Source organism: Actinacidiphila glaucinigra, assembly GCF_035918135.1.
Lineage (GTDB): Bacteria > Actinomycetota > Actinomycetes > Streptomycetales > Streptomycetaceae > Actinacidiphila > Actinacidiphila glaucinigra.
The window spans coordinates 7,723,163-7,778,943 of sequence record NZ_CP109144.1 but is presented as its reverse complement, the minus strand read 5'-3'; the positions used below and the strand labels follow the sequence as shown (position 1 = coordinate 7,778,943).

Sequence of the window (55,781 nt, the reverse complement as noted above, 5' to 3'; positions counted from 1 at the left end):
CGGGGCGGGCGGGAGTTCGACCTCGACGGGGTCCTGGGGGCGGACGACTCCGCCCTGCCGCACCACGCCCATCACGCCGGACTTGAAGGTGAACTCCCCCGTCACCGGGTCCATGGCGAACATCTCGCCGAGCAGGCCCTCCCGGAAGTCGTTGATCTTCGAGCACGGGTTGCGCAGCCCCGTCACCTCCACCACGGCCTCCTCGCCGAGGTGCAGCAGGGTGCCGGTGGGCAGGCCCAGGAGGTCCACGCCGCGGGTGGTGATGTTCTCCCCGAGCTGGCCGGCCGAGACGTCGAAGCCCTTGCGGGCCAGCTCGTCGAAGAGCTCCTCGTGCATCAGATGGACCTGGCGGAGGTTCGGCAGGTCGGGCTCGTAGGTCATCCGGAACTGGTGGCGGATGGTCTCGCCGGCGTGGACGTCCCCTCGACGCCGAGCCCCGCGAGCAGCGTGACGGACTCGCGGTGGGGCTTGCTGAACGAGTACGTCGCGTTGCGGCTCACCGCCGTGACCCGGCCGGCCATCTCCCACCCCATCCGTCTGCGTTCCGTGTGGCATGCCGATCCTAGATACTCGGGACGTGGACAGCCACGTGGGGCCGGCGACGCTCGAGTGGTGGGCCAACCGCTCGACGTGCCTGGGCTCGTTCGACGTGCGCCCAGCGTGCCGCCGTCCGTCCTGAACCCGGTGGCGTCCGGAGCCGACGTCAGGGATGCTCGCGCGCATGGTTTCGGTAGTGCAGAACGTGGCGATCGACTGTGCGGATGCCTATGGGCTGGCCCGCTTCTGGAGCAGGGCGACCGGCCGTCCGCTGCATCCCGGGGACCGGCCGGGTGACCGGGAGACCCAGGTGATGTCGGCGGAGGGGCCGGTGCTGTACTTCAACCAGGTTCCCGAGCCCAAGACGGTCAAGAACCGGCTCCATCTGTGTCTGCGCCCCGAGACCTCGCGTGACGAGGAGGTGGCACGGCTGCTGGGCCTCGGTGCCGCCTTCGTCGCGGATCACCGGAATCCCGACGGCACCGGCTGGGCAGTCCTCGCCGACCCCGAAGGCAACGAATTCTGCGTCCTTCGCAGCGAGTCGGAGCGGGCCGCGACCGATTCCTGACGCGTGCCACGGTACCGAGGAGCCGGGCTCTCAGCCCTCGGCGTGGAGGTCGGCCCGGGGCACCGCTCCGGCGCCGGGAGTCGGCGGCCTCACCGGTAGGCCTTTCCGGGCTCGGCGGCGGCCGGGGAGAGGAGCTGGGAAACGGTGACGAAGGTGTAGCCCTGTGCGCGGAGCTCCTTCAGGATGCCGGGCATGGCGGGCACGGTGCCCTTGTGCAGGGGGTGGAGCAGGATGATGCCGTCGCGGTCGGCGCCGTCGAGTACGCGCTTGGTGATCAGGGCCGAGTCGCTCGTCAGGTAGTCCTTCGCGGTGACCGTCCACAGGATCTGTGCCAGCCCCAGCTCCCGCGAGATCCGCGAGACGCGGTCGTCGCTGCGGCCCTGGGGTGGGCGCATCAGCGTGGGTGTCGTGCCGGTGATGTCCGCGATGGCCCTCGCGGTCCGGCGCAGCTCGTCGCGGATCTGCGTGTCGGACACGTCGGTCAGGCGCGGGTGCGTCCAGGTGTGGTTGCCGATCTCGTGTCCGTCGTCCGCGATCCTCCGCACCACATCAGGGTGTTTGTGGATGCGCCTGCCTTCGAGGAAGAACGTCGACGGCGCGTCGTACCGGTCCAGGAGATCCAGCAGCCTGTCCGTCGGCTCACCGGGGTTGCCGTCGAACGTGAGCGCGATGCACTTCGCCGTCTCGCAGTCCACTCCCGCGAGCGCCCCGCCCCCCTTGGCCGCGGCCCGGCCGCGCACGTCGCGCGGGGCGATCGTGTCCACGCCGTACGACCGCACGGCGATCAACCCAGCCGCCGTCACAAGGAACAAAGCCACGAGTACCCAGAGGCGGCGCGCCCGCCGCTTCACAATGTTCACCCGAAAATCCTACTGTTCACAACATTCGCCTTTCGCTGTCATCGTCGGGCGCCGACCAGCCGCCCGAAGGAGAATTGCCAGCTCAGAGACCTTTCAGCACGGTCCATCCCTGACTCAAGCCGCACACCATGGGGCCGCAATGTGGCGGGACACACACTGTTGACCCTCCGACACCCGGAGAATCGCCTATGCAGGGAACAGCGCGACCTCTCGCGGAGTTACGCAAAGAACGACAAAACGCCGTTCAAATCGAGGCGATGCTCATGCCGGCGGAACACCACCTCCTGACACCGGACGCGGACATCGCCTTCTGGGACGCGGGGGAGGCGACGCGGTACTGCTCGTCCACGCCTCCTTCGGCGCCGACTGGTTCGCACCGCTCGCCGGGCTGCTGCCCGGCCTCCGCGTCGTACGCACCCACCGCGCCGGGTACGGCCGGAGCCGGGACCTGAGCGGCCGGCTGAGCGTCACCGACCACACCCGCCACCTCGCGGACGTGCTCGGCGCGCGGGGGATCGGGCAGGCCCACGTGGTCGGCCACTCGACCGGGGGCACCCTCGCCCTGCAACTGGCCGCCGCGCACCCGGGCATCGTTCGGTCGATGGTCCTGCTGGAACCCGCGCTCCCGTACGCCGCCGACGAACCGCGGAGCGACGCCATGCGCCGGGCCGTCACCGCCGCGGAGCAAGGGGACCTGGCACGGGCCTACGGCCACTTCCCCGGGAGCGTGTGCTCCCCCGGCTACCTGGACGTCATGACGCGCGTGCTCGGCACGGAGGGCTTCCGGAAGTCGGTCCTCAGCGGCAGGTACTTCTTCGAGCACGAGCGAGCCGCGTTCGCCGCATGGGACGCCGACGCCGCCGGTCTCGAGGCGCTGCGCCAGCCGGTGCTCCTTGTGGCGGGCGGCGAAGGGGAACGCCTGGACAGTCCCTACCGGGCCCGGAACCGCGCGCTGGCCGCGCGTCTCGCCCGCGCCGAGCAGGTGACGCTGCCGGGCGTCAGCCACGCGATGCCCCTGGAGGACCCCGGCCTCGTCGCGTGGACCGTCCTCGACTTCGTACGGCGCCACCCGGTCGACGCGGTCTGACGGCCCTCGCGGCGGCGTCGGCCGTCAGGGTGACGCTCCCCCCGCGCGACGCGTCGCAGTGGCGGCGGCGCGAGGGCGGGCGCTTGCATCAGCACATGGCGACCGTACCCATCCCCCTGCGCACCCCGTTCACCGATCTCGTCGGCTGCGACGTGCCGATCCAGCTGGCCGGCATGGGCTGGGTGAGCGGGCTCGACCTCGCCGACGCGGTGTCCGCCGCGGGGGCCCTCGGCATGGTCGGCTACCCGATGGTGCCTCCGCAGGTGCTCGGCGAACTGCTCGACGCGGTACGGCGGCGCACGTCCCGCCCGGTGGGGGTCAACTTCATCCTGCCGCTGCTCGAGGACGAGGCGTGCGTCGACGTCGCCGCGGAGCGGATGCCGGTCGTCGAGTTCTTCTACGCGGATCCCGTCCCGCGCCTCGTCTCGCGGGCCAAGCGGGGCGGGGCGCTGGCCGCGTGGCAGGTGGGTTCGGTCGAGGAGGCGCGGGCCGCGGCGGACGCGGGGTGCGACTTCGTCGTCGTCCAGGGCAGGGAGGCCGGCGGTCACGTCCGCGGGGCACGGCCTCTGCTGCCGCTCCTCGACGAGGTGCTCGACGCGGTGGACGTACCCGTCGTCGCGGCCGGCGGCATCGGCAGCGCGCGCTCCCTCGCCGCGGTCCTGGCCGCGGGGGCGGGGGCGGCCCGCATCGGCACGCGGTTCGTCGCCACGCACGAGTCCGACGCCCACCCGGATTACAAGGACGCCCTGGTCAGGGCGGGCGCCGGCGACACCGAACTGACGACGCAGTTCTCGACCGGATGGCCGGACGCGCCGCACCGCGTCCTGACCGGCTGCATCGAGCGCGCACGGGCCCTGGACACCGACATCGCGGGAGAGGCGGTACTGGGCGGCGTACCCGTGCCCGTCCCCGCCTCCAGCCCGGTCTGCCCGATCCGGACGACGACCGGGCACCTGGACGCGATGGCCCTCTACGCGGGCGAGGCGGTCGGCACGGTGTCCCGGATCGAGTCGGCCCTCGACATCGTCCGCGAACTCGCCGACGGGGCCGCCCGCCTGCTGTGCAGGGCGTCCGGCGGCATCGGCAAGGAGCCGGCCTGACCGCGCGCCCGCCAGACCGCGCGCCCGTGCCGGACACGCCGGCGGGCGCCGAGGTTTTCCACAGGCGGGGCCCCGCTCCGAGGCCCACTGTCAGACCCCTGCAGCAGGATGCCGGACATGACGACAGTGATCGCTGACCCGCTGGTGTCCCGTGAGGACTACCGTTCCGCCGTGGACACGGCCCTGCGGGCGTGCGCCGCCTACTACGGCGACGGGACGAGCCCGATCGACGACGCCGCCTACGACCTGCTGGCCGCGCGCATCCGCGACTACGAGGTGGGGCACCCCGAGGACGTCCGGGAGGACTCCCCCACGGGCAAGGTCGGCGGCGGTGCCGCTCCGACGGGGGATGTCGCCCACACCGTCCCCATGCTGTCCCTCGACAATGTGTTCAGCCCCGAGGAACTGGCCAAGTGGGACGCGTCCGTCGCCCGCCGCCTCGGGGCGCCGGTGCAGGGCGGCTACGTCACCGAGCCCAAGCTGGACGGCGCCGCCATCGCCGCCCGGTACGTGGACGGGCGCCTGACGCAGCTCGTGACCCGAGGTGACGGCAGCTTCGGCGAGGACGTCTCCCACGCGATCGGGTCGATCGTGGGCCTGCCCCTGGAGCTCGACTCGCCGGCCACCTTCGAGGTCCGCGGCGAAGTCCTCCTCACCCGGGAGCAGTTCGAAGCGGCCAACGCCCTACGCACGGCCCACGGGGCGAAGGTCTTCTCCAACCCGCGCAACGGCACGGCCGGCACGCTGCGCGCCAAGGACCGCCCCTACGTGATCGAGACGACGTTCTACGCGTACGGCGTCGTGGGCCTGCCCGGAGACACCCACACGGAGATGATGGACGCCGTCGCCACCGCCGGGGTGCAGACCACGGCCGCGACGCCGGTGGGTCCGCGCGTCTGCGCCACGGTGGAGGAGGTCCAGAGCCGCGTCGACGAGATCGCGGCTCTGCGCGCGGAGTTGCCGTTCGGCATCGACGGCGTCGTCATCAAGGCCGACGCGGTCGCCGAGCAGGAGCGGGCCGGGTTCGCCACCCGCCACCCGCACTGGGCGACGGCGTACAAGCTCGCGGCCGCCGTGCGGCAGTCGAAGCTTCTCGCGGTCGAGTGGAACGTCGGGCGCACCGGCGTCATCGCGCCGCGCGCCGTGCTGGAACCGGTCGAGGTCGACGGCAGCGTCGTGCGGTACGCGACCCTGCACAACCCGAAGTTCATCCGCGACAGCGGCATGATGATCGGCGACACCGTCATGGTGTGGAAGGCCGGCGACATCATCCCCCGTATCGAGGCCCCCGTCGTGGAACTGCGCACGGGCGACGAGACGCCCGTCGTCTTCCCCGAGTCGTGCCCCACGTGCGGCGGCGAGATCGACACCTCCGGCGAACGCTGGGAGTGCGCGGGCGGCGCCGGCGGCGGATGCGGGCTGCTCGCGGCCCTGCGGTACGCCGTGGGCCGAGACCAGCTCGACATCGACGGTCTCGGCGTCACCTATCTCGAGGCCCTGGTCGAGGGCGGCGCGGTCTCCGACGTGGCCGACCTGTTCGGCCTCACGCGGGGGCGACTGGTCGACGCGACCCGCAGCGAGAAGCGGGCCGACACCGTGGTGGCGCAGATAGCGGCGGCCAGGAACAAGCCCCTCAACCGGGTCTTCTGCGCGCTGGGCATCGTCCGCACCGGCCGCACGCTGTCCCGGGAGATCGCCCGTCACTTCGGCACGATGGACGCGATACGCGCCGCCGACGCCGACGCCCTGGCCGCGGTGCACAAGCTTCCGGCGGCGAACGCCCCCAAGATCGCGGCCCACATCGCGGCCATGGGTCCCGTCATCGACAAGCTCGTCGCCTCGGGCCTCACCATGACCGAGCCCTCGGCGGCCCCCGCCGGGACGCCCGGCGAGGCGAAGCCCCTGGACGGTGAGGTCGTCGTCATCACCGGCGGCATGAACGGACTCCTCGCCGGCCGGAACCGCAACGAGATGAACGAACTCGTCAGCAACGCCGGCGGGACCTCCTCCGGCAGCGTGTCGAAGAAGACCACCATCCTCGTCGCGGGCACGGGAGCCGGGTCCAAGCTCGCCAAGGCACAGGAACTGGGCACGAGGGTGCTCACCGAGCAGGAGTTCGCGGACCTGGTCGCCGACTTCCTCGTCTGAAGGTCCGGGAGCCGCCGCCGCCCGCGGCCCGGAGCGAGCCGGGTCGACCGGAGGGGGTCAGCCGAGGCGGGTGAGCTTCGAGCCGAACGACGGCGAGGACAGGTGGCCGCCCAGGGCGACCGGGACCTTGACGGCGCTGTCGGCGTCTCCGACGGTGAGGGTGCCGATCGGGGCCCCGGCCGGCGCCGCGTGCGGGACGCCGTTGCGGGGTGCGTCCAGGGAAAGGCGGACCTTCAGCCCGCTCCAGCCGATCGCCCGGACGTCCTCGGTCGCCATGACCTCGGTCCGGCCGCCGAGGCCGTCGTCCACGTAGCCGACGGTCTCCCCCTTCCTGACGACCGTGTCCGAGGCGAGGGCCCGCAGCGTGGCCTGGAGCAGGGTGTCGCTGCGGCCCAGCACCGTGTCGAGGATGTCGGCCTTGTGCTGCCCGAGCATCGCGCCGACGACGAGTTGCTCCGTGCCGTCGAAGTCACGGACGGCCGCGAAGAGGAGGTTGCCGCCGGCCTTGGTGCTGCTGCCGGTCTTGATGCCGACGACGTCGCCGGAGCCGAGCAGCCGGTTGACGTTCTGCTGCACGTCGCCGTTCAGGTCCGTGTAGCGGGTCTTGCCCGCGAGTTCGGCGAAGACCGGGTCCTTCATCGCCGCGTGGCCCAGTTTGACCTGGTCGCTCGCGGTGCTGACGGTGGTCGCCTCCAGGCCGCTCGGGTCGGTGTACGTCGTGTCGTCCATCCCGAGTTCCCTGGCGGCGGCGTTCATCTTCCTCACGAACGCCGCCTCCGATCCCGCGTCCCAACGGGCCAGCAGACGGGCGATGTTGTTGGCCGAAGGCAGCATGACGGCCTCCAGCGCCTCGTACTCGCTCAGCTCCTGGCCCGCGGTCACCTTGACGACGGACTCCCCCTCCGTCTGCCCGCTGCCGAACTGGTCCTCGGCCTTGCGGTCGACCTCGACGGTCTTGCCCGTGTCGCCCTGCTCGATGGGGTGGTCGCGCAGGATGACGTACGCCGTCATCACCTTCGCGACGCTCGCGATCGGCACCGGCCGCTGCTCGCCGAAGGCGCCGATCCGCCCCAGGCCATCGGCCTCCAGCACCGCCTGGCCCTCGGCGGGCCACGGCAATGACGGGGGGTCGCCCCCGAAGGTGTACGAGGGCGCCGCGGTCAGCTTCAGCGTGGGCGCCGACAGCGGGCGCAGCCCCTGGACCACGCAGAAGACCAGCGCCGGCAGCAGGACGACCGGGAGCCAGGTCTTCAGCGGGTTCACGGGGGTGCGGTCCGCCGCCTCCGCAGTCTCCGGGGGCGGCGGAGGGGGCGGCGGAGGAGGATTCGTCAGCTCGTCCAGCAGCGTCCGGCGCCCGCCCGTGGGCGCGGATGCCTCCACCGCGCTGTTCGTCTCGTTCGGCTCGGTCGTCTCCCCGGACGACCCCTGCTGATCCGCCCTGCCGGGGGACTCGCCCGTCACGCCGACCTCCTCGACGACATTGAGTTGCCGAGCACCAGTTTCCGGACCGTGGCGGCCACGGCATCGTGAGCGCGGCCGAAGGAGTGCCTCCGCCACTCGCACGGCTCCTCGCCGCCGCCCCGGGGCCCGGGGCGGGGACGGGGCCGTGGGGGCCGGGGGCCGCTTCGGGTGGTGGCGGCAACACGGGCGATATACGTTCGAAGAGGGAGGACGACTACGGGCTGCCGTGGCACGCCGTGACCGCGAGGGCAGCCTCGAGACCGCGCTCCGGGAAGGTGCCCCATGAAGGTCCAAGGGTCCGTCGCCCTCGTCACCGGAGCCAACCGCGGACTCGGTGAGCAGTTCGTGCGGGCGCTCTTCGAGGCAGGGGCCGCCAAGGTCTACGCGGGAGCCCGCGACCCCACGAAGGTCTCCGTCCCCGGTGCCGTCCCGATCGCGGTGGACATCACCGACCAGGAGTCGGTCCGTGCCGCGGCCGAGCAGGCCGGGGACGTGACGTTCCTGATCAACAACGCGGGTTCCACGACCCGGGCGAACGTCCTCACCGCCGACCTGGATTCGTTCCGCTCGGAGTTCGAGACGCATGTCCTCGGCACCCTCGCCATGAGCAGGGCGTTCGCACCCGTACTCGGGCGCAACGGGGGCGGCGCGATCGTCAACGTGCTCTCCGTGATGTCCTGGGTGGCCGTCCCGCGCACCGCCGGGTACGCCGCAGCCAAGTCCGCCGAGTGGTCGATCACCAATGCCCTGCGGGTGGCGCTCGCCGAGCAGGGCACGCAGGTCACCGCGCTCCACGTCAGCTATCTCGCGACGGAGATGGCCGCGGCCGTGACCGGTCCGAAGGAGGACCCCGCCACGGTCGCGCGTGCCACCCTCGACGGGGTGGAGGCCGGGGCGGACGAGGTGCTCGCCGACGACATCACCAAGCGGGTCCGGGCGGCGCTCTCCGGCGGCACCGAGACGCTGTACCCACAGCTGCACGGCGGCGAGGCGCTGGTCTGAATCCTGTCCGACCCCTGTCCGGAGGTGCCCATGACGGGCCGCGAGGCACACCACGACCCACCTGGCCTGAGCGGCCAGACCGTCGTGGTCATCGGGGCCAGCGCCGGCATCGGGCTGGAGACCGCGCGCCGCGTACGGGCCGGCGGCGGCGAGGTCGTCCTGGTCGGACGCGACCCCGAGCGGCTGCGGCAGGCCGCGGACGAACTCCGCCCCCTGAGCACGGCGGCCTTCGACGCCACGGACACCGACCGTCTCAAGGAGTTCTTCCAGGGCCTGCCCGACACGGTCGACCACGTACTGCTCACCGCCGGCAGCCCCTTCTACATGCCGCTGGCCGACATGGACCTCGCGGAGGCCCGCCGCCACTTCGGCGAACGCCTCGCCATGACCTTGGGGGTGGCGCTCTACAGCGCCGACAAGGTCCGTCCCGGCGGCACACTGCTGTTCATCGGCGGCACGGGCGGCCGGCGACCCGGCGTCGGCCTGGCCGTCGCGTCCACCCTGACCGCGGCCCTGCCCGCCCTCACCGCGAACCTGGCGCTCGAGCTGGCGCCGATCCGCGTCAACCTCATCGCCGCCGGATTCGTCGACACCTCCCTGTCGGCCTCGCTCCTGGGGGACCGGCTCGAGGCCCGGCGTGAGGAACTGCGCGCCAAACTGCCCATCCGGCGGGTCGTCGTCCCGGCTGACGTCGCCGCGCTCGCCACCCACATCATGTGCAACGACGCGCTCACCGGCGGGACGTACGACATCGACGGCGGCCAGAACCTCATCGCGCACTGACTCCGGGAGGCCGGCTGTCATGATCACTTGGTTCATCACCGGCGCGGCCCGGGGATTCGGGCTGGAAATCGCGCGTCAGGCGCTGGAACGCGGCGACCGCGTCGTGGCGACGGCACGCAACCCGCGGGTCGTGGAACAGGCGCTCTCCGCGTACGGCGAACGGGTCCTCGCGGTCGCCCTGGACGTGACCGACGAGGCGCAGGCCCGTGCGGCGGTCGACGCGGCCGTGTACGCCTTCGGCAGGATCGACGTCCTGGTCAACAACGCGGGTCGCGGGGTGCTGGGCGCGGTGGAGGAGACCTCCGACGCGGCGTTCCGGGCGGTCTACGAGACGAACGTCTTCGGACTGGCCAACGTCACCCGCGCCGTCCTGCCCGTCATGCGCCGGCAGAGGTCGGGCCGCATCCTCAACCTCAGCTCCATCGGCGGTTTCCGCGGCGCGCCGGGCTTCGGTGTCTACTGCTCGACCAAGTTCGCGGTTGAGGGGCTGTCCGAGGCCCTCCACGGCGAACTGGCCCCGCTGGGCATCCACGTCGTCATCGTCGAACCGGGCTACTTCCGCACCGACTTCCTCGACGCGTCCAGCCTCCACACCGAGGGCCGGGTGATCGACGACTACGCCGCCACCGCGGGCGCGGTGCGCGACGCCGTCCCCGGCCTCAACCACGGCCAGCCCGGCGACCCGGTCAAGGGCGCGAGGGCCATGATCGAGCTCGCCGACTCCGGCCACCCGCCGATGCGCGCCCAACTCGGCAGCGACTGCGCCGCCGCGATGGACGGCAAGATCGCCGAGCTGCGCAAGGAGACCGACGCCTGGCGGGCCCTCGCGCTGTCCACCGACCACGACGCAACCGGCTCCGCGGCCTGACGGCTCCTTGCCCGCGGCAGCGTGATGCGGCGCTCTACCGGTACGCTGCGCCGATGACGAGGGATCGGCCCGGGGAACTCCAGGAGGCGTGGCGGACCGGCCGCGTCTTCGGCCCGCCGATCCGGCGGATCTTCCGGGACGTCGTCGCCGACCGTCTGCCCGACCGGCACCGGGTGCCGCAGGCCGAGATGCTGTTCGCGCCCATGGCTGATCCGTACTGGGAGGACGACCACCGGTTCCTCGGCGACTTCTACAGCGTGATCCTCCACCAGGACACCTGCCAGGCCGCGACAGCGGAAGGACTCGTGCTGCTCGCGGTGCTGGCCACCGACGACCGAGTGCCTGCCCGGGAGCGGTTCGGAGCGGCACGCACGCTGCTCAGGGCCGCCACAGTCGCGGAACGCCGCCAGGCCCGTTGCCGGCCCGACACACCACCCCACGCGGACCCGGCCGGCGAGGCCCGGGCCCGGGCGGCCGTCGAGTCCCTTACGCCGGAGCTCCTGGCCCGATGGCAGGCCGAATGCCCGGCGGTGCGACTCGTCCTCGCCGGCCTGGCCGTCGTCTTCCCGACGGAGCGAACGCTGCCGGCATTGGCCCCACGCCTTCGGGCGTTCATGGCGGCACACCCGCCCGGCACGGACATCGGCGACTACGTGCGATTCGTGCGAGTGCTGGCCGCCAGGAACGACATGGAGACACTGACCGCCGTCGAGGGATACACCGACGTCCACTGGTCCGGGACGTTCCGCCAAGCACCCGCCCGGGCACGGGCCTTCCACCTGCTCGGCCAGATGCTGGACAGGGTCGGGGCCGACCTCATGTCGTTTCCCGGTGCGGCTGTTCAGGGTGACGATCGCCGGTCTCCGTAGCCGCGCCCTGACGAATGGTCTTCACCGCGTACAGCGGATCAGTTCGTCGCCCTGTACGTCGCGTCGCTGCGGGACGCGGGTGGCGGTGCCCATCGTTCTCCTGACTCCCACGGAGGAGGGGTGGCGGTGACTCAGCCGCCGGAAGTGACGGCGCGGTCGTCGTGCCGGGGTTCATGGGCGGTGGCGGGTGCGGGAGTTGGGGCGGGCAGGCGGACGGGGAGGGCCCCGGGCTGGACCTCGATCGTGAGCCGGGTGCCGTCGGCGACGACATCGCCGTCGAGTTCGCGTGCTTGAGGCGTGGCGAAACCGATGTCGATCCGGCGGGCCTGGAAGTACTCCAGCGCCCCACGGGCCACGGGCGATCCGGTGGCGGTGTCTCCGCCGCGCCGCCCGGCGCGGCGCGGCAGCATGCGCACCGCCAGGTGCCCCGCGGCGGCCGCCCATCCCGTCAGGCCGCGGGGGTTGAGCAGCACGAGGTCCAGCCTGCCGCTGTCGGGGCGCGCCGCGGGCAGCAGCGGCAGGCCGCCCTGGAGGACGCCGACGTTGCCGATGAGGACCATCCGGGCCCGGCGCCGCAGCTCCGGGCCGCCGTCCAGGCGCATCGCCAGATGCATGCGGGGGTCGGTGAGATGCCCGGCCCCGGACACGACGTAGGCGCTCCAGCCCAGGCGCGCCTTGAGCCGGGCGGAGGCGTCACGGACCATGGCGGCGTCGAAGCCGGCGCCGGCCATGACGGTGAAGCAGGTCGCGGGCAGCCCGTCGCCGTGCACGCGCCCCACGTCGATGCGGGTGGTCCGCCCCACGAGCGCTCGCTCCAGGGCCGCTGCCGGGTCCAGGGGCAGACGGAGGTTGCGGGCGAGCAGGTTGCCGGTACCGCACGGCACGATGGCCAGGGCGGTGTCCGTTCCCAGCAGGGGCTCGGCGCAGGCGCGGACGGTGCCGTCGCCGCCGCAGGCAACGACCAGCGCCGTGCCGAATCGCGCTGCCGGCGCCTCGAGTTCGCCGTTGGGCCGCTCCGCCGTGGTGAGGGTCCACCTCTGGTCGGTGTAGCCGTGGCGGTCCAGGACGGCGCGGACCGCCTCGGCCAGTTCGTCGGAGCAGGCGTGCGGGTGGCGGACGACGACGGCCCTGCGTCCCCCGGCGACGTCGCGGGGGCGGGACCCGGGCGGCCCTCCGTGCGGTCCCCCGGACGGCGGCAGGGCGCGGGCCAGCACGAACAGGGTGCAGGCGCCGTTGAGGAGACCGCCGACGACGTCACTGGGGTGGTGCATTCCCGCGTACAGCCTCGACGCCGCCACCGCCGCCGGGAGGCACAGCAGCAGCGCGACCGCGGGCAGCCGCCAGCGGCGGCGCCTCCCGGCGAGCACGGCCAGGCCCCCGTACAGGGCGAGCGCGGCCCCCGAGTGCCCGGAGGGGAAGCTCGAGGTCGGCGGCGCCTGCTCCAGGTGCGGCACGTCCGGGCGGAGCCGTTCCACGCACAGGGTGACGAGGACGAAGACCGCCGACTGCGCCGCCACCGCACCGGCCAGGAAGTACGCCGCGGCCCGCCCCGGGGTGCGCGGCAGCACGAGCAGCGCCACCACGCAGAGAAGCGTCACGGCGATCACACCCTGTGTGCCCGCGACCAGGGACAGCCCCTGCGACACCGTGTCGCCCGCGGCGGTGCGGTGCGCGGACAGGTACCGGACCACGCCGTCCTCCGCCGACAGCGGCCACCGGCCGGCCCACGCGCCGGTCACCAGCACGCCGAGCCCGACCAGCAGCGCCCACAGCAGGGGCAGCGTCAGCAACCACCGTGGCCGTAAGGGGACTGCGGCGCCATCGATCCTCATGGCTGCCGTCTTACCCGTCCGGCGCGGGTGACGCGTGCCCGGCGATAACGGCGCCCCGGCCCTGGCGGCGGCCCGTCAGCGCCGCCCACAGAGGCAGCCGAGGCCGCTTCCCGACCTCACCGCGCTGTTCGCCACGATGGCTTCGGCGAGCCCGCCCGGGACGGTCCCGCTCACGCCCCCGGCCGAGCCCTGGCAGGTGCGGTACGCGGGTCGCTTCCGCCGTCACGGCAGACCCGCTGCCGGGGTGTGGACCGCCGGGACCGTCGGCTGCCCGGCCTGCGGGAGGCAGGCCGGGCCGTGGACGGTGACCTGCGACTGGCGCCGGCTCTCGCTGGGCTGCCCGTGCGGGGTGGTGATCCACGAGCACGGCCTCGCATGCTCCGAGGTCTGGCTTCTCCTCCCGGACCTGTGACGGGAGTCGGCGGCCGGGGTCGGCGGCCAGGAGCGCACGCGCGTCGCCCCGGTCCAGGCCGTCTCAGGGTGGGCGCGACGCCGACGCCCACCGCCCCTACGTCCTGGCCGCCCGTGCCGTTTCAGTACCGATTCCCCCAGCTCCCTTGCCCGGTACGGGCTTTCCCTGGGGTCGGGCGGCCTCTCGAAGCCGAAGGCGCACTGCCGGATATCGAGATCGACAGCCCGTCCGTCAGCCATCGGTGAGCCACCGTCATGTTCAGCACGCGCCCGCCGGTGACGGTGCCGACCAGGGCCCAATAGCGCTCCAGGCGGGGGTCGAAGCCGGATGACCTCGACACCAGCCCATGCAGGAACGCGCGGAAGGCGGGGGTGTCCGACTCGCGCCGGGCTCGTGCGTGGGCGGAGACGAAGGCGGTCACCGCGTCCCCGGCACCGGGCGCCAGCCCCTGGGCCACGGCGGCGGCCGTCAGAGCGGCGGCTTCGTCGATCTCCCCGTAGAAGGCCGGCGCGTCCCTCATCTCTTCGTCGTGGTCCTGGGTCCAGCGGGTGAAGCTGGGGGTGGAGATGAGCAGATGGAGTTCGGCGTAGGCCAGGACCGTTGCGGGATCGGGGTCCTGCGGCGGGTCGGGGGAGAGCATGGCGATCATGATGTCGAGCCGGCGCTTGGGCATGGCCGCCGGCAGCTCGCGATGCCAGTGGTCGGTGAGGGTGCGATGCGCCTGCGGGAGCCGCTGCACGCGGGAGAGGATCTCCAGGCGCCGGAGCCGTTCGTCGCTCGGGCAGTCGTCCAGGGACTTGAGTGTGGCCTGGCGCCACCGCAGCTCGGTCAGTCGTTCCTGCACCATCTCGAGCTCGGTCGCCACCAGTTCGCCGAAGGAGCGCTCACCGGTGACCATCTGTGTGATGGTCGCGATCGGGGTGTCCAGCGCCCTCAGGCGTCTGATGAGACGGATCCGCTCCCACGCCTCGGGACCGTAGCGCCGATGACCACCGGTGCTACGGGCGGCCACGGGCAGCAGGCCGCTGTCGGAGTAGTAGCGGAGGGTCTTCACCGGGACCCCCGTTCCGGCCGCGAGTTCGCCGATGCTCCACGTGTCTTGCGTCACAGGCTCTTGAACCTCCAGCGCACGGGAGGTCCTAGCGTACTGATCACCGACCGCGCCGGTCGCACCGTTCCCCACCGCTCAGGCCTCGTTCGGCCTGACCGGCCTCGTGCGTCCTCGTGCGGCCTGGTCCGATCCCGTCCGACCGAGAACGGTGGGTACGCATGTCCTCGACCATGACAACACGGCGTCCGAGCCGAAGAGACCGGCTCCGTGCGGTGCTCTTCCCCCTGCTCTGCGCGGTGGCCCTGCTCACCGCCACCGCCGTACCGGCGACCGGCGCAGAACCCGGTTCCCCTCCCTCCGCGCGGGAGAGCGGAGCCGTCGTACGCACCGACCACGGCCTGATCCGCGGTGTGCCACACGGCGCGTACGCCACCTTCGAGGGCGTTCCCTACGCTGCGCCGCCGACCGGAGCGCTGCGCTGGCGCGCCCCGGTGCCGGCCGCGGCATGGCGTGGTGTCCGGGACGCGACAGCGCCGGCTCAATCCTGCGTGCAGATGCCGGCACCGGGCGCGGCCGCGGTCCTCGGGTCGGAGGACTGCCTCTACCTCAACGTCACGACGCCGACACCGACACCGAAGCCGGCCGGGCAGAAGCGGCCCGTGCTGGTGTGGATGCACGGCGGTGCGTTCCTGGGCGGTTCCGGCAGTGACTACAGCACCGAACGACTGGCGGTGCGGGGCGACACGGTCGTCGTCACGGTCAACTACCGCTTGGGGATCTTCGGTTACTTCGGCCACCCCGCGCTGGGCTCCGCCCCGCCGTTCGGACTGGCGGACCAGCAGGCCGCCCTGCGCTGGGTGCGGGCGAACGCGGAGCGCTTCGGCGGCGATCCGGACAGGGTCACGTTGTTCGGTGAGTCCGCGGGCGCGCTCGGCATCTGTGCGCACCTCACCTCGCCGGCGGCCGCCCGGCTCTTCCAGCGGGCCGTGCTCCAGAGCGGTTCCTGCCTCATGTCCTTCCCTCGCGGCGCTCTCGGACCCGGGACACCGGTGTACGAGCCGTTCGCCTCACAGCGCGATGTCCAGACGGCCGGTGCAGAGGCCGCCCGGCAACTGGGCTGCACTGCGGACGGCGGAGACGAGGCGCTGGCGTGCCTGCGCGGGCAGAGCACGGATCGCCTGGCCACCGCGCAACTGATGCAGTCCTTCAACCGGCCCGCCTTCGGCAACGCGTTGCTGCCCATGGCGCCGGACGAGGCGTTGACGTCGGGGCGCTTCCACCGCGTGCCGGTCGTCCAGGGCACCAACCACGACGAGATGCGGATGTTCGTCGGTCTGTCGCTCGCCGCGTTCCCGATCCGCACCGAGGACGACTACCGCGCCCGTCTGGTGGAGGCCTTCGGTGCTGCGGCCCAGGCCGTCGAGGCGCGCTATCCGGCGGCAGAGCACCTGACGCCCGCACTGGCCTGGGCCGCGGCGCTGACCGATCGGTCCCTCGCCTGCACCACGCTGGCAGCCGATCGCGCCATCGCCGCCCACGCCCCCGGCATCCCCCTCTACGGCTACGAGTTCGGCGATCCGGACGCTCCCGTCCTCGCCGGTCTGCCGGCGAACCCGGGCTTCCCCTACGGTGCGGCGCACGGCTTCGAGATGCCGTTCCTGTTCTCCTCCTTCCCCACCGAGCGACCGCTGAGCGACGCCCAGCGCGCCCTGTCGGACCGGATGGTCGACTACTGGACCGCCTTCGCGCGCACCGGCGACCCGAACACCGCCGACGCCCCGCGATGGCCCGTCCTGCGCCCTTCGTCGCCTCTCGCGCGATCGGCGCGGTCGGTGCAGTCGTTGACTCCCGGACCGGGGGGAATCCGCCCCGTGGATGCGTATTCCGCACACCACTGCGCCTTCTGGGACCGCCTGCCCCGGTGAGCCTCCGGCCGGGCGGATCCGGCCGGGGCCACCCCCCGCCGGTGGCGGCGGGTGGCCCCGCGCACCCGTCCCCCACCCGTCCCGCACCCGCGGCGCACCGTCCCGGCCGGCAGACTCCTGCACGGCGCCGAGACGGGGCTGATCCGCCGGCTGCCGCACGGCGAGTACGTCGAGGTCCACCGGCCCCCCGACGCCGCCCAACGCCACGTCCTGGGCTCCCACGAGCAGTACCGGCCCCTGGACCCCGGCCCCGGCCCCGGCGGGGACGCGAACGGTCTTCCGCGCGGGCGGACCCGCCGCGAACGCCTGAGGCTGCGCCTGTCGCACGCCCTGTACGGACCGTCTTCCCAGGTGGCCAAGCCGACCGAGGAAGAGATGCGGCACGGCATCGGGCACTGACCGCGGGGCGGGGAGCGCGGGGAAACCTCAAGCCCAGGCGGCCAGTTTTTCCGGGTTCAGCGTGATCCACACGTCGGTGATCCGCGATCCCGCGACGTGCAGGGTCACGACGGCCACCACCGCCCCCTCCACCTGGCAGACCAGGGCGGGGCGGTGAGCGGCGTTCTCCAGGGTCATGAGGGCCGTGGTGAGACGGCTCTCCCTGCGGGACACACCGATGAGGTAACGCGCCGTCCTCTCCGCTCCGCGAATGGGCCTGAGCGCGGCACGGACGTGTCCGCCGCCGTCGGCCCTGGCGGTGACCTGCGGGTCCAGCAGCGCGATCAGACGGTCGAGTTCGCCGGTCCGGCAGGCCCTCTTGAACTCGCGGACCAGCCGCCGGTACTCCTGCTGGTCCGCCTCGTTCCTGCGCGCGGAGGCGATGGCGCGGCGCGCCGCCACGGCCAGCGCGCGGCAACTCTCGGCGCTGCGGCCCACGATGGCGGCGATCTCGGCGAAGGGGACCTTGAAGACGTCGTGCAGGACGAAGCTCACACGCTGCGCCGGGGTGAGTGCCTCGAGCAGGACGAGCATCCCCATCGTGACGGAATCGTCGAGGGCGACCCGGTCCGCGGGGTCGTCCAGGTGGCCCGGCCTCCGTACGCTGCTCCACGCCGCGCTGTCCGGCAGCGGTTCGGGCAGCCACTCGCCGGTGTACTTCTCCCTGCGCACGCGGGCGGAGCCGAGGTGGTCCAGGCAGATCCGGCCGGCGACGCGGACCAGCCAGGCCGTGGGGGACTTGATGCCGGCGCGTGCCGACGGGGACATCGCGTACCAGCGGGCGTAGGTCTCCTGGACCACGTCCTCGGCGTCGTGCGTCGAGCCGAGCATCCGGAAGGCCAGCGCCATCAGCATGGGCCGGTCCTTCAGCGTCGGATTCGAGGGGGCGCTCAGTTGCCCCGCGTCCTTGCCCCGCATGAGCATGCGTTCCTCTGTCCGAGGAGACACCTGTGCGGCGGCGCAGGGCCTCCATGAGTGTCTGTGGTTCCATCGTGCAGGCAGTGACGGAAACCGGCGAGCCGTCGCTGTGGGACGGCTCAGGCGGCGGTCTCGCCGGCCTCTCTCAGCCGCTCGCGGGTGGTACGTCCCCGCAGCGCACGTCGTTCGCTCTCCGTGGTACCGCCCCACACGCCTTCCATCGGGCCGGCTCCCAGCGCCCATTCCAGGCACTGGAAGGTGACGGGGCACCGCCCGCACACGGCCTTGGCCTCGCCGATCTGCACCATTCCCAGGCCGCTGCCGCTGATGGGGAAGAACAGTTCCGGGTCTTCCTCACTGCAGGCGGCGGCGTCGCGCCAATTCATGGAAGCCTCCTCCAAGGTGGTCACGGCCGTTTCCCGGTGGCGCTGACACTTGCCGGACGAATTCCTGCGAGTGCCATGCCCGAATGCTATGGACGAACGCGCCACGCCGTCCAAGACGCATATTGGAAGGCGTCGATAGACGCAGCCTATGGTCGCAATCCGGACATCCTGTGGCGACACCCGCACAAGGAGTGCCCGTTATTTCCGGAAGCGGTCGTTATTTCTCGCGCAGGGATACGACGGCACAGCCCGCCGGGTTGTGAGGCGGCGGCCGGGACCCGCTCCTTAGGGCCGGTTCCATTGCCGGCTTCGCACCGCGGCGGCCGTCATGCGGCGATGCGGCGCTCGTAGGGAAAGGCGGCGCAGGGGCCTTCGATGTGAGGTCCGGACCCGGCCAGGGCCACAGCCCGCGAAGTGCGCGCCCGGCGTGGCCGCCCGGGACACAGCCGGAGGAAGCCGCGCGGGCACGAATAAAGGCCGGTGCCGTGTCCGGCGACGGACCCGTCCGCGGAATTGTCCTGCGAATTCTTCATGGAATTGGACCAGTGTCCCGAGTATTCGGCTGCGTAGCCTTGCGGGCATGGACGTGTACGGAGCAGCCGCGAACCACGAACCTCCGACGGCCGCCTGACGCACCGGCCGCCCGGCCCGCACCGCCGCGAGGGCCCGCACCGCGGGGGGACACGGGAGGAATGACCGATGGGCAGTACCACTGGAACGGCGACGCCGGAAGCGCACGAGGCCCCCGCGCCGGGCGGCGCGGCGACCGCGCTCCTCGACGCGGAGGGCGCCGTGGCCGGCTGGTCGCAGGCCGCCCAGCGGCTCGTCGGCTACTCGGCAGCGGAAATGGTCGGCCGGCCCGCACGCGCGCTGCTGCTCGACGGCGACGTCCGCGGGAGGCCCCCGCGACGGAGCAACTCCGCCACCGGGGCCGCTGGTCGGGCCCCGCACGGATCCGTCACCGCGACGGTCGCGGCATCGACGTGCACCTGACCGCACAGTCACTGGCCGGTCGGAACGGCCGCTCCCAGTGGCTCGTCTCGGCGACCGAGATGCCCTCCCCGCCCTCCTGGACGGCGCAGGGCCCGGCGGTGACGGAGCCGTCGGCGGTCGTGGCCGCGGAACCGCCGCCGTCGGTCGCCGTCGAAGTCCCCCGCCCTCTGCCGATCGGCATCGCGATGCGCGGCACCCAGGTCCGCTGCATCTGGGTCAACGACATCCAGGGCGTCGACAACGGCGCCGTCCCGCCCTCGCGGTTGCCGGGGAGCCCGCCCCACGCGGTCGCCGGTGCGGAGGCGGAATCGCTCGAGGCGGTCGTGCACCGGATGCTCGAGAGCGGCGACCTGGTGATCAACGGGGGTTACCGGGCCTCCTCGCCGGCCCGGGCACGCGAGGACTCCCCGACGGCCGGCTCCCTCTTCCGCCTCGACGACGCGCAGGGCCGCGCACTGGGCGTGTGCTCCGTGAGCGGGGACGACGCCGACAGCCGCCGCGGGCAGGAGCGCCTGAGGATCCTGGACGAGGCGGGCGAGCGCATCGGCACCACCCTGGACGTCATGCGGACCGGACAGGAGCTGGCCGACCTCGCCGTGCCGACCCTCGCGGACTACGCCACCGTCGATCTGGCGGAGTCCGTCCTGCTCGGCGAGGAACCGCCCGCCCGCCCCGGCTCCGAGGGCGGCGAACGGACCCCCGCCGTCCGCCGCGCCGGGCTCGCCTCGATCCGGCCCGGAGCGCCGGAGTCGCTGTTCGCCCGCGGTGATCCGGTCTCCGCCCCACCGGCATCGCCGTTCACCGGCGTCCTGCGCTCCGGCAGGGCCCACCTGGAGCCCGTGCTGAACGCCTCGCCCGGTACGTGGCTGGACCACAACGACGCGGCACGCGCCGCCAAGGTCCGCGAACACCGGATGCACTCGCTGATGCTCGTCCCCATCAGGGCGCGGGGCGCCGTACTGGGGGTGGCGACGTTCATGCGGACGCGGGACCCCCGGCCGTTCGACGAAGACGACCTGCTCCTGGCGGAGGAGCTCGTACGGCGGGCCGCGACCTCCGTCGACCAGGCCCGCCAGTACGCGCGCGAGCACTCCGCGGCCCTCGCGCTGCAGCGCCACCTGCTCCCCCGCCACCCCACGGGCGGGGCCGCCGCCGACGTGGCCTGGCGCTATCTGCCCGCCGACAGCCACCACGGCGTCGGGGGCGACTGGTTCGACGTCATCCCGCTGTCCGGGGCCCGCGTGGCCCTGGTCGTCGGCGACGTCGTCGGACACGGCATCAACGCCGCCGCGACGATGGGCCAGCTCCGCACCGCCGTGCACACCCTCGCCGACCTGGACGTGCCCCCGGACGAGTTGCTGGCCGCCCTCGACAAGCAGGTCACCCGCCTCGCCGAGGCCGACGCCGGCCCGGGCGGCCCCCCGGCCGGGACGACCATGACGACGACGTTCCTGTACGCCGTGTACGACCCCGTCACCCGCCTCTGCACGATGGCCCGGGCCGGACACCCCCCGCCCGCGGTCATCGACGCGCACGGCGGCGTCACCTTCCCCGATCTGCCCGTCGGAGCCCCGCTCGGCCTCGGCATGGCCCCCTTCGAGTCCGTCACCCTGGAACTGCCCGAGGGCAGCGTGCTCGCCCTGTACACCGACGGCCTGATCGAGGACCGCGACCACGACATCGACTTCGGCATGGACCGCCTGGGGGCGGCCCTGGCACAACCCGGCCTCCCGCTCGAGGACCTGTGCTCGTCCGCGGTGGGCTCGCTGCCCGCCGGGGCACCGAACGACGACGTCACCCTCCTCCTCGCGCGGACCCGCTCGCTCGGCCCGGGCCACGTGGCGTCATGGCGGTTCCCGGGCGACGCGGCCGACGTCACCCGTGCCCGGTCGCTCGTAACGCGGCAACTGGCCCGGTGGGGGCTGGAGCACCTGGCCGAGTCCACGGAGCTGATCGTCAGCGAACTCGTCACCAACGCCGTCATCCACGGCGACGGGAAGTGCGACCGCGACCGGACGATCGGACTGCGCCTGATCCGGCACGCCGTACTGACCTGCGAGGTCTCCGACACCAGTCACAACCACCCGCTGCTCCACCGTCCCACCGCCACCGACGAACACGGCCGCGGACTCTTCCTCGTCTCCCAGTCGTCCCGCGCATGGGGAGCCCGCCACGTCCCGGACGGCAAACTCATCTGGGTCGACCAGCAACTGACACCGGGGCCCGGCCCCGCGCCATGACCGGGCCCCGCGCGAGGACCCGACCATGTCCCATTCGTAGCGAAATGTTATCGCTTGTTGCATGTCGCGGCTTATCAGCGCTACGCTTCCTGGACATCCCTCAATAGCACTGGCCGGGGACTTCCGGACGCCGCGACGACCATCGCCCTCCCTCACACCCCCATCCCCACGGGAAGCGTCCTCGAGGCCCTCCGCACACGCGCCGAGGCCAGTGGCGAGCGGTCGCCGACTCCGGCTCTCTCCGAGCGGGAGCCCGATCGGGAACGCGCGCCGCCCAGCAGAGCCCCGGCGACACCGCCGACGTGCACGACGCCACCCCGCGCGCCCCCGACCGGGGGCGCAGCCGGCGGACCCGCGTCCCATCGGCATCACTCTTCGCTCCGGCACCAGCGGCCCCAGCGCCATCCCAGGGTGCCGTGCTGCCCACCAAGCACGGCACCACCGCACAGCAGGAGAACCACCCGTGACCCTCACCGGCGAGAACGCCGTCCAGCAACTGCTGATCGACGGCACCTGGCAACAAGCGGCCGGCGCCCACACCTTCGCTGCCCGCGACCCGTACACCGGCGACATCGCCTCGCAAGCCGCGGCGGCCCTCTCGGCGGACGTCCTACGGGCGGCCGACGCCGCCGAACGGGCCTTCCCCGCCTGGGCGGCGCTGCCGCCCAACGAGCGCCGCCGCATCCTGTGGGCGGCCGCCGACACACTGGAGGACCGAGCCCCGGAGATCTCCGAGGCGATCACCGCCGAGATGGGCGGCCCCGCAGCGTGGGGCCACTACAACACCAGCGTCCTCGCGGAGAAGTTCCGCTACGCGGCGAGCGCCGTCCACGACGGCCTCACCGGCGAGCTCATCCCCTCCGAGGCACCGGGACGCACCTCCATCGCGATCCGCAAACCGGTCGGCGTTGTCGCCTGCGTCATTCCGTGGAACGCCCCGGCGCTGCTCGTCGGCAACTCCGTCCCGTACGCGCTGGCCGTGGGCAACACCGTGGTGATGAAGGCGTCCGAACAGACCCCGCGCACGCACGGCCTGGTCGCCGAATGCCTCACCGAGGCAGGGCTGCCCCACGGGGTGTACAACCTCGTCACCAACGCGCCCGAGGACGGCCCCGAGGTGGTGGACGCGCTGATCGCGCATCCTGCCGTACGGCGGGTGCACTTCACCGGTTCGAGCCGCGTGGGCCGCCTCATCGCGCAGCGGGCCGCCGCGCACATGAAGCAGGCGATTCTCGAACTCGGCGGCAAGGCACCCGTTCTGGTCCTCGCCGACGCCGACCTCGACCGGGCGGTCAGCGCGACCGTCTTCGGCGCGTTCGCCAACTCCGGTCAGGCGTGCCTGTCCGCGGAACGCATCGTCGTCGACCGCACCGTCGCCGAGGAGTTCACCCGGCGCCTGGCCGCCGCCGCGGCCTCCGTCGTCTGCGGAGACCCGCGTGACCCCCGTACGGCGCTCGGCCCCGTCGTCGGACCGGACAGCATCGCGCGGCTGTCCGGCCTGGTCCAGGACGCGGTCGCGGCCGGCGCCCGGCTCCTGACCGGCGGTACGTCCGAGGGCCCGTGCTTCGCGCCGACCGTGCTCGCCGACGTCACCCCCGCCATGCGCGTCTACCGCGAGGAGTCCTTCGGCCCGATCGTCACCGTCATCACCGTCGACGGACCCGAGGAAGCCCTTCGCGTCGCCAACGACAGCGACTACGGCCTCACCTCGGCCGTCTTCACCCGCGACATCCCCCTCGCCCTCGACCTCGCCAAGCGCATCAACGCCGGCATGTGCCACATCAACGGCACCACCCTCGACGACGAACCCCAGATGCCCTTCGGCGGCGTCAAGAACAGCAGCTACGGCAAGTCCGGCGGGCGCGCGGGACTGGAGGAGTTCACCGAACTCCAGTGGATCACCATCGAAGGCTCCCAGCCGCCGCGTTACCCCATCTCCGAATGACCGACCGGGACAACCATGGAATCGACGACCGACACCTACGACTACGTCGTGGTCGGCGGCGGGACGGCCGGCAGCGTGATCGCCGCCCGGCTGTCCGAGTCCGACGGCCCCCGCGTCCTGCTCCTCGAAGCGGGCACGGCGCAGACCTCGACCGACATGAGCACGCCGCCCGCCTGGCCGGCGCTGCTGCGGACGTCCGCCGACTGGGGGGACACCACCGTCCCGCAGCGGGCCGGCGGCACCGGCGTGCTCCTCGCCCGCGGGCGCGCGCTCGGCGGAGGGTCCGCCATCAACGCGATGAACTTCGTGCGCGGCCACCGCTCCAGCTACGACGCGTGGGCGGAGTCCGGCCTGACGGACTGGGGGTTCGACGGCCTGCTGCCCTACTTCAAGCGCAGCGAGAACACCTCGGGACGGGATCCGGCCGTGCGCGGGGTCGGCGGCCCCCTGACCGTGGGGCCGCCCGAGCCCGCGAACCCGGTGGTGGCGGCCATGCTCGAGGCGGCGGCCGAGACCGGTCACCCGCGCGCGGCCGACATCGGCGGCGGCGTGGAGGAAGGCTTCGGCTGGTCCGACCTCAACATCGTCGACGGCAGACGGCAGAGCGCCGCCGACGCCTACCTGGCCCCCGCCCTGCACCGTCCCAACCTGACCGTGGTGACCGGGACCCAGGTGCACCGGCTGCACATCAGCGGCGGGCGGTGCACCGCGGTGGAGTACGTCACCAGGCGCGGCACCACGTCGGTCGTCGGCTGCTCGGGCGAGGTCGTCCTCACTGCGGGCGCCATCGGATCACCGCAACTGCTGATGCTCTCCGGCATCGGGCCCGCGGAGCACCTGCGCGGCACGGACATCGACGTCGTGGCGGACCTCCGGGGCGTCGGGGCGAACCTGCAGGACCATCCGATCGTCAACCTCGTCTACCGGTCGGCGCGTCCGGTGCCCGCCGGAGTCAACAACCACGGTGAGGCCCTGGGCCTGGTGCGCAGCGGCTCCGGGCTCGACGGCCCCGACCTCCAGGTACTGTTCGTCGACGCCGCGGGCCACATCCCCGCCCCCGGCGCACCCGGCCCGGGGCAGGGCTACACCATCGCCGTCTCCGCGATACTGCCCCGCAGCCGCGGCAGCGTCCGCCTGGCGAGCGCGGACCCGGACGTCCTGCCGCTCGTCGACCCGGACTACTACTCCGACGGCCGGGACCTCGCCGCCGTGGTCGAAGGGCTGCGCCTGGCACGGGAGATCGGCCGGGCGGACGCGCTCCGCGAATGGCACGGGCACGAGGTCCAGCCGGGTCCGCAGGCCGGGGACGACGCCGCGCTGCGGGAGTACGCGCTCAGGACCCTGTGCTCGTACATGCACCCCGTCGGCACCTGCCGTATGGGCCAGGACGCCGCGGACTCCGTCGTCGACCCCGCCCTGCGCGTGCACGGCGTGGACGGCCTGCGCGTCGCCGATGCCTCCGTCATCCCGTCGATCCCCTCGGCGAACACCAACGCGACCGTCTACGCGATCGCCGAAAGAGCCGCCGAACTACTGCGGTCCTGACGGTGGACCGTGCGGCGGCCGGCCGGACGCGCCGGACCTCACAGGGCCGAGCCCACTCGGCAGATGACGAACCGCGACCGCCACCGCTTCCCGCGCCGTGGCGGTCACGGCGAGGACGCCCCCTCCGACGAGGTCCTCGGTGACCGTGAACTCGTCGGTGTCGTATGCCCTCAGGCGCGGCCCGGTCACCGTCAGGTCCGGGCGGGTGGTGGTCGAGAAGCACAGTGCCCAACGCATCCTGAAGGGGTAGAGAGCCCGCAGCGCAGGCACCGCGTACGCCTCCTCGACCAGCGCCCGGTACCCGGGCACGACCACTGTCCTCGCCTCGTTGCGCAGCCCTCGCCACTCGGACTCGGCAAGCAGCGCGGGGTCCCCGTCGGGCACCTCGAACCGGTCGGTCAGGCGCACGAACGGCGCGGCGCGGCGGATGTCGCTCAGCGACGCGCCCTCGTGCCACGCCCGCGCGGCCCTCACGAGCTGCCCGAACTCCCTTGCGAGGCCCTCGACGAGGGGCATCCCCTGTGAGGTGTCCGCACCGCGGATCCACCACTCCCACCCGGACTCCGACGCGTTGACCTGCAGGGCGTCCCGGTGCGGCAGCCTGCTCCCGACGGCGGCGCCGGTCAACGGGTCGCCGGACGAGGGGGTGACGGGGAGGAGGAAGCCCCCCTCCTCCGCCTCGGCCCGGAGCGCCGCGGCGAGGCCGCCTCGGCCCGCGATGTCCGGACGGAGCTCGGCGGGATCATGTTGCGAGGCCACGACCGCAGTTTATGCCGCAAGCGCCCGCGGGACCGCGACGCGTAGGCTCGCCCCGTGACCGATCAGGAAACAGCCTCGGTGTCGACGTCCTGGCGGCGCATCGACGCATGGCTGGCCACGTACTCCGCCTCCGCTCCCGCGCTGCTCAACCCCCCGGCCTCCCGGGGTGAAGTCGCCGCCGCCGAACGCGCGTTGGGAGTGAGGTTCCCCGGCGAACTGGTCGAGTCACTGTGCTGCCACAACGGAGCGGCGGACTGGGCCGCCCTGCTGCCGGAAGGCCAGTCCCCGCTCGCCGTCGCGGCGATCGTGGACCACTGGCGCATGTGCATGCAGGTGGCGTCGGACGTCGACGGCCTGACGGTGCCCCCTTGGGAGGACGAGCCCTGGTGGCACCCGCTCTGGGTCCCCTGGGCCGTGGGCGCCGACGGGACCGCGCAGGTCCTCGATCTGCGTCCGGGCCCCGGTCACGGCCGCCTCGGCTGGGCGGGGCACGGCGGAAGCGGCGACTTCTCCGATGCGGTGCCTAGCCTGGCCCTGTACCTGCACGAAGTGGCCGAAGCCCTGCACCACGGCGGCGGCGCGCGCGGGATGCACCCCTTCCTGACGTCCGACGGCGGTCTGTGGTGGGACGAGGTCGCCGACCACCCCGCCGCCCCGGACGGCGGCCCGCTTCGGGCGGCGCCCCTCGGATCGGGCTGACGGCGGGCCTCACGGCCCGCCCGCTCACCGATCGTTTCGGCGTGGACGCCGGTCAGGTGGAGTAGAGGCTCTCGATGTTGTCGTGGAGCTGGCTGGCCAGCGGCGGCGCGGTGTACGTGTCGGTCATGACCTCGATGTAGCAGCCGGTGCCGGCCTTCCCCGCGGCGTCCATCGCCTGGTCGAGCTCGGCGAGGGTGGAGACGCGGGCGGTGAACCAGTCCTCACAGCCCAGGGCCTTGGGCAGTTCGGAGTACCGCCAGTTGGCCAGGTCGTTGTAGGCGATGTCCGGGTGCTTGCAGAGCAGGCGCTCGATCAGGTAGCCGTGGTTGTTCAGGACGAACACCACAGGCCGCAGCCCGTACCGCCCGAACTGGCTGATCTCCTGCGCGGTGAGCTGGTGCGAACCCTCCCCGGTGATCAGGACGACGCGCCGGCCGTCCTGCGCCGCGACGGCCGCGCCGACCGCGGCGGGGGTGGCCCAGCCGATCGAACCCCAGAGTGTCTGGTTGTGGAACGTCGCGCCGCTGGGCAGCTTGGCGAACGCCAGCCCCATCGAGACCGTGCCGGTCTCGGCGACCAGGATGTCGTCGGGCTTGAGGAAGTCCTCCCAGCGGGGGTAGAGGTTCTCGGCGGTGATGGAGTCGCCGGCGCTGCCGCCCGCCGGGGCCATGCGGGTCACCTCGGTCGAGATGTGCGGCCACTGCCTGCGCGGCAGCTTCCCGGTCAGCGCGGCGAGGAGGTCCTTCATCTCCACGCTCTGGTAGGTCATGCCGTCGACGCTCACGTGGTGGTGGCGGATGTCGATCGTGCGACCGGGGTCGAGGTCCGCGGTGAACGCGCCGCTGTTGAAGTCGTGCATCAGGGCACCGATCAGAACGACGACGTCGCTGCCCTCGACGAAACGGCGGACGCCCTCGTTCATGAGCTTGCCGTCGTACATGCCGGAGTAGGCGGGCTGTTCCTCGTTCAGGACTCCCTTGTCGGCCATCATCGTGGCGAAGGGCATCCCGGTGGCGTCCAGGAACCGCTGGACCTCCGGTGCGAGGCCGGAGCGGGCGGTGAGCACGCCGGGCAGGGCGCAGGCGCTCTTCGCCCGGCCGAGCATGTCGGCGACGGCCTGCACGGCGGCGTCCAGTTGCGCGGGGTCGCTGGCGGGCGCGGGGATCGGCTGGGCCGATCCGACCACGGGCATCGTCGCGAGGTCTGCGGGGAAGGCCATGTAGACCGGGCGGCGGTGGTAGAACGCCGCCGCGATGAGCCGCTCGACCTCGGACGCGACGTTCTGCGGCGTCATGATGGCGCTCGCGCACACCACGGCCTCGGACATCTTCCGGAAGAGGTCGAACTCCCCGTTCCCCAGGGTGTGATGGACGATCGAGTGGTGCGCCTGCACGGGCATCTTGGGCATGCCGACCAGGTGGAACACCGGCAGGTGGTCGGTGTACGCGCCGGCGACGGCGTTGATCGCGCTGAGTTCCCCGACGCCGTAGGTGGTGCTCACCGCGCCCACGCCGTGGACGCGGGCGTAGCCGTCGGCGCTGTAGCCCGCGTTGAGCTCGTTGCAGCTGCCGACCCACTGGATGTCCGGGTGCTCGGCGATGGCGTCGTTGACGGGGAAGGCGTAGTCGCCCGGGACACCGAAGACATGACGCACGCCGATGTCGCGCAGCCGGTTCAGGACATGCTGGATGACCGTGGTTGACATGCGGAGGTTCCTTTCCTGGTGACGGCACCACCGCCCCAGGGCGCCGGCCTCCGTGGAGTCGGTGCCGGCCCTCGCCGGGCGGCGCGGAGCGCGGCAGGTGTCACGGGGAGCAGCCACCGCCAGTGCCACAGGGAGACAAGCCGGACTTTTCACCCCCGCAACATGCTGTCCTCATCGCGCCCCGGGTGCAACCGGAGCAATCGCACCCATGAACTGCACGAACTGTCGCCAGATCCGGGCGGATCAGCCGATATCCTCGCCCCGTGACCCACACGACTCCGTTCCGGCGCCGGCTCGCCATCTCGGTGCCGGTCGTCTGGCCGACACTGTCACTGGCCGGTTGGGGCCTCGCCCACGTCCTCGGCGGCCCGGAGAACCTCGTCGACTCCGCCGTGAAGGTGGGCATGCTCATGCTGGCGGTGGCCGCGGTGGACAGGACGCGCCGATGGCGGCACCGCCGCCGCGCCAGGTAGCTCCACCGCCTGCACCCCACGCGGCGGGCCGAACCCGAACTGACCGTGGCGACTGGGCGGGGTTGGCCACGTCAGCTCTACTGCTCCTCGCCTTCATACGGGAGTACCGCGACGGCGGGTCCTTCGGCTGGCCTCTCACCGGGGCGTTTCTGGTCCTGGTGAGCCTGTGGCCGGTCTACCGCGGGGTGTCCCGCCGGCGCCGCGGGGCCGGCAGGGCGTCGTAGGGCCGGCGGCGCGCGTCGCCCTCGCCGGCACCGGCACCGGCGTCCTGATCGGCGGTCGCGGTGGCCCGCTGGGCGCCGATCATGTCGAGGAGGGCCATCGCGTCACGGTCGGGGCTCCCCTCCTCGGCGCAATAGGCGACGAGCCGGTGCCCGGGGGCCGGTCGGGCCCCGGTCGTCGGGCAGCGTCGTACGGCTGTCCACGACGGTCTCCACCGCAGACTCGCGCGCCAGGCGGAACTCATCGGCTGTCAGCAGTGATAACCGTCAGGGCACTCGGCGAGCAGCACTCCGAAGACCCAGAAGAAGAGCACCGGCACACCGGACACCGCTCCCATCACGACGAACCGCCCGCGAGCTCTCCGCCGGCGTGCGACGAGGGCCACCACGAACCCCAGGAGGGGCGCGAGCACGGCACTGATCAGGGCAGCCGTCCCGAAGAACCTGCCGAAATCATCCCGTACGTGCGGAAACCCCAGCTTGTGGGCGATCACGGGAGTGAGCAGAACGGGGAGAGTGGTCAGCCACCAGCACGACAACGCCGTGACGGCCCGATCCACCGAGGACGGCGGCCGCCCGTCGGACACGGCATCACGGGACCGCCGGGCCGGACCGACACCGGAGGAGGGCATGCCCACACCCTAGGCGACCCGCGGGGCGGCGAGTCGCGAGGCGGCCTCCTCCCAGCCGGCAGGTTCCGGGAGTTCCGCGTCGTCGTGCCCGTCGGGCCGGTACCAGCCGCCTCCGGCGAGCCAGGTCTCCAGCCAGTCGGCCAGGCCCGGCTGGTCGACGAACCAGCCGTCCGCCGGGTCACCGGTGTCCGCGTTCGGCTCGAAGACGAGGACGGTGCCGGATGTGCTGAGGCAGTCCACCGCGCCGTACATGCCGCAGCCCCAGTCGAGGATCGGCAGCACGCCCTCGGGCCAGTGCGGGGAGTCCGACGCCTGCGGCTCCCCCCGCTCGGCCCGATACGCGCTCACCGCCGTGCGACCCTTCCCTGCCAGCGGGAAGAGCTCGTTCCCGAGGGGCCCGAAGCCGCCGTCGGCCACCTCCGTGTACAGGCGCGCGAGCAGCGGCGGTAGCGCGAAGCCCAGAAGGGCTTCGGCCTCCTCCACCTGCGCGGCCCGGGCGGGCGCGGGCAGGGTCCCGGCGGCGGCGGAGGCCCTGGCCGCCACGCGCACGATCAGGTCGTCGGCTTCGATCATGTGGCGATCGTGCCAGGCGGCACCGACAACCCCGTCGGGCCGCCCACAGGGGGGGTCCTTGCTTCGACAAATAGCCCACATATACTTGTGCCCGCAATCAATTCCGGGTCCAGGGCAGCACCGGGCCGGGGAGTCGCGCCGCGAAGACGGTCCGCCCCTCAGCGGTCGCACTCGCGGCACAAGCACACAGGTGATCTCGGTACCCATGCGCATCCTCATGTTCAACACCCCCCTGACCGGCCACTTCCTGCCCCTGCTGCCGCTCGCCCGCGCGCTGCGGACGCAGGGGCACGACGTCGCCTTCGTCTCCGCCGCCGCCATGGCCGACCCGGTCGGCGCGGAGGGCTTTGAGTTCATCCCCGCCGGTCCGACCGTCGACGTGGCGATCGCCGAAGTGACCCGCCGCAGCGGCGTCGACATGATGACCAGTCCGTCGCCGGCGCTGGTCGCCGAGTTCTTCGCCGGGGCGCGCGTCGACCTGGCCGTGGACGAGGCGCTCGCCGGGGCCCGCGCGTGGGAGCCGGACCTGGTCGTGTCCGAGCACTGCGACTTCGTGGGCCCGCTCGTCGCCGCCGTGCTCAAGGTGCCGTCCGCGGTGATGGGCATCGATCCGGCGCTGGAGCCCGACGTGCTGGACGCCATGGCCTCCACGGCGCACTCCCGCTACCTCGACCGCGGTCTGCAGGCCCCGGCCCACGCGCCGTCCGGCCGCTGGCTGCTGGACGTCTGCCCGCCCGGCCTGCAGCGCGACGGTGCGCTGCCGCCCCTCGAGCGCATCGCGCTGCGGCCCGAGCCCCACCAGGGCCCGGAGGGCACGCCCCGCGCGGCCAGGGTCCCCGGTACCGGCCGGCCCCGTGTGCTCGTCAGCCTCAGCACCACCCGCGACGCGGCGCCCACGCTCGGTCCGCTGCTGCGGTCGCTGAGCGCGCTGGACGTCGACCTGGTGGCCACCTCCGGAGGCATCCCGGTCGGCGACCTCGGGCTGGAACCGGGCCGGGTCGAAATGGTCACCTTCGTCCCCGCGGCGGAACTGCTCGACGACGTGTCGGTCATCGTGCACCACGGCGGTTCCGGCACCACCTTCGGGGCGGCGGCGCGCGGGATCCCGGCCGTCGTCGTGCCGGGCGCGCCGGGGCAGCAGCGCCAGGCGTTCCGGGTGCAGGCCGCGGGAGCGGGTCTGGCGCTGCCGATCGGCGACCAGGCTCCGGAGTCGGTCACGGCCGCGGTCGTCCGGTTGCTCGCCGAGCCCGGGTTCACCGTGGCGGCACAACGCCTTCGGGACGAGATCGCCGCGATGCCGTCACCCGCGGAGGTCGCCGAGCGCCTCGTCGCCGCCGTGGCGGGCTAGCGGGAAGCGTGTGAGGGCCCGTCCGGCGGACGGGCCCCTCACACGGCTGCGGGCCGCCGCGAGGCGATCAGCCGCGGAACATCAGCACGATCACGCCCAGCACCACGCCGAGGACGACCGCGGCGACGCCGTTGCCGGCCCGGTGGGCCCGCACGCCCGGGAGGTGGCGGTCCAGCGCGTAGCGGCCGGGCCCGACGACGGCCAGCACGACGGCCAGCACGGCGATGAGGAGTTCGTACTCCACCCCCGTCGGGGCGAAGAACCCGCCGCCCCACTTCACGGCGACGGCGTTGACCATGACGCCGACCACCGCCGCCCCGGCGAGCGGGGTCAGCAGCCCGAGGGCCAGGCCCACGCCCCCGAGCACCTCGCTGAGCCCGGCCATCACCGCCATCGCCTTGCCCGCCGGGTAGCCCGCGGAGGTGAAGACGCGTCCGGCGCCGCCGAGGCCCACCCCGGAGAACCAGCCGAACAGCTTCTGCGCTCCGTGGCCCGCCATCGTCAGCCCGAGCGCCAGCCGCAGAAGCAGCAGCGCGGCGTCGTGGACGTACGGCGGAACGGCGTGCTCGGCGATGGCGTGGGAGCCGGAGCGGGACAGTGTGCCGAGGGGGGAAGCGGACATGTCTGAGGCCCTTCGTGGGGATGCCGTGTGCGGCCTGCGAGCCGGACGTCGCGACGGGCGGCTCACCGCACGGCCGATCACGCCAGCAGCGTGACGCGATGCGCTGCCGTCCGGCGCGCGGCACGCCGGACGTTAGGTCCATGGGGGTCGGATGCCGTGCCACCGATGGCCCCGTCCCAACCCTGGCAGGATCGCCGGGTGACCTCTCTGTTCCTGATGGTCGGCCTGCCCGGGGCCGGCAAGACCACCGTGGCCCGGCGGCTCGCCGGGGAGCACGCCGCTCTGCGCCTGACGCCGGACGAGTGGATGATCCCGCTGTTCGGCACGTCGGAGGCTGACGGCAGGCGCGACGTACTGGAAGGGCTGCTGCTGCGGCTCGCCCTGGAGGCGCTGGCGCTCGGGACGAACGCGGTCCTGGACTTCGGGTGCTGGTCGCGTGACGAGAGATCGGCCATCCGCCACCTGGCCGAGTCGGCGGGCGGGTCCTGTCGGCTCGTGTACGTGCCGGTGGACCACGAGACCCAGTCGGCCCGGGTCGCCCGGCGCCAGGCCACCACCCCGGAGCGGACCTTCCCGATGAGCGAGGCGGACCTGCTGCGCTGGCGGGCGCTGTTCGAGGAGCCCGACGCCGCCGAGTTGGCCGGAGGGGACGTGGGCGGCCCTCCCGGCGGGTGGCCGGGCTGGCGGGAGTGGGCCGAGGACCGGTGGCCGTCGCTCGGGTGACGGACCCGTGCCGCACCGACGGCGCCGCCTGACCCTCCGCGGGCACGCATCGCCTGCGCCGTTCGGGTGGCGGCCGCCCCGCCACGGCGTACGACGCGGGCGAGTCGGATCCGGCTCCCGGCGCGGACTGACGCGGGCCCGTGCGGGAGCCCGAGAAGAAATCACCTGATGCCGTGGCACCACTCCGTGAGCGTGGGTCCGTCGCGGTCCGCTGCCCGTCCGGCGATCACGCCTCCGCGTTCACCGCCGGGGCCGGCGTGGCGAGGTCCAGCGCCGCGCGTGCCTTGACGGCCGCCTCGTTGCCCGACAGGTCCTCGGCAGCCTCGTAGTGGTCGTCGTACAAGTCCGCGTCCTTGGCCTTCGCGGCCTTGGCCCAGAGCGGGCGGGCCGCGGCGATCTCCGCGTCGATCGCGGCCACGTGCTGCTTCACCTCGGCGGGCCACTCGTGCGCACGCAGGAGGCGCGCCTCCTCGTCGAGGGCGGCCCTGACGTCCTCGGCCCACTGCTTGTAGGCGTCCAGATCGTCCTCGACGTACTCCGCCTCCGGAGCCTCCGCCTTGGCGTCGCAGGTGTTGACCACCTTCGGGTAGGCGACCTGGTGCTCGTCGAGCGTGGTCTCGTCCTGCCGCAGCGAGCCCTTGAGGGGCCCTGGTCCTTGCCGAACAGGCAGCTCACCTCGCGGTCGCCCCACACCCAGCTCTCGCTGCTGGGCGCGTCCAGCGCCGGCCGCGGGGGTGCGGGCGGCGGCGCGGGGTACGGCGAGTCCACGAAGAACTGCCCCTCAGAGGGTTTCGCGCGAACGGTTGCGCGAATACATCCGATCTTCCTGAACGGACGTCCTGTACCGCTGAGCCCGGAGATGCCAGCATGATCCGGACGATCGGGAACCGCACACGGGGGTTGATGTGTTCCATCGCGTACCGCGGCATGCCCTGGCCGGCTGTGTCGCGTCCGTCCTCGTACTGAGCGGCTGCACGGCAGGCTCCACGGCGGAATCCAGGGCGCTCGAACGGCGGGGCACGGCGGCGCCGGCTACGGCGTCCTCACCCTCCGCCGCGGCCTGGCAGGACCCGTCGGAAGACCTGGACGACGCCACGGTGTGGCTGTCGACAGGACGCCGCAGCGGCGGACTGGAGCAGGCCCTGCCCGCGAAGCCCGCGGGCGGGACGGTCTACGTCGCGACGCAGTGCCAGGGCAGGGGCACGCTCACGGTCGACGCGGGCCGCTACGGCACCTCCACGGAGCACTGCTCCGAACGGCCGGACGGCAGCCTCAACGGCGCCGCGATGCGGACCCGCGAGGCCGCCACGCGGCTCAAGGTGACCGCGAGCCCCGGCGTCACCTGGGCGATCGCGGTCGGCTGGGACCGCCACGCCCCGCAGCCGCCGGAGTGACGGCCTCACCGCCTGCTACCCCACGGGGCCGAGGTGGCCTTCGACGACGGTCACCGTGATCGGCGGGCGGTCCCAGAGGGCGAGGATCTCGTTGGCCAAGTCCACGATGGGGAGCGGGTGCCGAGTGCCGTGCACCTCGATGGCCGCGGCCAGCAGGCCGCGCGGGACGGCCCCGGCGTCCAGGAGGACGCGCCACTGCTCCGGGCCGAGTTCCAGATACTCCAGACCGGCCAGCTTGGCGATCTCCAGCGGGTCGGCGAGCGTGCCTGGATAGGCCGTGAGGGCCCGCAGGCGGGGCAGTCCGACGACCGGGGCGAGGCTGAGCGGCTCATCCTCCCAGACGCCGATGTGCAGCACCTCGAGTTCGGGGTGCGCGGCGGCCTGGACGCTTGCCAGGCTCCGGATGTTGACCCAGGCCACGGCCGCGGACTCGTCGGCCCGGCGTTTGCGAACGTGGCGCGGGCCCCGATCGGCGACCATGTCGGTGAGGGAGTCGGCGAGCAGCCCGGCGCCGATGTTCTCCTCGTGGCTGAGCATGACGACCTGTCCCACGTGTCCACGCGGGCCGGGCGTCAGGTCGACCGCGATCCGGTCGCCGCCCCCGTTGTCGCCGAAGGCGATCCAGCCGGGCGAGCCGACCACTCCCTGCACGGCGGCGTCGGGCGGGGTGACCACTGCCTCGGTGGCCGCGAACTCCCAAGGACACGGGCGTGCGGCCGCGTCGGCGACGTAGATCTCGTCGAGGGACAGCAACTCGCAGCCGACCGCCCCGAAGACCCGCTCCGCCGCCTCGTAGTCGTCGCCCCAGTCCGCCCACCGCGCTCGCGTCACCCGGTACAGCGCCTTGAGTTCGTCGGGCAACGCGAGACCCAGGCGCCGTTCGGCGGCGGCGATCTCCGCCTCGGTGGCGCCGATGGCGTCGGGGATCCGCTCGCGGAGCGTTCGTTCCAGCCACGCCGGATCGGCCGTCGGGGACGGCGTCGCCCCTGGCGCCGGTTCGGGAAGGCGGCGCCAGGGCTCCGGGACCGCGCCCTCGACCAGGACGAGCGCACCCGGGTGCGCGCTGCCGATCCCGGGTTCCACGGCGGCGCTGGGACCGTGCAGGTGGAGGACGGTCCTCCCGCTCGGCTCGATCTCAGCGGTGAACGAGATGTCGTCCGCACCGATGTCCGGCAGAGCGCCCTGCACCCGCCGCACCGCGTCGAACTCGTCCTGCATGTCCTCGGCTTGGAGGGCCCGCCCGGGCGGCGGGAACCTCTGCGGCATCGGCACATTCCACGAACCGAAGCCGATCCGTCCCGCCACGTAGCCGCCGGGGGCGGCAAGGCTCTGCGCGTTGCCGGCCCGCAGGACCCGCAACAGGGGCTCCCAGGTCTCGAAGTCGTGGATCGAGGGCAACTGCGGCCTCCGGTGGCTCTGGTGATCGCGGCGAACGTGATGTCCGGCCCGATGCTAGGCGCCGCCACCGACACCGGCCGTCCCCCTCCCGCTCCGGCGCCTCGCACGGTCCGCGCGTTCAGTCCTGGTCGTCCGGCGAGGAACCCCGTCGCACGGAGATCACCAGGATCGCAACGAGCGTGACGGGCGGAAGTCGGCCGGGCCCGGCTGCCCTGATCGCGAACCCCGTATCCCCCAGTTCCATGGTCGGAGCGTATTCCCGCTGACCATCAGCCACCAGAGTCGGAGCAACGGCTCGGGCCGGTCCGGCTTTCGCCTGCGCGCCACCGCCGGTCCCACCCCGGGCACTGGCGGCGGGTCAGGCGCAGGGCGCGAATGTGTGCCTCCGGCTGTCGCCGGCGGGTGCGGTGAGGCGGACGCCGATGAGGCGGCTTGCGGAGTTCACCTTCACCTCCAGCGACGTCACGGCCGACATGCGGTCGTCGCGGTAGGGGTACGTGACGGTCCAGGTCTCGCCCATGCCGTCGTCGGCGCGGTCCACCGCGGGCCGCTTCGTGTCGGCGGTGGGATAGTGCGCGGCCACATAGCGGCCGGCGGTCCGCTCGGCGGCCGCCTCGTCACGGACGGGTCCGGCGGAGCCCGGGATCGGCTTCCCGAGGGCGGCGGCCTCGGTTCGGGGCCCCATCGACACGTCGACCTGGAATCCGTCCGGATCGGGCCAGCGCATGGAGGCGACCCCGTTCGGCTCCAGTTCGGCCCACACCTCCTCGTTCACACCGTCCACGCCGCACGGCGTGTTGTCCGAGACGCGGCCGATCCTGACGTCGTCGCCCAGCGCCTTGCGGATCGCCCGCCCGATCATCGCCTGCTGTTCCGCGGACGCCTGCCTGCTCGGCTCGGCGTGGTCGACCACACGCACGTCGACGACGGTCGACAGCACGCAGGCGACGGCGACGAATCCCGCCCCGGTCGCGGCCAGGAGCCCGCGGTGCCGCGTCGGCCAGGGCGACAGACCCGAAGCGCCGACGCGGAGGGACAGGAACCCGACGCCCACGCCCGCGACGGCGCCCGTGACGTTGGTGACGAAGTCGCTGGTGTCGCAGTAGCGGCCGATGACCGGAAGGCACGCCTGGACGGTCTCGATGCCGCCGGCCAGGAGGACGGACAGCAGCACGGGCTGCAGCGGACGCCGGGCCGCGCGTACTCCGAAGAATCCGATCGGCACGAACAGCGCGACGTTCATCCAGCCCTGGGTCGTCCCGAACGACTCCAACACGTCCTTGCTCACGGTGCACTTGACCGCCCCTGTGCCTACAGGTCTTAGCCAGAGGGTCAGGAACAGCGTGGCCGTGGTCGTGGCCGCCCAGGCCGCATAGGTCCACGGCCGGTCGGAACGGCCGCGCAGGGCGGACGCGACGACCCCCAGCACCGCGGCGGACACGAGGGCGACGAGAAGGAGGTACAACACGTGCCCTCCGAAGACGAGAGCGATCAATGTCGTGCCTTTCGAGCGTGCGGAGATCAGCCGACGGTGCGCGGATCGCGACGCGTCGGCGATCACCCTGGCGCCCGCACGTCATGGGTCCTGGCTCAACTCATGACCAAGCTGTAACAGGACGTCCCCGCCGGTCCGAAGATCACCACGAGGCGCTCGCCCGGGGGCTCCGGTCCTTCGGCAGGACGCCGTCTTCCCCGGCTGCGGTGTGGTCCGAGTCGCCGCCGGAAAACCCGACGCGTCCAGCAGATCGCTGAAAAGGTCCTCCACGAAGGTCTCCTCCGAGCGCGGCAACTCCTCGATCCGGGACTGCGACTCGCCTGGGCCGCGGCGGCGGGTGCCCCGGCCGCCGCCGTGCACCTGCGGCGTCGGAAGGGCGGCGCTCGTCGTCACATGCCGGAAACATACGCGGCGGTGACATGCCAGTAGGGTCCCGGCATGCTGCTTTTCCACTTCACGCGGCCGGGGCTGTGGCCGCTGATTTCGGCAGACGCGGAGATCAGGGCGACCTGGCCGGAAGGGCTGGACGACGTACCGGAACTGGCACGGGCCGTGCACCTGACCACCGATCCGAGCCCGGGGTCGCTGCCCGGGCCCTTCCGCGACCGCACGGTGCGGATCACGGTGGAGGTTCCGGCGCCGGAGGCGCGGCGGTGGCATGCCTGGGCGGGTACGAGGCTGCCCGCCGGGTCCGCCGAGGCGCTGGCGGCGACCCGCTTCGACGGGCGTCCGGACGAGTGGTTCGTGCTGGAGCGGCCGATCCCGTCGGCCGAGTGGGTGTCGGTGATCGACCTCGGCGTGATGCGGCCGCTCTGGCCGCGTTCGTAACCGCGCCGGCGCCACCGCCACGCACCCCCGTCACCAGGTCGTCGGGCCGGCGCCGCGCCACTCGACGAGGTCGCTGTCGTACAGGTCGCCCAGGCGCATGCGGAGCCCGGCCCGGCGGACGAGCGCGAGGACGTCGCGGGGGCTGTAGGCGAGGCCGAGGATCCTGCCGTCGCACCGCACGCGGCGGCCGCCACTGCCCGACGGCGGGTAGACGATCACTCGGCATGGCACCAGCCCAGCCTGGCCCCGCCACGGCGGCGCCGCATCCTGGCGGAGTAGCCGGACGCGCGCCGCGCCCCCGCAGGGCTTACCAATGAAGGGACATCAGAGGGCCGGAGAGAGTGGCTGGGCATGCGCGTTGTCGTGGATCTCACCCGTTGCCAAGGCTATGCACAGTGCGTGTTCCTTGCGCCGGACGTGTTCCAACTGCACGGCGAGGAGGCACTGCTGTACGACCCGGCGGTTCCGGAGGACCAGTACGAACGCGTGCGCCAGGCGGCCGCGGCCTGCCCGGTGCAGGCGATCCTGGTCGGCGAGGAGGTGAGCGCCGGTGTCCGGTGACCTGAAGGAGGGCCGGATCGTCGTGGTCGGTGCGTCCCTGGCCGGACTGCGGGCCGCGGAGGCGCTGCGCGAGAAGGGCTTCGCCGGTTCACTCACCGTCGTGGGGGACGAGCCCCACCCGCCGTACGACCGGCCGCCGCTGTCCAAGCACGTACTGCTCGGCAAGGCGTCGGCGTACTCCACAGGGCTGCCGATGCGCCGTGACCCGGAGGCGGAGTGGCGGCTGGGGGTGGGCGCCACCGGACTGGATCCGGTCGGCAAGCGCGTCCTGCTGGGCGACGGTTCGTCGCTGCCGTTCGACCGGCTGCTGATCGCGACCGGGACGCGGGCGAGGCCCTGGCCCGTTCCCGAGGAGGCCGCCCTCGACGGAGTGTTCACGCTGCGCACCAGCGACGACGCCGCGCGCCTGGCCGAGCGGCTGTCGGCCGGGCCGCGCCGGGTACTGGTGATCGGCGCGGGCTTCACCGGTTCGGAGATCGCGTCGGTCTGCCGCGAGCGCGGTCTGGAGGTCACGGTCACCGAACGCGGCCCCGCCCCGCTGGTGGGCGCGCTCGGCGGGACCCTGTCGAAGCTCGCGGCCGCCATGCAGCGGGCACACGGTGTGGACCTGCGCTGCGGCGTGACCGTCACCTCGCTGCGCGGCAACGGCAGGTTCACCGGGGCGGACCTGTCGGACGGCACCCGCGTCGACGCCGACGTCTGCATCGTCGCCATGGGCGCGGTCCGCAACGTGGAGTGGCTGGCGGATTCGGGGCTGGCCGCGGATCCGCGCGGGATCGCCTGCGACGCCGGGTGCCGGGCGTTCGACATGTACGGGATCGTCACGGACGACGTCTTCGTGGCCGGTGACGTCTCACGCTTCCCGCACCCGCTGTACGAGTACCAGTTGCTCTCCCTCGAACACTGGCGCAACGCGGTGGACCAGGCCGAGGTGGCCGCGCACAACATGATCAGCCCGGGGCCGCTGCGGCGTCCGCACCTCTCGGTCCCGACGTTCTGGTCGAGCCAGTTCGGCTACAACATCAAGTCGGTGGGCGTCCCCACCTTCTCCGACCAGGTGGTCATCGCCCAGGGCTCGCTGGAGGCGCGCCGACTGGTGATGGTCTACGGCTACCGCGGCCGGGTGACCGCGGCGGTCACGGTCAACATGGCCAAGTCGCTGGAGTACTACGAGCGCCTCATCGAGACCGCGGCCCCGTTCCCGCCTCCGCCGGGGGCGGCGGACCGGCGTGCGGCGGCCGAGGTCCCGCTCCCCTCCGACGTGCCGGACCCGAGCAGGCTCTCGCACGGTCCCACCGTCGCGCTCACCGGGTACCTGCCGGACCGGCGGCTGGTCCTGGCGAAGCCCACCAGGTGACCCGCCCCCGCCCATCCACGAGGAGCCACCACGCATGACCGCCGAGACCCTGCTGGAACGGATCACCGACTACGCCAGCCGCCCCGACCCGTACCCCCTCTACGCGGAGCTCCGCGAGGCCGGGCCCGTGGTGCGGCAGACGGACGGCAGCTACCTGGTCGGCACCTACCACGAGATCGTGGGCCTGCTCCACGACCCGAGGCTCAGCGCGGACCCCCGCAACCGCACCACTCCCGCCCCCGCGGCGTCGGAGGAGACCCAGCACCTGCCGTTCCTGCGGCTCGACGACCCCGAGCACCACCGGCTGCGTACGCTGGCCATGCGCCCGTTCGGCCCGCCGCACAGCCCCGGGCGCGTCGACGCCATGCGGGGCGAGATCACCCGGCTCACCGGGGAGCTGGTCGACGGGCTGCGGGGCCGCGACCACGTCGACATCGTGGACGACCTCGCCTACCCGCTGCCGGTCACGGTCATCTGCCGGCTGCTGGGGGTCCCGCGCGAGGACGAGCCGCGGTTCCGGGAGTGGACGGACCTGCTCGTCGCCTCCGCCGACATCAGCCCGGGCGAGGACACCGCCGCGCGGGCCGAGGCGGGCCGCAAGGCCCGGATGGAGATGGGGGCGTACCTGCTCGGTCTGGCGGAGCAGCGCCGCGGCCGGCCCACCGGCGACTTGCTCTCGGACTTCGTCAACGAACCGGATCCGGAGCTGCGGCTCACCGGCGAGGAACTGGCGATGACCGCCATCCTGCTCCTCATCGCGGGGCACGAGACCACGGTCAACCTGATCACCAACGGCGTGCTGACGCTGCTGCGCCACCCCGACAAGCTGGAACGGCTCCGCCGTGAACCGGAGCTGCTGCCGGAGACGGTGGAGGAACTGCTGCGGTACGAGCCGCCGGTGCACCTGCGCGAGCGCATCCCGCTCGCCGACGTGGAGATCGCGGGGACCGTCATCCCGAAGGGGACGTCCGTGATCCTCGCGCTCGCCTCGGGCAGCCGCGACCCGCTGCGGTTCCAGGACCCCGACCGTTTCGACCCCGCCCGCAAGGACAACGAGCACTTCGGCTTCGGCAGCGGCATCCACCTCTGCTACGGCGCGCCGCTCGCGCGCATCGAGGCGCAGGCGGCGCTCGGCGCGCTCCTCCCCGGCCTCGGCACGGCGACCCTGCTGCAGGACCCGCCTCCCTACCGGCGCAACGCCATGCTGCGCGGGCCCCGTCACCTCCTCGTCGGGTTCTGACGCCCGAAGAAGTACGCCGGCTGCTCGCTCAGCTCATCACGCCGTGGTGCGGTGGCGGGCGCGGAAGGCGGCGGCCTTGACGCGGTTGCCGCAGGTCCGCATCGCGCACCACTCGCGGCGGCGGCCCCGGGAGTGGTCGAGGTAGACCTGGGTGCACTCGGGGCGGGCGCACTCGCGCAGCAGTGTTCCCTCGTCGCCGCCGATGATCTCGACTGTCTCGCGGGCGAGGGCGGCCAGGCCCTGTGCCGCGGAGCCGGAGCGGCTCGTGCCGTCGGGGGCCAGCTGGGTCACGACGGGGGCCTGTGCCGCGTGGCGGTTGACCGCGGCGACCGCTTCGGCGGGCAGCGCCGCGCCGTCGAGCCGCGCCTCGACCAGGGCGTAGATCGACTCTCGCAGCTCCACGGCCGCCGCGAGGTCCGACGCGTCTGCGCCGGGCTCGCTGTCGAGCATCCGGGACTCGACGAACCAGGAGTCGAGGAGCCCGGGCGTGGCGAGCTTTTCCGTGGGCACCGCATTGCGTCGTGCGCGCAGCGTGCCCAGGAAGTCGAGGGCGAGCGTCCCGCAGGGAAAGGCATGGTTCACATCACCATCCTAACCGGTGACCCACCGGTACGTCACTGTCTTGACAGGTGATTTCCATTCGTGCCAAGGTCGTCACCGTTCAGAACGGTTACTTTTGATGTGGGGGACGCCGCAATGGCTGTCGTACGTTTTCACCTGACCTCCTCGCTCAGCCCGGCCGAGGCGCTGGCGGTGCTCACCGACTTCGGTCCCGCACGGGCCCGGAACTGGCCCACCATCGACGCCGAGCACCTCACGGTCCACGCCATCGGCGACACCTGGGCCGAGGTGACCGAGGGCACCGCGTCCGCATGGGAGCGGGCGCGCTACGACTGGGACGCCGAGAGGGGACGGGTCGTGATCGCCACGCACGACTCGAAGGTCTTCGGGCCCGGCGGCGGATGGGTCTTCCAGCTGACCCCCGAGGGGGACGGCACCCGGGTCGACGTGGAGCTGACCCGCACGCCCGGCACGCTCAAGGGCAAGGTGCTCGCGACGCTGCTCCCTGTCGCCGCCGGATCCCTGCGCAAGTCCTACCGGGCGCCCTTCAAGGCCGTCTGACCCGCCGGGGCCGGCGCCCGGGCGCCGGCCCCGGCCGCACCGCCGCCATGCGGCCCTGTGGCCCGATTCCGCCCCTCGAACTCACTGTCGAGATCCGGCTACTGTCCGTACACTGACACGTTGCAGGCATGCGGGCAGTGCTGACGGGGGGAGCCGCCATGTCCGAGCAACCGCACGGGGCCACGTACGGCTACGGCTACGGATTCACCGTTCCGCCCATGCCCTCCACCCCGCCACCCGCCCCGCCGGACGGGCTGCGGGCGGCGGCGGTCGGGCTGCTCAACCTCAGCGGCCTCGGCCTCGGTTACGCCCTGACCCGGCGCTGGGCGCTCATGGTCGCGTGCTGGTCGGCGACCGGCATCCTGCTGCTGGTGGCACTGCCCGCGGACCCGGACGGCGTGCCCGTGGGCCTGGTCGTCGCCTACCTGATCCTCCTCCTGGCCGCGGCCGTCCACGGCGCCGTGGTCGGTCTGCGCACCCGGCTGGTGTGGCCCACCGGCTCTCCTCTGGCCATCGCCCTCGGCCTGGTGCTGCTGGCGGTGCCGGCGGGCGGTGTCGTGCTGTACGACATGGCCCGCGACGAGGCCAACGAGCAGGCGCTCCTCGACCGGCTCGACCAGGCCGACCGGCTGGTGCGGGCGGGCGGGAGCAGACCCTTCAACGTGGCCGAATCCGACTACCGCAAGGCCCTGCGCGAGTACCGGGAGATCAGATCCGGCCACCCGGACTCCCGGGCCGCCGCCCGGGTGCCCGACCGGCTGAAGACCTACTACACGACCGTCGGCGCCGCCTACGAACAGCAGGACTACTGCACGGCGATCCCGGCGCTGACATACCTGCGCACGGTCCCCGCCACCATGGGCAGGCAGGCACTCGGCACGCTCGCCGCATGGCCCGACGACCGCCTGGCCACCTCCCTCTACGAGTGCGGTGCGCAGCGGCTGGGCGGCGAGGACGCCGACTGGACGGGGAACTTCGGTGACCTCCTGGGCACCTTCCCCGACTCGGAGCAGGCCGCGAAGGTCGCACCCGCCGTCGACTCGGCCGTGGACAAGGCCGCGAAGGGCGTCCGCGGCTCCGACCCCTGCGCCGCCGTCGACCGGCTGCGCACCCTCGGCACCCAGGCCGGGGGCCTGAACGCCGGAACCGGGGACGCCGCCGAGGCCGTCGCCGCCTCCGCCGCCCGGGCCGGCAGGAGCGCCGACTCGGGGGTGTACGCCTGCGGGGTCGACCAGTACAAGGAGGGCGACTTCGGCGAGGCGCGGGAGACGATGAACGCGTACGTCGCCGACAACAAGAACGCCGGGAACCGGGCACTGGCCAAGAAGTTCGCCATCGCGGCGGAGGTCGCGGACGAGATCCCCTCGGCGGGCAAGCGGCTGCCCACGCTGGCCTCCGGCGGCAGCATCTCGGTCACGATCAAGAACGACAGCCCCAACCCGATCACGGTGCTCTACACCGGGCCGGTGACCGGCAGCCTCACGCTCAAGGCCTGCCGCGGCTGCACCTCGTACTCCCTCCTGACGCCCTCGCTGGCGGGCTTCAAGCCCTGCCAGGACAGCAGCAGGAACTACCCTCAGCGCACCATCCGGCTGCCCGTCGGCACCACGTACTTCCTGCACAAGTCGACGTCGTCCGACGGGTCGAGCCCGGCGTCGGACACGGCCAGGCTCCAGTCCGGCTACATCTACACCGAGTGCGCCTACACGACGAAGTCCCTCGGCTTCTGACCGCTGCCGCGCGCCGGCGACGTCGTCAGTCCGAACCGCCGCCCCCACCGCCGCCCCCTCCGCCGCAGCCGAAGCCGCCGCCGGAGTGGTCGGCGGAGTGGCCGCCGTGGCCCGCGCCGCCGTCGGTGCCGTAACCCGAGCCGTCCTCGGGGTAGTCGGCGCGCCAGCGCAGGAACTCGTGCCGGCCGAACGGGAACAGGCCCTCGTCGGCGGCCGCTCCCCGGCCGGTCAGCCCGGCCTCGGCGGTGAAGGCCGGGACGAGCGCGGTCAGCGCGGGGTCGCCGTAGAGGGCGACCGCGAGCAGGACGTCCTGCTCCGCGAGCCCCGCGCGGTGTTCGGGCATCGGTGTGTTCCGCCGCAGGTCGGCCACATACCGGCGGGCGGCCCGGGTCGGGCTGACGCGCACCAGGCGCAGCAGCCCCGCCCCGGCCAGCTCCGCCCGCATCCGCGACAGCGCCTTGCGCACGACCGCGCGGCCGAGCAGTTCCCTGATCCCCGCAGGCCGGTACAGCCCGACGCGTACCGCCTTCTCCAGCGGATGGCGGTGCGGCGGCGGGTCCGCCTGCTCCGGGGACGGCTCCCGGCGCAGGGTGCCCGGCCGGCCGGACTCCACGGCGCCGCGCAGGTGCAGCGCCACCACGGCCACCGTCAGGGCGGCTCTGGGGCCGCCGCGCAGCATCGCGATCTCGTGCGGTTCCAGCCGGACCGCCGTTGCCTCGTCCATGGCCTCTCCCCCCGTGCCTCTGCCGGGTACGTGCCCACCGCCGGGGGTGGTCGAAGCCTTCCGGGCCGGGGTTCAGAGGCGGATTTGAGAGTGCTGTAGCGGGCGAACGGCCGGTGGTGTAGGTGCGGACGGCCCGCTCAGGGCCGGCCGGGGCCGGTCGGGCGGGCACGAAGGGTGGCGGCCGTCCTCCGTCGCCGCGCTGGACGCCGTCGAGACGAAGTACGCCCAGCGCGGCAAGGCGGACGAGATCGTCGGCCTCGACCGGCCCGGCGCCGACCTCCACGGCAAGCTCACCGGCGAACTCACCGGCCACTGAAGGCCGCCGGCTGTTTCGGTGGATACGGGGAGGGACCGCCGGGGCCGATGATGCGCGTGTAAGGAAATGTGCCGGGGGAATTGCCTTGGGCCTTTCCCTACGGCAGGCTGTCGCTCCAGTCAGGCCCTGCCCTCGGCGCAACCGTACGTACTCGCGTACGGGGCAACGGAGTTGGCGGCACGGGCACGATCGCGTCCGGGAGGTCACCGAACGGGCCACGCTGGAAGGAAACCGTGTGAGCCGGATCTCGGTCCGGGGGATCGCGGTGGCTTCGGCCACGGCGGTCACCTCCGTGGGCGCCGTCGTCGGCGTCGCCACGAGCAGCCAGGCGAGCGTGCAGCCCGTCGCCGCCACCGACACCGGCACCGTCCTCGCGGACATACCCGCCGGCCAGCAGGTCCAGCAGGCGTCCCTGACCCAGCAGGTGAAGGCGCAGTCCGACGCCGCCGACACCGGCACCAGGAAGGCCGCCGAGCAGGCCGCCCGCAAGCAGGCCGGCAGGGACGCCACCGCCCGCAAGGCCGCGGAGGCGAAGGCCGAGGCCGACCGCAAGGCCGAGGCGGCAGCCCGCGCCGCGCTGGTCGTGAAGGCCTCGTACACCGTCGCCGAGGTCCAGGCCATGGCGCAGGCGCTCATCGGCGACGCGTCGCAGTACCAGTGCTTCTCCAACATCGTCACCCACGAGAGCGGCTGGAACTACACCGCGACGAACTCCTCCTCGGGCGCCTACGGTCTCGTCCAGGCCCTGCCCGGCTCCAAGATGGCCTCCGCCGGCGCCGACTGGCGCACCAACCCCGGCACGCAGATCAAGTGGGGCCTGAAGTACATGGACAGCCGCTACGGCAGCCCCTGCGGAGCCTGGTCGTTCTGGCAGGCCAACAACTGGTACTAGCCCCGCCCTTCGGGCGGCCGGTCGGCGGGGCGGGAGGGCGGTCAGGGCACGTTCCCACCGGTACCGGCTGCCGCCGCAGGCTCGCACCGCGCATCCGGCCCGCGCAGCCGGGTTATCGCCGCATGGCTTCCGCGAGGTCCGTGACCGCGAGCAGCTGGCGCTCGGTGAGACGGCGCACGTCCCAGATGAGTTCGGCGACACCGGCGGTGCCTGCCGTCGCGGTCGGGGACGCATCGGGCTCGGGAAGCGCCACGCCTGTCACGGCCGCCAGGTCGTCGGAGGGCACGTCGAGGACCTCACAGAAGTCGGCGAGGAGCTCGGCGGTCAGCGCGACGGTGCCGCTGCCCACGCGTCCGTAGGTGGACGCCGCCCAGTAGCGGCCCGTGACCAGGAAGAACGTCTTGGCCGTTGCCGTCCAGCCGAGGTTGCGGTTCCGTACCAGGCGCATGAGCAGGGCGCCGGGGCCGTCCGGGTGCCCCTGGTACGGCGGCGGTCCGGGGGGAGGCGCCACGCGCTCCTGCTGCGGCAGCGACGCCACGTACCGCCGCAGGACGGTCCGCTGTCGCGGAGGCAGGGCGACCGCGTGCCGGACGAGATCCGGAAGGTGGCGTCCGGCCGTCGGGTCGACCGGAGCGAGGTCGCCGGGCACGTCGACCCCGGCGATCACGAAGAGGTCCGGGGTGTGCAGCCCGAGCTCGGGCGCGAGCCGCCGCAGCGCGGACGGGGTGGGTGGTTCGCACAGGTCGACGGCGCTCGCACCCGACCGCTGCCGGAGCGCGGCCAGCCGGCGAAGAGGCGCGGCGACGCTCTCGTCGGCCGTCATCGTCCGCGGAGCTTGCGGCGAGGGCCGGTCCGGGACCGGCGGGACGTCGGGATTCACGCGCCCAGTGTGGCGCCGCCTCGCCGCGCGGGAAAGGCGGGGGCGGACCGGACGCCCCTTCACGACCCCGGCGCGGCGCGGACGCGCCGCGCCGGGGTCGTGAAGGGGTGGCGTGGCGGCGGTCAGCGCAGGGACTCGGGCAGGTCCTCGCGGTGGACGATGCCCAGGCGCTGGGTGGCCCGGGTCAGGGCCACGTACAGGTCGCTGGTCCCGAACTCCGCGGGTTCCACGACCAGCACGTGGTCGAACTCGAGCCCCTTGGCCTCGCGGGGGCCGAGCAGCACCACGGGCCGGGTCAGGTCGGGCTCGGCACCGGGCGTGACACCGTCGAGCGGGGCGGCGATCTCCTCGTGCAGCGCACGCGGCGCGATCACCGCCAGGCGCCCCTCGTCGGGGGTGAGTTCCTCGACGGCCCGGGCCACCGCGCCGGCCAGATCCGTACCGGCGTGCCGCGTCCACGGCTTCTCGCCGGTGGAGCGCACCGAGCGGGGCGGCTCGAAGGCCGGGTCCTCGGCGCGTACGACCTGCGCGGCCAGGTCCATGATCTCCGCGGGCGTGCGGTAGTTGACGCCCAGCCGCACGTGCTCGAAGCGGTCGCCGACGTACGGCCCGAGGATCTTGTCCCAGGAGCCGACGCCCGCCTCCTCGGAGGTCTGCGCCGGATCGCCGACGAGGGTCAGCGAGCGGGTCGGGGAGCGGCGCATCAGCAGACGCCACGCCATCGGCGACAGCTCCTGCGCCTCGTCGACGATGATGTGCCCGAACGCCCAGGTCCGGTCGGCGGCGGCCCGCTCGGCCGCGCTGCGGTGGTCGGCCTCCTCCTGCCGGTCGGCCATCCGCTCGGCGTCGATGATGTCGTGGGCCGCCAGGACCTCGGACTCCCCGTCCTCGAACTCGAAGGACTCCGAACCGCGCGACACCTCCAGGACACCCTGCGCGTAGGCGATCTGCTCCTGGCGCTCGGCCTCGGCGGCGGCCCGTGCGGCGCTGTCGTCGACGCCGAGCAGTTCGGCCGCCTCGTCCAGGAGCGGCACGTCGGCCGGGGTCCACTCGCCGTCGCCGGGGGCGCGACGGATCGCCGCGGCGTCCCCGTCCGGCAGGTACGCCGGCTCGGCCAGGTAGCCGGCGAGGAACTCCTGGGGGGTGAGCATCGGCCACAGCTCCGCGACGGCCGCCCGCACCTCCTGACTGGCGGCTACACCCTTGCCGAGCTGCGCGAGGTCGTCCGGGCCGAGGAAGTTGGGGCCGCCGTACGGGTCCGCGCCGATGCGGTCGGCGAGCTGCGCGGTGAGGGCGTCGATGACGTGGAACGCGAAGTACGGCCGGGCCAGGTTGTGCGGCAGGCCCGTCTCGCGGGCGGCCTCACGGGCCTGGTAGGCGATCTCCCAGTCCAGGACGAGTTCGCCGTCGTCGTGCCGGATGACCACCGGCGCGCCGGGCTCGGGCAGCGCCTGGCGGTCGCGAACGGCGAGGGCGAGCGCCTCGGCCATGCCCGCGGCGCCCTTGACGGCCGCCGCGCGCGGGGTGTCGGTGCCGCGTGCGTGGACGCCGGGGAAGAGCTCGGCCTGCGTGGCGAGCATGACGCCGGTCTCGCCGAGGGCGGGCAGCACTTCGCCGATGTAGCGCAGGAAGGCCGGGTTGGGGCCCACGATCAGGACCGCCCGCTTGGCCAGCAGCTCACGGTGCTCGTACAGCAGGAAGGCCGCCCGGTGCAGCGCGACCGCGGTCTTGCCGGTGCCGGGGCCGCCCTCGACGACGAGGACGCCGCGGTGCGGGGCGCGGATGATGCGGTCCTGGTCGGCCTGGATGGTCCGCACGATGTCGGCCATGCGGCCGGTGCGGGCCGAGTTGAGGGCGGCCAGCAGCACGGCGTCGCCGGTGCGGTCCTCGAAGCCGCTGCGGTCGTCGTCCTCGAGGTCGAGGATCTCGTCGTGCAGTTCGGTGACCCGGCGGCCCTCGGTGGTGATGTGCCTGCGCCGGCGCAGACCCATGGGGGTGTGCCCGGTGGCGAGGTAGAACGGCCGGGCGACCGGTGCGCGCCAGTCGATCAGGAGCGGGGTGTGGTCGGTGTCGTCCTCACGGATCCCGATGCGGCCGATGTGGTGCGCGGCGCCGCCGGTGAGGTCGATCCGGCCGAAGCACAGCGAGCCGTCGACCGCGTTGAGGGCCGCCAGCAGCCCGGACCGCTCGGCGACGAGGACATCGCGTTCCAGACGGGCCTGCATGCCGCTGCCCACCGGGGACAGCGCGTCGTCGACGTGCCGGGCGGCGACCCCGCGCAGCGTGTCGACCCGCTCGTAGAGCCGGTCGATGAATTCCTGCTCCTTCTGCAGTTCGACTCTTTCGCGAGTTGACACATTCGCTCCCTGTCCGATATGCTGTTTCCAGTGGCCCCCGATGAGGGGCCGTTTCTGTGCGCGCACAGAAACACTCAATATACGTGAGGAAATCCCCGTACCGCAATTGCGGTACGGGGATTTCCCGCGTTCGGGGCAGGGCCTGGGCCTCGGCGCTCTGACGGTGCCGGGACGCCCCTCCGGCGGGCTCCGGCGCGGGCGCGCAAAAGAAAAGGAAAGGAGGTCGTGGACTCCAATCCGTTCCCAACGTACAGCGCACCGGGGGGCTTGCGGCAAGGCCCCGCGGGTGCCGCAGAATCGCCCGCCGTAACCGGAATTCGGGGCGTGGGGAGGCACGAAGTGCGTGCGATGTCGTTGACGTACGGGCCACGGGGGGGGACGTCGAACCGCTGGTGGCGGCCGGGACACCGTCGCCCGCGGCCGGCGCGGTGGCCGGCGCCCGGGAGTTGCGGGATCCGGAGGGGCGGGCTCACCCCGTCCGGGAGCCGGAACGGAGTGCCCCTATGATCGACGCCCGCTGGACGAACGAGCGAAGCGGGGGACTGCAGATGACCTACCGGCGTGCGGCGATACCGGTCCTGACCGGGGGATTGCTGCTCACGGCGCTGTTGTGGTGGGCGGGGTCGAGCGCGCACGCGCTGAACCTGCCGGGCACCGTCGACGTGATCGGCGGCCGGGCGGCCGCGGAACTCGGCACGTGGCTGACCCCCTGGTCGTACGACCCGCCGGGCTGGGGGCAGCCCTTCGGCGCGCCGACGGGCGGCACCGACTACCTCACGCTGTACAGGACCGGGCTGCAGATCCGGTTCGCCGCGGTCTTCGCGTTCTTCGTGCCCGGGGCGCTCCTCCTGCTGCGCAGGCTGCCCCCGGTGCACAGGCGGTGGCCCGCCACGCTGCTCGCGGTGTGGGCATGGGGCCTGGTGGCGGGGACGCTGGCGGTGACCGTCTCCGCGCCGTGGCTGATCGCCTCGCGCGGGCACGGCAGCTACCGCTTCCTGCCCCAACTGGCCTCGGTGATCACCACCGGGCGGCAGGCCGTCGCGGTGGCCGCGCTGCTCGCGGCGGTGGTGACGGTGCTCACGGCGCGCATCACGGCCAAGGGCGCGGACCCGCTCCCCCAGGCGGCCGTCCCGGCGCGTGCGGGCCGTCTGGCCGCGACCGTCGGGACGGCGGTGGTCGCGGTGTCCCTGGTGGTGCTCTCGTACCAGTCGGTCGCCGCCGCCCTCCAGACCTACTCCCCCGGCATCGGCCTGCTCTCCGAGCCGGGCGACCTGCTGCGCCAGTGGCTGCTCCTCGGTGCCTGGACGACCCCGTCCGGCGGCGCGCTGACCGACTGGCTCCTGGCGCGCGCCGCCGACCTGCTGCTGCTCGCCGTGGTGTGGTGGACGCTGCGGCGGCTGCCCGCGATGCTGACGCGGGCCACGTTCCCCGCGATGGCGGTCGGGGCGGTCTGCGCGACCGTCCTCGGGCTGGTCGTCTCGCAGTTGCTGCGGGTGGCGCTGGACGGTTCCGGCCTGCGCTGGGGACTGCTGTACCTCTCCTCCGCCCTGGGCGTCGGGGTCCCGGCGGCGCTGACCTTCGGCCTGGCGGCGGGCGTGGCGGCCGCAGTCACCCTCCGGGTCGCCGGGCGCCGCGCGGCGGGGGGTGCCTGACACCATGGCCGACCACCACGTCGCCGCCCTGGCGTCTCTGTCCTGGAATCCCTCCGCGCCCGCGGACGTCCTGCTGCGGCTGCTCAAACACGACGACCGGGCGATCAGGCGGAACGTCGCCCAGCGCAGAGGTCTGCCGTTCGACGTGGTCGAGGTGATCCTGGCGGAGTTCGCCCGCGACCCGGCACGGCGACGGGTGGCCGCCCGCCATCCGCGACTCCCCGTACCGCTGATCCGCGAACTGCTCGACGACCCCGAGACGGCCTGTGCAGCCGCCGGCAACCCGCGTCTGCCGGCGCGCGACATGCACCGGCTCCTCGACGGCGCAGGAGTTCCGGTCTAGCCGCGCAACGCCCTCGGCGACCGGGCTGTACGCCCGGTCGCCGAGGGGGACTTCACTGCGGCCGCCTGGAAGGCGGAGCTAGTTCGAACCGCGCTTCACCTGGCGGAGCAGGAGGAATCCCGCGATCGCCAGGACCGCTCCGAGGCCGGCCGGCCACAGGTTGGTCCCGGTGTCGGCCAGCCCGCCGTTGATCGCCTGCTGGTTGGCCTGACCCGCGGGGCTCGGGGCGAACGCGCCGGGGGCGGGCGTCTGCTGGACCGGCGCCGCCGACTGCTGCTCCGACTGCTCGCCGTGGTGCTCGTGGCCGCCGGCGGGCGGGGTGGCCGTGTCGTCCTGGCCCGCCGGAGGCGTGGAGTCGGCCTTGGGGGTCACCGTGACGGGGGCGTCGGGGGTGTCACCGCCTCCGTTCTGGTCGTCGTCCGGGGTGTCCGCGGGGGGCTGCTCGTCGCCGGGGTTGTCGTTGCCCCCGTTGCCGGGCTCCTCCTCACCGGGGTTGTCGTTACCGCCGTTGCCGGGGTTGTCGTTGCCCCCGTTGCCGGGCTCCTCCTCACCGGGGTTGTCGTTACCGCCGTCGCCGGGGTTGTCGTTGCCCCCGTTGCCGGGCTCTTCCCCACCGGGGTTGTCGTTCCCGCCGTCGCCGGGCTCTTCCCCACCGGGGTTGTCGTTCCCGCCGTCGCCGGGCTCCTCCGCGCTGTCGTCGCCGGGGCCGCAGGTGCGGCCCTCGTTGATGCAGTCGGCCACCTCCCGCATCAGGCCTTCGTCGAAGATGTTGATGAAGTCGCCGTGGTCGGTGACCGGCTTGTGCAGGTTCTCGGGGAAGGAGTCCACCGCGAACAACGGCACCGTCTTGCCGCCGTCCTGGACGCTCGGCGCCTTGACGTCGTACACGATGCGCTGGACCAGCTGCGGGATGGCCTTGAAGCCCTGCGGGCAGTTGCCGCCCGCGTCGGCGAACGCGACGTGGGTGCGGTGGTTGGCGCTGTCGACGTTCTGGCCGTCCCAGCAGCTCTGGAAGCGGAAGGTGCGGACCACGTCGCTGCCGTCGGGGCAGAGCGGGTACCTGTCCTTCAGCTGCCGGTCCTCGAGGCCCGTGCAGCTCCAGGAGGCGTTGGCGTTGGCCGGCCCGTTGACGAACGCCTTCGCGTCGCCCGTGATGATGCGCAGCAGCCGCGGCATGGGCGTGACCTTGCTGACGGGGTTGCCGACGAACGTGAGCGTGACCTGCTTGGGGGTCACGATCCTTCCGGCGTTGCCCTCGGTGCCGCCGCCGGGCGCCTGGGCGTCCCGCTCCACGGTGCCGTCCTGCACGCGCACCACGGGCCAGTAGTACGACGACTTGTCGCCCTGGTCCTTGCAGCTGGTCTCCGCCTTGGCGAGGTCGTCGATGGTGGCGAGACCGTTGTTGGACTGGTTGCCGATGTAGTCGTGGAAGTGGTGGGCGCCGTTGGTCACTCCGGGGGCGGCGATGATGTTGTCGGAGTTGAACAGACCGCCCGCGTTGACACCGCAGTCGGACGCGAACGTGCCGGGAGAGGCGTCCGACGGCTGGGGGCCGCGCGGCGCGTTCGGGTTCACGCTCATGATGTCGGCGAAGTCCCCCACGACGGGGCCGTTTCCGCCCTGCCCCGCGCCGGCCTGTCCGGCACCCTGGTTGCCCTGGCCTCCCTGGCCTCCCTGGCCGCCGTCACCCGTGGACGGCTGCGGGCTGCCTTCCTGGTCCTCCTCCCCCGCCTGACCCTGCTGGTCTTCCTGACCCTCCTCGGCGCCGGTGGAGCGGACCGCCGTGCACCCGGCGAGGCCCTCGAGTCCCTGCGGGGGGTCCCCCACGCGGTCGATGGCCTGCAGGATGCGTGCGATCGTGGCGGCGCGCTTGTCCTTCAGCGGGCCCAGGATCGCGTTGTCCACGAAGCCGGGGTCCTGCTGCTGGGCTGCCGACGTCTCCTTGAGCCTCTGGTAGGCCTCGGCTATCTGCTGGTCCAGCAGGGCGAGTTCCTTGTCGACGTCCTCCTTCGCCTGCTCGGGCACGGAGGTCAGCGCCGTGCCGACGTCGGGGCAGTCGACGGTGTACGCCTGACCCACCGAGGCCGTCCGGGCCGTCTCCCCCTCGGTCGCCGAGGCGAACACGTTCGCCGTGACCAGGACTCCACCTCCCAGCATCAGGGCGACGGCTACAAAGCTGCCGCTACGTGTGCCGGTAGCACGTCTGCGCGAATTGCGTACCAAGGAAACCCTCCTGCGCGCCTGATGATTGGCGGCCTGAACACGACAAGCCATCGACACATACGGACGCCACCCCGGGAGTGTTCAACCGCCCCGGGAATTCACAGGAGTTACCTGTCAGGACCGCAGCCGCCCAGGCCGGGCCCGGTGGCCCCACGCCACCGGGCCCGGCCCGCGCGAACCCCTCACCAGGTGTGGGCCACGTCGACCACCACGCGGTCGGGCAGCTGGAACACCCGGAACGGCAGCCGGGCCCGGACCCCCAGGCCCACCTGCGTGTCACCCTCGAAGCTCGAGGCGAACCTCGCGTCCCGGAAGGTCCGGTAGCCGGTCAGGTCGACTCCCGGCAGCGTTCGCCCCGCCCGTCCCGGGTAGGTCGCGGCGCCGGTCTCCGGGTCGTACGAGGGGGCGGCCACCCGGATCTCGATGATCGCCCCGCCGGAGACGGGTATGACCCGGCCCGAGCCGTCCTGGTGGACGGCGTCGACGTACTGCACGGTGTAGCCGATGGCGTCCGTGCCGGCGGTGGGCACGTCGAACACCACGCGGTCGTAGCAGTCGTGCCTGCCGGTCCTGATGTCCCTCAGTGCCCCGAGGTCGGCGTCCGTCCCGGACTTCGGGAGACTGCCCCAGCCGGTCGGGCACGCCGGTGCGGGCGCCGCGGCCACCGTGGGCGCCGCGGTCACCGCGGGCGCCGCCACGGCCACCCCCGCACACGCCATCACCAGGGCGGCCAGCACCAGCCCAAATCGTTTCGCACGCATGGTTCCCCCTTGCATCGCGGCTCTTGCCTCCTTGCCATGTACGACATGCCGGGCAAGGATTTGGTTGTGCAGGGGCGCCCGGAACGGGGGCGTCTGCACGGTCTGGTCGAGGTCCGCTTCACGGACGCCCACGACCGGCAATGGGTCCTCGTCGAGAAGTCGGCCGTCGCACGGGCACGGTGAGGATCTCCCCCTCGCCGTGGGGGCTGGAATCCGTCGACGGCCACACCGAATGCGACGTGCGGCCCGACCAGTTGTCCGCGACTCCGGTGTCCGCGGCGCCGCCTTCGCCCTGACGGCCGCGCGTCAGCCGCCGGTACGGGGGAACGCCGTCCCCAGGACCTCCGTGACCGTGGTCAGGGTGGCGTCCGACGGGGCGCGCAGGCACACGTCGACGCGCACCTCGAAGGGCTTGCCGTACGCCGCCGAGAGGCCCTGGCCCCAGGCGAGGATCTCCGTGTCGCCCCGCAGTATGCGGCAGCTCTTGCCCGCCGGTACCGGTTTGCCCATGGTGAGGGGCGCCGCCAGGCCCGCCTTGCCCGTCACGACCGGCCGGAACGCCATCAGCACCCCGTTCCGGTCGAGTTCCTTCACCGGTTCGCAGTCGGGCGCCACCTCGTCCGCCAAGGCCGGGCAGGAGCCGCGTGGCGGGCGGCTGAGGGCCTGCGAGGCGACGAAGGCCGTGGCCTTGGCGCCGTCACCGACGGACAGGCCGTGCCAGCCCTGCGGTACGCGCAGCGTCAGTGCGGTCTCGTCCAGGAGGCGGACCGTGATCAGGGCCCGTGTGGATTGCGGCGAGGGCGTCGCGGCGGGAAGGACGTGCTGCCGCTCCGGCGCGGCGGCCGGTGAGCTGGCGTCGCCCGGTGGCCGCAGCCCCGGCACGAGGGCCACGCAGGCGACGACCGCGGCCACCGCCGTGACCGCTCCGGCGGCTGCCGCGCGGCGCCGCCTGCGCCGCTGCACGCGCCGCCGGATCTGCGTCATGCGGTCGGTGGGGGTGGCGGGCCGGGGCACCCCGTCGCGCAGGAGGCGGCGCAGCACCTGTTCCGTGTCGTGCCACTGCTCGTCAGGCGCGGCGCGCATGTTCCTCACTTCCCTCCACCCGCCGGGACGTCTGCGCGTCGGCCGGCGCCCTGCGTACGTGCACCTCGGGATTCTCCCCGGCGGTCGTGCGCCGGACGAATCCCCCACCCCTGTTCCAACCAGGTGGGGCGCCGTTCGGTTGCCCCGGAACACGGGGCCCGCCGCGTAGTCTTGCCGCATGGTGCACAGCAATGCGGCGGACGTCGACGGCTACCTCGCCGACGTCCCGGAGGGGCGCCGGCGGGCGCTGGTCAGGCTGCGCGAGCTGTGCCGGGCGGAGCTGACGGGGTTCGACGAGGTCATGGCGTACGGCATGCCCGCCTACGAGCGCGCGGGCGCGGCGGAGATCGCCTTCGCGAGCCAGAAGCAGTACATCTCCTTCTACCTCATGCGCGGCGACGTCCTCGCCGCCTTCGAGGACCGCCTTGCCGGACAGGACATGGGCAAGAGCTGTCTTCGGTTCCGCACGCCCGAGCGCATGGACTTCGGCCTGCTGCGCGATCTGCTGCGGGCCACCGCGGCCGAGCCCGGGGGGAGCACGACCGGTGAGTGACGACGACCGCCGCTGGGCGTGGGGGTGGCACGGGCCCCTCAACGTCGCGGCGATGCATCTGAGCGGCGTGCTCCTCGTGATGGGCTTCGCCGTGCTGCTCTCCGCGAGCGGTCCGGATCTCTCCTACGGTCAGACCTTCGGGCTGCTGC

General features: G+C 73.1%; 55 protein-coding genes and 1 pseudogene (2 of these 56 running past the window's edge). 32 read left to right on the top strand and 24 right to left on the bottom strand.

All coding sequences use genetic code 11. From position 1 onward, the window contains the following. Nucleotides 1-521: pseudogene (locus tag OIE69_RS35130) on the bottom strand (MOSC domain-containing protein); it reaches 24 nt to the left of the window's first position. Nucleotides 522-721: 200 nt separating this feature from the next. Here OIE69_RS35130 and OIE69_RS35125 point away from each other — a divergent pair. Further along, nucleotides 722-1,105 (top strand): VOC family protein, encoded by a 384-nt coding sequence (locus OIE69_RS35125; protein ID WP_326581502.1) that lies wholly within the window; start codon nucleotides 722-724, stop codon nucleotides 1,103-1,105. A gap of 89 nt (nucleotides 1,106-1,194) precedes the next feature. On the opposite strand, the gene OIE69_RS35120 is transcribed toward OIE69_RS35125, so the two are convergent. Beyond that, nucleotides 1,195-1,965 carry a polysaccharide deacetylase family protein gene (locus OIE69_RS35120; protein ID WP_326578662.1) on the bottom strand — a complete coding sequence of 257 codons (771 nt, stop codon included), beginning with the start codon at nucleotides 1,963-1,965 and terminating at the stop codon, nucleotides 1,195-1,197. 181 nt (nucleotides 1,966-2,146) lie between these two features. Here OIE69_RS35120 and OIE69_RS35115 point away from each other — a divergent pair, with 181 nt between their 5' ends. The 3 genes from OIE69_RS35115 (at nucleotide 2,147) to ligA (ending at nucleotide 6,300) form a co-directional block, all read left to right on the top strand. Further along, nucleotides 2,147-3,052: an alpha/beta fold hydrolase gene (locus OIE69_RS35115; protein WP_326581501.1), complete on the top strand. Its 906-nt coding sequence runs from the start codon at nucleotides 2,147-2,149 to the stop codon at nucleotides 3,050-3,052. Nucleotides 3,053-3,147: 95 nt separating this feature from the next. Next, nucleotides 3,148-4,152, top strand: coding sequence for an NAD(P)H-dependent flavin oxidoreductase (locus OIE69_RS35110; protein WP_326578660.1), 1,005 nt, complete (start codon nucleotides 3,148-3,150; stop codon nucleotides 4,150-4,152). Between the two features lie 117 nt (nucleotides 4,153-4,269). Next, nucleotides 4,270-6,300, top strand: coding sequence for an NAD-dependent DNA ligase LigA (ligA, locus tag OIE69_RS35105; protein ID WP_326578658.1), 2,031 nt, complete (start codon nucleotides 4,270-4,272; stop codon nucleotides 6,298-6,300). 57 nt (nucleotides 6,301-6,357) lie between these two features. Here the strand turns inward: ligA and OIE69_RS35100 are convergent, their stop codons facing one another. Then, a complete protein-coding gene (locus tag OIE69_RS35100; RefSeq protein WP_326578657.1) occupies nucleotides 6,358-7,761 on the bottom strand; it encodes a D-alanyl-D-alanine carboxypeptidase family protein in 1,404 nt (467 codons plus the stop codon). Nucleotides 7,762-8,043: 282 nt separating this feature from the next. Here OIE69_RS35100 and OIE69_RS35095 point away from each other — a divergent pair, with 282 nt between their 5' ends. From OIE69_RS35095 to OIE69_RS35080, 4 genes are read left to right on the top strand one after another with little or no spacing between them, the layout of a single operon-like run. Further along, entirely contained in the window at nucleotides 8,044-8,763 is a 720-nt protein-coding gene (locus OIE69_RS35095; protein WP_326578656.1) for an SDR family oxidoreductase, read from the top strand. A 30-nt stretch (nucleotides 8,764-8,793) separates the two neighbouring features. Beyond that, the gene (locus OIE69_RS35090) at nucleotides 8,794-9,546 is read left to right on the top strand and encodes an SDR family oxidoreductase (RefSeq protein WP_326578655.1); all 753 of its coding nucleotides are present in this window, start codon (nucleotides 8,794-8,796) and stop codon (nucleotides 9,544-9,546) included. A gap of 19 nt (nucleotides 9,547-9,565) precedes the next feature. After that, a complete protein-coding gene (locus OIE69_RS35085; protein WP_326578654.1) occupies nucleotides 9,566-10,414 on the top strand; it encodes an oxidoreductase in 849 nt (282 codons plus the stop codon). Between the two features lie 53 nt (nucleotides 10,415-10,467). Next, nucleotides 10,468-11,283 carry a hypothetical protein gene (locus OIE69_RS35080; RefSeq protein WP_326578652.1) on the top strand — a complete coding sequence of 272 codons (816 nt, stop codon included), beginning with the start codon at nucleotides 10,468-10,470 and terminating at the stop codon, nucleotides 11,281-11,283. 131 nt (nucleotides 11,284-11,414) lie between these two features. On the opposite strand, the gene OIE69_RS35075 is transcribed toward OIE69_RS35080, so the two are convergent. Beyond that, nucleotides 11,415-13,073 (bottom strand): diacylglycerol kinase family protein, encoded by a 1,659-nt coding sequence (locus tag OIE69_RS35075; RefSeq protein WP_326578650.1) that lies wholly within the window; start codon nucleotides 13,071-13,073, stop codon nucleotides 11,415-11,417. Nucleotides 13,074-13,149: 76 nt separating this feature from the next. Between OIE69_RS35075 and OIE69_RS35070 the strand changes: the two genes are divergently transcribed. Next, a complete protein-coding gene (locus OIE69_RS35070; protein WP_326578648.1) occupies nucleotides 13,150-13,527 on the top strand; it encodes a hypothetical protein in 378 nt (125 codons plus the stop codon). Nucleotides 13,528-13,648: 121 nt separating this feature from the next. On the opposite strand, the gene OIE69_RS35065 is transcribed toward OIE69_RS35070, so the two are convergent. Continuing rightward, nucleotides 13,649-14,635, bottom strand: coding sequence for a MerR family transcriptional regulator (locus OIE69_RS35065; RefSeq protein ID WP_326578646.1), 987 nt, complete (start codon nucleotides 14,633-14,635; stop codon nucleotides 13,649-13,651). 161 nt (nucleotides 14,636-14,796) lie between these two features. On the opposite strand from OIE69_RS35065, the gene OIE69_RS35060 reads away from it, so the two are divergent. Beyond that, nucleotides 14,797-16,503 (top strand): carboxylesterase/lipase family protein, encoded by a 1,707-nt coding sequence (locus OIE69_RS35060; protein ID WP_326578645.1) that lies wholly within the window; start codon nucleotides 14,797-14,799, stop codon nucleotides 16,501-16,503. Nucleotides 16,504-16,554: 51 nt separating this feature from the next. Next, the gene (locus OIE69_RS35055) at nucleotides 16,555-16,902 is read left to right on the top strand and encodes a hypothetical protein (RefSeq protein ID WP_326578644.1); all 348 of its coding nucleotides are present in this window, start codon (nucleotides 16,555-16,557) and stop codon (nucleotides 16,900-16,902) included. A gap of 27 nt (nucleotides 16,903-16,929) precedes the next feature. Here OIE69_RS35055 and sigJ read toward each other — a convergent pair whose 3' ends face one another. Both sigJ and OIE69_RS35045 read right to left on the bottom strand, forming a co-directional pair. Next, nucleotides 16,930-17,859: an RNA polymerase sigma factor SigJ gene (sigJ, locus tag OIE69_RS35050; protein ID WP_326578643.1), complete on the bottom strand. Its 930-nt coding sequence runs from the start codon at nucleotides 17,857-17,859 to the stop codon at nucleotides 16,930-16,932. A 119-nt stretch (nucleotides 17,860-17,978) separates the two neighbouring features. Further along, on the bottom strand, nucleotides 17,979-18,245 hold the full coding sequence (locus OIE69_RS35045; protein WP_326578642.1) for a WhiB family transcriptional regulator: 267 nt from the start codon (nucleotides 18,243-18,245) through the stop codon (nucleotides 17,979-17,981). A 699-nt stretch (nucleotides 18,246-18,944) separates the two neighbouring features. Between OIE69_RS35045 and OIE69_RS35040 the strand changes: the two genes are divergently transcribed. From OIE69_RS35040 to OIE69_RS35025, 4 genes are all read left to right on the top strand, one after another. Further along, a complete protein-coding gene (locus OIE69_RS35040; RefSeq protein WP_326578641.1) occupies nucleotides 18,945-19,238 on the top strand; it encodes a PAS domain-containing protein in 294 nt (97 codons plus the stop codon). Next, entirely contained in the window at nucleotides 19,229-21,478 is a 2,250-nt protein-coding gene (locus OIE69_RS35035; protein ID WP_326578640.1) for an ATP-binding SpoIIE family protein phosphatase, read from the top strand. The genes OIE69_RS35040 and OIE69_RS35035 overlap by 10 nt, the downstream gene beginning before the upstream one ends. Before the next feature lie 463 nt (nucleotides 21,479-21,941). Continuing rightward, complete coding sequence (locus OIE69_RS35030; protein WP_326578639.1) at nucleotides 21,942-23,423, top strand: aldehyde dehydrogenase; 1,482 nt, start codon at nucleotides 21,942-21,944, stop codon at nucleotides 23,421-23,423. Nucleotides 23,424-23,438: 15 nt separating this feature from the next. Then, the gene (locus tag OIE69_RS35025) at nucleotides 23,439-24,968 is read left to right on the top strand and encodes a GMC family oxidoreductase (protein ID WP_326578638.1); all 1,530 of its coding nucleotides are present in this window, start codon (nucleotides 23,439-23,441) and stop codon (nucleotides 24,966-24,968) included. Here the strand turns inward: OIE69_RS35025 and OIE69_RS35020 are convergent. After that, a complete protein-coding gene (locus tag OIE69_RS35020) occupies nucleotides 24,954-25,727 on the bottom strand; it encodes a DUF6193 family natural product biosynthesis protein (RefSeq protein WP_326578637.1) in 774 nt (257 codons plus the stop codon). The genes OIE69_RS35025 and OIE69_RS35020 overlap by 15 nt on opposite strands. Nucleotides 25,728-25,781: 54 nt before the next feature. Between OIE69_RS35020 and OIE69_RS35015 the strand changes: the two genes are divergently transcribed. Continuing rightward, complete coding sequence (locus OIE69_RS35015; protein ID WP_326578636.1) at nucleotides 25,782-26,426, top strand: SMI1/KNR4 family protein; 645 nt, start codon at nucleotides 25,782-25,784, stop codon at nucleotides 26,424-26,426. Nucleotides 26,427-26,478: 52 nt separating this feature from the next. Here the strand turns inward: OIE69_RS35015 and OIE69_RS35010 are convergent, their stop codons facing one another. After that, nucleotides 26,479-28,131, bottom strand: a complete 1,653-nt coding sequence (locus tag OIE69_RS35010) for an alpha-keto acid decarboxylase family protein (RefSeq protein WP_326578635.1) — start codon at nucleotides 28,129-28,131, stop codon at nucleotides 26,479-26,481. Between the two features lie 263 nt (nucleotides 28,132-28,394). Between OIE69_RS35010 and OIE69_RS35005 the strand changes: the two genes are divergently transcribed. Further along, on the top strand, nucleotides 28,395-28,604 hold the full coding sequence (locus OIE69_RS35005) for a hypothetical protein (RefSeq protein ID WP_326578634.1): 210 nt from the start codon (nucleotides 28,395-28,397) through the stop codon (nucleotides 28,602-28,604). 175 nt (nucleotides 28,605-28,779) lie between these two features. On the opposite strand, the gene OIE69_RS35000 is transcribed toward OIE69_RS35005, so the two are convergent. The 3 genes from OIE69_RS35000 to OIE69_RS34990 form a co-directional block, all read right to left on the bottom strand. Then, nucleotides 28,780-28,926, bottom strand: coding sequence for a hypothetical protein (locus OIE69_RS35000; protein WP_326578633.1), 147 nt, complete (start codon nucleotides 28,924-28,926; stop codon nucleotides 28,780-28,782). Nucleotides 28,927-29,076: 150 nt separating this feature from the next. Beyond that, nucleotides 29,077-29,457: a hypothetical protein gene (locus OIE69_RS34995; protein WP_326578632.1), complete on the bottom strand. Its 381-nt coding sequence runs from the start codon at nucleotides 29,455-29,457 to the stop codon at nucleotides 29,077-29,079. 9 nt (nucleotides 29,458-29,466) lie between these two features. Then, a complete protein-coding gene (locus OIE69_RS34990; protein ID WP_326578631.1) occupies nucleotides 29,467-30,030 on the bottom strand; it encodes an SMI1/KNR4 family protein in 564 nt (187 codons plus the stop codon). A 205-nt stretch (nucleotides 30,031-30,235) separates the two neighbouring features. On the opposite strand from OIE69_RS34990, the gene OIE69_RS34985 reads away from it, so the two are divergent. Beyond that, nucleotides 30,236-31,378 (top strand): glycosyltransferase, encoded by a 1,143-nt coding sequence (locus tag OIE69_RS34985; protein WP_326578630.1) that lies wholly within the window; start codon nucleotides 30,236-30,238, stop codon nucleotides 31,376-31,378. A 67-nt stretch (nucleotides 31,379-31,445) separates the two neighbouring features. Here the strand turns inward: OIE69_RS34985 and OIE69_RS34980 are convergent, their stop codons facing one another. After that, the gene (locus OIE69_RS34980) at nucleotides 31,446-32,000 is read right to left on the bottom strand and encodes a DoxX family protein (RefSeq protein ID WP_326578629.1); all 555 of its coding nucleotides are present in this window, start codon (nucleotides 31,998-32,000) and stop codon (nucleotides 31,446-31,448) included. A gap of 198 nt (nucleotides 32,001-32,198) precedes the next feature. On the opposite strand from OIE69_RS34980, the gene OIE69_RS34975 reads away from it, so the two are divergent. Continuing rightward, complete coding sequence (locus OIE69_RS34975) at nucleotides 32,199-32,723, top strand: AAA family ATPase (RefSeq protein WP_326578628.1); 525 nt, start codon at nucleotides 32,199-32,201, stop codon at nucleotides 32,721-32,723. A gap of 226 nt (nucleotides 32,724-32,949) precedes the next feature. Here the strand turns inward: OIE69_RS34975 and OIE69_RS34970 are convergent, their stop codons facing one another. Beyond that, nucleotides 32,950-33,414 carry a hypothetical protein gene (locus OIE69_RS34970; RefSeq protein WP_326578627.1) on the bottom strand — a complete coding sequence of 155 codons (465 nt, stop codon included), beginning with the start codon at nucleotides 33,412-33,414 and terminating at the stop codon, nucleotides 32,950-32,952. Between the two features lie 214 nt (nucleotides 33,415-33,628). Between OIE69_RS34970 and OIE69_RS34965 the strand changes: the two genes are divergently transcribed. Then, nucleotides 33,629-34,117, top strand: a complete 489-nt coding sequence (locus OIE69_RS34965; protein WP_326578626.1) for a hypothetical protein — start codon at nucleotides 33,629-33,631, stop codon at nucleotides 34,115-34,117. Nucleotides 34,118-34,132: 15 nt separating this feature from the next. Here the strand turns inward: OIE69_RS34965 and OIE69_RS34960 are convergent, their stop codons facing one another. Both OIE69_RS34960 and OIE69_RS34955 read right to left on the bottom strand, forming a co-directional pair. Continuing rightward, entirely contained in the window at nucleotides 34,133-35,515 is a 1,383-nt protein-coding gene (locus OIE69_RS34960; RefSeq protein WP_326578625.1) for an SMI1/KNR4 family protein, read from the bottom strand. Nucleotides 35,516-35,873: 358 nt separating this feature from the next. Next, complete coding sequence (locus OIE69_RS34955; RefSeq protein WP_326578624.1) at nucleotides 35,874-36,983, bottom strand: VanZ family protein; 1,110 nt, start codon at nucleotides 36,981-36,983, stop codon at nucleotides 35,874-35,876. Nucleotides 36,984-37,448: 465 nt separating this feature from the next. Here OIE69_RS34955 and OIE69_RS34950 point away from each other — a divergent pair, with 465 nt between their 5' ends. Next, on the top strand, nucleotides 37,449-37,838 hold the full coding sequence (locus OIE69_RS34950) for a hypothetical protein (RefSeq protein ID WP_326578623.1): 390 nt from the start codon (nucleotides 37,449-37,451) through the stop codon (nucleotides 37,836-37,838). A 30-nt stretch (nucleotides 37,839-37,868) separates the two neighbouring features. On the opposite strand, the gene OIE69_RS34945 is transcribed toward OIE69_RS34950, so the two are convergent. After that, nucleotides 37,869-38,069 (bottom strand): hypothetical protein, encoded by a 201-nt coding sequence (locus OIE69_RS34945; protein WP_106435009.1) that lies wholly within the window; start codon nucleotides 38,067-38,069, stop codon nucleotides 37,869-37,871. Nucleotides 38,070-38,189: 120 nt separating this feature from the next. On the opposite strand from OIE69_RS34945, the gene OIE69_RS34940 reads away from it, so the two are divergent. Genes OIE69_RS34940 through OIE69_RS34930 form a run of 3 tightly spaced genes read left to right on the top strand, consistent with a single transcriptional unit; the run spans nucleotide 38,190 to nucleotide 40,996 of the window. Next, the gene (locus OIE69_RS34940; protein WP_089224740.1) at nucleotides 38,190-38,399 is read left to right on the top strand and encodes a ferredoxin; all 210 of its coding nucleotides are present in this window, start codon (nucleotides 38,190-38,192) and stop codon (nucleotides 38,397-38,399) included. Further along, the gene (locus OIE69_RS34935) at nucleotides 38,389-39,756 is read left to right on the top strand and encodes an NAD(P)/FAD-dependent oxidoreductase (RefSeq protein ID WP_326578622.1); all 1,368 of its coding nucleotides are present in this window, start codon (nucleotides 38,389-38,391) and stop codon (nucleotides 39,754-39,756) included. Before OIE69_RS34940 ends, OIE69_RS34935 begins: the two co-directional genes overlap by 11 nt. A gap of 34 nt (nucleotides 39,757-39,790) precedes the next feature. After that, complete coding sequence (locus OIE69_RS34930) at nucleotides 39,791-40,996, top strand: cytochrome P450 (protein ID WP_326578621.1); 1,206 nt, start codon at nucleotides 39,791-39,793, stop codon at nucleotides 40,994-40,996. Nucleotides 40,997-41,032: 36 nt separating this feature from the next. Here the strand turns inward: OIE69_RS34930 and OIE69_RS34925 are convergent, their stop codons facing one another. Then, nucleotides 41,033-41,578, bottom strand: coding sequence for a CGNR zinc finger domain-containing protein (locus OIE69_RS34925; RefSeq protein WP_326578620.1), 546 nt, complete (start codon nucleotides 41,576-41,578; stop codon nucleotides 41,033-41,035). Nucleotides 41,579-41,692: 114 nt separating this feature from the next. Between OIE69_RS34925 and OIE69_RS34920 the strand changes: the two genes are divergently transcribed. Together OIE69_RS34920 and OIE69_RS34915 are read left to right on the top strand one after the other, a co-directional pair. Beyond that, a complete protein-coding gene (locus OIE69_RS34920) occupies nucleotides 41,693-42,118 on the top strand; it encodes a hypothetical protein (protein WP_326578619.1) in 426 nt (141 codons plus the stop codon). Nucleotides 42,119-42,276: 158 nt separating this feature from the next. Beyond that, on the top strand, nucleotides 42,277-43,848 hold the full coding sequence (locus OIE69_RS34915; RefSeq protein ID WP_326578617.1) for a hypothetical protein: 1,572 nt from the start codon (nucleotides 42,277-42,279) through the stop codon (nucleotides 43,846-43,848). Between the two features lie 25 nt (nucleotides 43,849-43,873). Here the strand turns inward: OIE69_RS34915 and OIE69_RS34910 are convergent, their stop codons facing one another. Next, a complete protein-coding gene (locus tag OIE69_RS34910; protein WP_326578616.1) occupies nucleotides 43,874-44,572 on the bottom strand; it encodes a TIGR04222 domain-containing membrane protein in 699 nt (232 codons plus the stop codon). A gap of 551 nt (nucleotides 44,573-45,123) precedes the next feature. On the opposite strand from OIE69_RS34910, the gene OIE69_RS34905 reads away from it, so the two are divergent. Further along, nucleotides 45,124-45,780, top strand: coding sequence for an aggregation-promoting factor C-terminal-like domain-containing protein (locus tag OIE69_RS34905; RefSeq protein ID WP_326578615.1), 657 nt, complete (start codon nucleotides 45,124-45,126; stop codon nucleotides 45,778-45,780). A 112-nt stretch (nucleotides 45,781-45,892) separates the two neighbouring features. Here OIE69_RS34905 and OIE69_RS34900 read toward each other — a convergent pair whose 3' ends face one another. Together OIE69_RS34900 and OIE69_RS34895 are read right to left on the bottom strand one after the other, a co-directional pair. Then, nucleotides 45,893-46,660, bottom strand: a complete 768-nt coding sequence (locus tag OIE69_RS34900) for a hypothetical protein (RefSeq protein ID WP_326578614.1) — start codon at nucleotides 46,658-46,660, stop codon at nucleotides 45,893-45,895. 122 nt (nucleotides 46,661-46,782) lie between these two features. Then, entirely contained in the window at nucleotides 46,783-48,993 is a 2,211-nt protein-coding gene (locus OIE69_RS34895) for a HelD family protein (protein WP_326581500.1), read from the bottom strand. Between the two features lie 572 nt (nucleotides 48,994-49,565). Between OIE69_RS34895 and OIE69_RS34890 the strand changes: the two genes are divergently transcribed. Next, on the top strand, nucleotides 49,566-50,669 hold the full coding sequence (locus OIE69_RS34890; protein ID WP_326581499.1) for a hypothetical protein: 1,104 nt from the start codon (nucleotides 49,566-49,568) through the stop codon (nucleotides 50,667-50,669). Nucleotides 50,670-50,673: 4 nt separating this feature from the next. Beyond that, nucleotides 50,674-51,012, top strand: a complete 339-nt coding sequence (locus tag OIE69_RS34885) for a hypothetical protein (protein WP_326578613.1) — start codon at nucleotides 50,674-50,676, stop codon at nucleotides 51,010-51,012. Nucleotides 51,013-51,090: 78 nt separating this feature from the next. Here the strand turns inward: OIE69_RS34885 and OIE69_RS34880 are convergent, their stop codons facing one another. After that, the gene (locus OIE69_RS34880) at nucleotides 51,091-53,169 is read right to left on the bottom strand and encodes a DUF1996 domain-containing protein (protein WP_326578612.1); all 2,079 of its coding nucleotides are present in this window, start codon (nucleotides 53,167-53,169) and stop codon (nucleotides 51,091-51,093) included. A gap of 248 nt (nucleotides 53,170-53,417) precedes the next feature. Beyond that, nucleotides 53,418-53,996, bottom strand: a complete 579-nt coding sequence (locus OIE69_RS34875; RefSeq protein WP_326578611.1) for an AMIN-like domain-containing (lipo)protein — start codon at nucleotides 53,994-53,996, stop codon at nucleotides 53,418-53,420. Nucleotides 53,997-54,032: 36 nt separating this feature from the next. Between OIE69_RS34875 and OIE69_RS34870 the strand changes: the two genes are divergently transcribed. Continuing rightward, a complete protein-coding gene (locus OIE69_RS34870; protein ID WP_326578610.1) occupies nucleotides 54,033-54,179 on the top strand; it encodes a hypothetical protein in 147 nt (48 codons plus the stop codon). Between the two features lie 123 nt (nucleotides 54,180-54,302). On the opposite strand, the gene OIE69_RS34865 is transcribed toward OIE69_RS34870, so the two are convergent. Beyond that, nucleotides 54,303-55,079, bottom strand: a complete 777-nt coding sequence (locus tag OIE69_RS34865) for a hypothetical protein (protein ID WP_326578609.1) — start codon at nucleotides 55,077-55,079, stop codon at nucleotides 54,303-54,305. Between the two features lie 178 nt (nucleotides 55,080-55,257). Between OIE69_RS34865 and OIE69_RS34860 the strand changes: the two genes are divergently transcribed. Further along, nucleotides 55,258-55,632: an iron chaperone gene (locus OIE69_RS34860; protein ID WP_326578608.1), complete on the top strand. Its 375-nt coding sequence runs from the start codon at nucleotides 55,258-55,260 to the stop codon at nucleotides 55,630-55,632. Then, a protein-coding gene (locus OIE69_RS34855) for a hypothetical protein (protein ID WP_326578607.1) crosses the window boundary here: on the top strand, nucleotides 55,625-55,781 show its 5' portion. Its footprint extends 338 nt past the window's final position; the window shows 157 of its 495 coding nt (coding positions 1-157); its start codon is at nucleotides 55,625-55,627; the stop codon falls past the right edge of the window. The genes OIE69_RS34860 and OIE69_RS34855 overlap by 8 nt, the downstream gene beginning before the upstream one ends.

Coding starts and splice junctions, on each gene's coding strand:
- OIE69_RS34920 (WP_326578619.1), top strand. CDS start 41,693: ATGGCTGTCGTACGTTTTCACCTGACCTCCTCGCTCAGCCCGGCCGAG.
- OIE69_RS35000 (WP_326578633.1), bottom strand. CDS start 28,926: ATGGCCCTCCTCGACATGATCGGCGCCCAGCGGGCCACCGCGACCGCC.
- OIE69_RS34985 (WP_326578630.1), top strand. CDS start 30,236: ATGCGCATCCTCATGTTCAACACCCCCCTGACCGGCCACTTCCTGCCC.
- OIE69_RS35110 (WP_326578660.1), top strand. CDS start 3,148: ATGGCGACCGTACCCATCCCCCTGCGCACCCCGTTCACCGATCTCGTC.
- sigJ (WP_326578643.1), bottom strand. CDS start 17,859: ATGCGGGGCAAGGACGCGGGGCAACTGAGCGCCCCCTCGAATCCGACG.
- OIE69_RS34890 (WP_326581499.1), top strand. CDS start 49,566: ATGACCTACCGGCGTGCGGCGATACCGGTCCTGACCGGGGGATTGCTG.
- OIE69_RS35125 (WP_326581502.1), top strand. CDS start 722: ATGGTTTCGGTAGTGCAGAACGTGGCGATCGACTGTGCGGATGCCTAT.
- OIE69_RS34875 (WP_326578611.1), bottom strand. CDS start 53,996: ATGCGTGCGAAACGATTTGGGCTGGTGCTGGCCGCCCTGGTGATGGCG.
- OIE69_RS34860 (WP_326578608.1), top strand. CDS start 55,258: ATGGTGCACAGCAATGCGGCGGACGTCGACGGCTACCTCGCCGACGTC.
- OIE69_RS34885 (WP_326578613.1), top strand. CDS start 50,674: ATGGCCGACCACCACGTCGCCGCCCTGGCGTCTCTGTCCTGGAATCCC.
- OIE69_RS34995 (WP_326578632.1), bottom strand. CDS start 29,457: ATGCCCTCCTCCGGTGTCGGTCCGGCCCGGCGGTCCCGTGATGCCGTG.
- OIE69_RS34950 (WP_326578623.1), top strand. CDS start 37,449: ATGCTGCTTTTCCACTTCACGCGGCCGGGGCTGTGGCCGCTGATTTCG.
- OIE69_RS34870 (WP_326578610.1), top strand. CDS start 54,033: ATGTACGACATGCCGGGCAAGGATTTGGTTGTGCAGGGGCGCCCGGAA.
- OIE69_RS35095 (WP_326578656.1), top strand. CDS start 8,044: ATGAAGGTCCAAGGGTCCGTCGCCCTCGTCACCGGAGCCAACCGCGGA.
- OIE69_RS34910 (WP_326578616.1), bottom strand. CDS start 44,572: ATGGACGAGGCAACGGCGGTCCGGCTGGAACCGCACGAGATCGCGATG.
- OIE69_RS35040 (WP_326578641.1), top strand. CDS start 18,945: ATGGGCAGTACCACTGGAACGGCGACGCCGGAAGCGCACGAGGCCCCC.
- OIE69_RS34930 (WP_326578621.1), top strand. CDS start 39,791: ATGACCGCCGAGACCCTGCTGGAACGGATCACCGACTACGCCAGCCGC.
- OIE69_RS35025 (WP_326578638.1), top strand. CDS start 23,439: ATGGAATCGACGACCGACACCTACGACTACGTCGTGGTCGGCGGCGGG.
- OIE69_RS35045 (WP_326578642.1), bottom strand. CDS start 18,245: ATGAATTGGCGCGACGCCGCCGCCTGCAGTGAGGAAGACCCGGAACTG.
- OIE69_RS34865 (WP_326578609.1), bottom strand. CDS start 55,079: ATGCGCGCCGCGCCTGACGAGCAGTGGCACGACACGGAACAGGTGCTG.
- OIE69_RS34990 (WP_326578631.1), bottom strand. CDS start 30,030: ATGATCGAAGCCGACGACCTGATCGTGCGCGTGGCGGCCAGGGCCTCC.
- OIE69_RS34940 (WP_089224740.1), top strand. CDS start 38,190: ATGCGCGTTGTCGTGGATCTCACCCGTTGCCAAGGCTATGCACAGTGC.
- OIE69_RS34915 (WP_326578617.1), top strand. CDS start 42,277: ATGTCCGAGCAACCGCACGGGGCCACGTACGGCTACGGCTACGGATTC.
- OIE69_RS35080 (WP_326578652.1), top strand. CDS start 10,468: ATGACGAGGGATCGGCCCGGGGAACTCCAGGAGGCGTGGCGGACCGGC.
- OIE69_RS35085 (WP_326578654.1), top strand. CDS start 9,566: ATGATCACTTGGTTCATCACCGGCGCGGCCCGGGGATTCGGGCTGGAA.
- OIE69_RS34880 (WP_326578612.1), bottom strand. CDS start 53,169: ATGCTGGGAGGTGGAGTCCTGGTCACGGCGAACGTGTTCGCCTCGGCG.
- OIE69_RS35060 (WP_326578645.1), top strand. CDS start 14,797: ATGTCCTCGACCATGACAACACGGCGTCCGAGCCGAAGAGACCGGCTC.
- ligA (WP_326578658.1), top strand. CDS start 4,270: ATGACGACAGTGATCGCTGACCCGCTGGTGTCCCGTGAGGACTACCGT.
- OIE69_RS35090 (WP_326578655.1), top strand. CDS start 8,794: ATGACGGGCCGCGAGGCACACCACGACCCACCTGGCCTGAGCGGCCAG.
- OIE69_RS34980 (WP_326578629.1), bottom strand. CDS start 32,000: ATGTCCGCTTCCCCCCTCGGCACACTGTCCCGCTCCGGCTCCCACGCC.
- OIE69_RS35010 (WP_326578635.1), bottom strand. CDS start 28,131: ATGTCAACCACGGTCATCCAGCATGTCCTGAACCGGCTGCGCGACATC.